Source organism: Methylobacterium sp. J-059 (genome assembly GCF_022829485.1).
In the GTDB taxonomy this organism is placed as follows: Bacteria; Pseudomonadota; Alphaproteobacteria; order Rhizobiales; family Beijerinckiaceae; genus Methylobacterium.
Genome location: NZ_JAKSYA010000167.1, coordinates 1 through 57671, shown reverse-complemented (window position 1 = coordinate 57671; position 57671 = coordinate 1). Strand labels below are relative to the sequence as shown.

The window sequence follows — 57671 nt, the reverse complement described above, 5'->3', positions numbered from 1 at the left end:
GATCGCCACCCGCGGCATCGGCGCGGTCGCCACCGCGCTGATCCTCGCCATCGGCCTGCACCGCTTCGCCGACAAGGAGGAGGAAGAGGAGGCCTGCTTCGGCCCCTACGTGCCGACGAAGACCACCACCGGCATCGGCGGCCCGGCCCGGCTCGTCGGCTGGGCGGCGGTGGCCGTCATCGGCGTCGCCGCCCTCGTCGGCTACGTCGCCTTCGCGGCGTTCGTGATCGACCAGCTGGTCTGGACCGCGAGCCTGCTGGTGCTGCTCTACCTGCTGGTGCAGAGCGCCGACACCTTCGTCGGCGGCTCGCTCTCGGACGACACCCGGCTCGCCACCGCGCTCCAGGCCAATACCGGCCTGCGCAAGCGTTCGCTCAACCAGATCGCGGTGCTCTCCACCGGTGCCGCGCGGGTGCTGCTGTTCCTGATCGTGGCGCTCCTGGTGCTCGCGCCCTGGGGCCTCGATTCGACCGACATCGTCTCCTCGATCCGGCAGGCCTTCTTCGGCTTCAAGGTCGGCGACGTCACGATCTCGCTCTCGACGATCGCGCTCGGCCTCGGGATCCTGGTCCTCGGCATCGCCATCACCCGCGCGGTCCAGCGCTGGCTCGACCAGGTCTACCTGCCCGCCACCGACCTCGACGCGGGCCTGCGCAACTCGATCTCGACGGTGTCGGGCTATTGCGGCTTCCTGCTCGCCCTGGCGCTGGCCTTCTCCTATCTCGGCCTCAGCCTCGAGAAGCTGACGATCGTGGCCGGCGCGCTCTCGGTCGGCATCGGTTTCGGCCTGCAATCGATCGTCAACAACTTCGTCTCGGGCCTGCTCCTGCTCTGGGAGCGGCCGATCCGCGTCGGCGACCAGGTGGTGATCGGCGACTCGGAGGGCATCGTGAAGCGCATCTCGGTGCGCTCCACCGAGATCCAGACCTTCGACCGCTCGGCGGTGATCGTCCCGAACTCGAACCTGATCTCCGGTATCGTCAAGAACCGCGTCCGCGGCGACCGGACGGGCCGGGTCTCGCTGGTGGTCAACGTGCTGCGCAACCAGGACCCGGCGCGCGCCGCCGAGATGCTGCTCGCCTGCGCCGCCCAGCACGCCGACGTGCTGAAGGAGCCGGCGCCGCGCGTGGTATTCCGCAAGATCGGCGACCCGTTCCTCGAGTTCGAGCTCGTGGTGATGATCGTCGACGTCAGCCTCGGCCAGAAGGTGCAGAACGACCTGAACTTCTCGGTGTTCAGGACCCTGTCCGAGGCGGGCTTCATCCCGCCGCTCGGGCCGGGCTCCAGCATCGTCACGGTGCAGGGCCTCGACGGGATGCAGGACGCGTTCTCGGAGATCGCCGGCCGGTTCCGCCCGCCGGCCGCCGAGGAGGGCCGCGACGGACGGCGCGACCTGAGCGCGATCGGCGCGCGGTAGCGCGCCGGCGGCGCCGAAAGCACGCCTCGGTAGATATCTCGCGCGATCATACTCGCTTGGGTTGCAGGGACGGGCGTCCTTGGCCAAACCTTCCGCATCGTTCGCGAGAGGGCGGGATGATTCGCGCAGGCGGCGGACGCGCGACGCCGCGGGCGACGCGACGGCCGCCGGGGGCCCGGACCCGCACGCCGCCCGCGGATCGGGCACGGATGTCGGGCCTTACACGCGTTGAAGGCCCGGGTGCCGGCGGATATGCAGTCGCGGATCGCGGCGGCCTCTCGCTCATCGACCGACGGAATGTCACGTTCAGAGGGAGAGGCTTCGCAGATGAGCACCAAGACGGCACTGATCACCGGCATCACCGGGCAGGACGGGGCGTATCTCGCGCAGCTGCTGCTGTCGAAGGGCTACGCGGTGCACGGGGTGGTGCGGCGCTCGAGCCATGCCGGGGTGTTCGACCACCGGCTGAAGTGGCTCGGGATCGAGAACGAGGTGGAACTCCACGACGGCAACCTGCTCGACCTGTCGAGCTTGGCCCGCATCGTTCAAGCCGTGCAGCCGGACGAGGTCTACAATCTGGCCGCGCAGTCGTTCGTCACCGCCTCGTGGCAGCAGCCGCTGCTGACCGGTCAGATCACGGGCTTGGGCGCGGTCAACCTGCTCGAATGCGTGCGCACCCTCAAGCCCGACGCGCGCTACTACCAGGCCTCGTCGTCGGAGATGTTCGGCCTGATCCAGGAGCAGGTGCAGAGCGAGGCGACGCCGTTCTACCCGCGCTCGCCCTACGGCGTCGCCAAGCTCTACGCGCACTGGATGACGGTCAACTACCGCGAGAGCTTCGCCCTGCACGCCTCGAACGGGATCCTGTTCAACCACGAGAGCCCGCTGCGCGGGGTCGAGTTCGTCACCCGCAAGGTCACCGACGGGGTCGCGCGGATCAAGCTCGGGTTGGCGAAGGAACTGCGGCTGGGCAATATCGACGCCAAGCGCGACTGGGGCCACGCCAAGGACTACACCCGGGCGATGTGGATGATGCTGCAGCAGGACAAGCCCGACGACTTCGTGATCGCCACCGGCCGCACCACCACGGTGCGCGACATGTGCGCGCTCGCCTTCGCGCATGTGAATCTCGCCATCGACGACCACCTCGTCATCGACGAGAAGCTGTACCGGCCGGCCGAGGTCGAGGTGCTGCTGGGCAACCCGGCCAAGGCCGAGGCCGCCTTCGGCTGGAAGGCCGAGATCTCCCTCGAGGCGATGATCCAGGAGATGGTCGAGGCCGACCTGAAGCGCCTGGGCGGGCGCACGTGACCGGCCTGCGCCGCAGCGCGACGGCCCCGGCCCGCGTGCGGAGCCGCGTGCGCCCGTGAAGCGCATCCTGGTCACGGGGGCGGCCGGCTTCGTCGGGCGGCACGCGCTGGCGGCGCTGTCGGCCGGCACCGGGGCCGCGGACCGGATCCTCGGCATCGGCCGCGGCCGCCCGGCCGTCCTGCCGGAGCGGGTCGCCTACGAGACGGTCGACCTGCTGGACGAGGCGGCGCTGCACGCCAGCGTCGCCGCGTTCCGCCCGACCGACGTGCTGCACCTGGCCGCGATGGCCTCGGTGCAGCAATCGGCGGATGCGCCGGGGGAGACCTGGCGGGTCAACCTCGTCGGGCTCCTGAACCTCGCCGAGGCGGTGGCGCGATCCGCCCCCGGCGCAGGCTTCCTGTTCGTCAGCTCGGGCGAGGTCTACGGCCGGGCGTTCCTGGCCGGCCGTCCGCTGACCGAGGCGGCCTTGCCCGATCCGCAGGGGCCGTATGCCCGCTCGAAGTGGTTCGGCGAGGCGATCCTGCGCGACCTGCTGGCCAAGGCGGAGGTGCGGCTGGTGATCCTGCGGCCGTTCAACCAGATCGGGGCCGGCCAGGACGAGCGCTTCGTGGTGCCGTCCTTCGCCGGCCAGATCGCGCGGATCGAGGCCGGGCTTGTGGCGCCGGTGCTGGCGGTGGGCAATCTCGCGGCCGAGCGCGACTTCCTGCCGGTCGGCGACGTGGTGCGGGCCTATGTCGATCTGATCGGGCGCGGCCTGGACATCGCGGACGGGTCGGTGTTCAACGTCGCCTCGGGGCGGCCGCGCAGCATCGCCAGCGTGGTGGACGACCTGCGCCGGCACGCGCGGGTGCCGTTCGAGGTCCGGGTCGCACCGGACCGGATGCGCCCGTCGGAGATCCCGGTGGCGGCCGGCGATGCGACGCGCCTGACGGAGGCCACCGGCTGGACGCCCAAGGCCGACTGGGACGCGGCGCTCGCCGACGTGCTCGAACATGCCAGGGCGACGCTGGGCCGATCCGTGCCGTAGGGGAATTTCGTCGACGATCGGTGAGAGGCGTGGAGAGGCCGTCGTGAGCAGCCTGAAGTTCGGGACGAGCGGCCTGCGCGGCCTGGTGACGGACCTCGTCGGGTGGCCGAGCTACGCCTATGCCGGGGCATTCTTCCGCTCCGTCGGCGCGGCGTGCTGCCCGGGCCGCACCGTGGTGATCGGGCGCGACCTGCGCGACAGCAGCGCCGGCATCGCCGCCACCGTCGCCACCGCCGCCGCCGCGGCGGGCTTTGCGGCGATCGATTGCGGCGCGCTTCCGACGCCGGCCCTGGCGCTCGAGGCGATGCGGCGCGGGGCCTGCGCCGTGATGGTCACCGGCAGCCACATCCCGCAGGACCGCAACGGCCTGAAGTTCTACCGGCCCGACGGCGAGATCACCAAGGCCGACGAGGTCGCGATCCTCGCCGCCCTCGGCGACATCGCCGCGGCCGGGACCATGGCGGCCCCCGTCGCCGCGACGCCGGACCCGGACGTGATCGACCGCTACCGGCGCCGCTACGGCGACGTCTTCCCGCCCGACACCCTGAGCGGGATCCGCGTCGCCGCCTACCAGCAGAGCTCGGTCGCCCGCGACCTGCTCGCCGACCTGCTGGCGGCGTTCGGCGCCGAGGTCACGCCGATCGGCCGCTCGGAGACCTTCGTCCCGATCGACACCGAGGCCCACCGCCCGGAGGACGTCGCCTTCATCGCCGAGGTCATGGCCTCGGGCGACTTCGACGCCCTGGTCACCACCGACGGCGACGCCGACCGGCCGCTGGTCGCGGACGCCGCCGGCGGGATCGTGCGCGGCGACGTGCTCGGCCTGATCACCGCGCGCCATCTCGGCGTCGACGCGGTGGTGGTGCCCGTCACCGCCGGCTCGGCGATCGAGCAGGCCGGCGGGTTCGGGCAGGTGATGCGCACCCGCGTCGGCTCGCCCTTCGTCATCGCCGGCATGGAGCAGGCGCGGCGGGCGGGGGCGAAGGCGGTCGCCGGCTTCGAGGCGAACGGCGGCTTCCTGCTCGGCTCCGACGTCGCGGTCGGCGACAAGGTCCTGCCCGCCCTGCCGACGCGCGACGCGATGCTGCCCATCCTGGCGACGCTGGCCGCATCCCGGCAGGCGGGGCTGGCGCTGGCCGACCTCGTGGCCTCGCTGAACGTCGGCGAGATGGCGAGCGACCGGCTGCCCGACACGCCGGCCGAGCGCAGCGGCGCCCTCCTGCAAAGCCTCGGCGACGCGTCGTTCCGCCGGACCTTCCTGCAGCCGGTCGGCACCCCGGAGGCGGTCGACGCGCAGGATGGGATCCGGATCGCGCTCGACGGCGGCCGCACGATCCACTTCCGCGCCTCGGGCAACGCCCCCGAGCTGCGGTGCTACACCGAGGCGCCGACCGCCGCGGAAGCCAAGGACCTCCTCGCCTGGGGGCTCGACGCGGCGGCGGCGGCGATGGCGGCGGTAGCCGGACGCGCGTAGCCGTCGCCCCCCCCCGGGACTCGAGGGCGCGATGCCGGCCGGTCAGGCGAAGCGGATCGATGCGCCGTGCGTGCGGAAGGTGTTCCGCCCGGCGCGCTTGGCGGCGTAGAGCGCCGCGTCAGCGCGGGCGAAGGCATCCGCCGGCCCGCCGCCCGCGACGGCGGCGATGCCGACCGAGGCGCCGACCCGGATCGTGACGCCGCCGACCTGCATCGGGCGGCCCATCGCATGGACGATCCGACCCGCCAGGGCTTCGGCGCCGCGCGCGCTGCCATGGCCGCCGAGCAGGATGGCGAATTCGTCGCCGCCGATCCGCGCCACGAGGTCGGCCCGGCGGCAGAGCCCGGCGATGCGGTCGGCCGCCTCCCGGAGGCAGGCATCGCCCGCCGCATGCCCGAAGCCGTCGTTGACCGCCTTGAAGCCGTCGAGGTCGACGAGAACGAGCAGGCCCGCGCCTTGCCGGCACAGGAACGCGAGCCGGTCCTCGAAGCACATCCGGTTGGCGAGGCCCGTCATCCCGTCGAGATCGGCCCGTCGGCGCGCCGCCTCGGCGGCCAGCCTCTCGTCGGTGATGTCCTGCTTGATCCCGAACAGCCGCACCGCGACGCCCGCGCGCGCCTCCACCGTGGCGGTCAGGCGGATCCAGCGGATTTGCCCGGCGGCGGTGCGGATCTCGGTGTCGAGGCGGAAGCCGGTCCGCTCGGCGATCGCTCGCGAGCGGGCCGCCTCGAGGGCGCGGCGCGAGGCCTCGGGGTAGTGCTCGAGGGCGCGCCCGCGCGACAGGGCCGTCCCGCGCGGGATGCCGAACAGGTCGTAGACGCCGGAGGACCAGTCGATCGCCTCGTCGCGCAGGCGGCATTCCCACACCCCGATCCCGGCCGCGGCCGCGGCCCGGTCGAAGGTGCGCTGGCGCTCGGCCAGCCGCTCGGCGTCCCGGCGGATCAGGCGCAATTGCGCCTCGGCCGAGCGGATCGTCCCCACGCCGCGGCGACGTCGGGGTGGATGGGCGGTCCGGTCATGCGGCGGGCGACGTCGCACCGACGAAGCCGCCCCGCAGGTTCGCCTCGATGATTCCCACGCGATTCCCGACCCGGACCGGAGCGCGCCGGGACGGCCCGGCATCGACGGCTCCATTCGGTACAGCTTAAGCGCGAGCCGGTGAAGGGTTCGTCAATCCTGATGCACGTCGCCGCTGCACGGCGCCCCCGGGCACCCTATATGTCGCGGCGGTGGCCCGATCGACGCGGGCCGATGGCGAGCGGCGGATCGGACACGTGGGCAGCATCGGACGATACGGCGCGGGCGCCCTGCTGCTCGCCGGCGCGGCGCTGCTGGCCGGGTGCGCCACCGACACGCAGACCACCGCGGCGCTGCCGAGCCTCTACCTGCCCCTGTCGAACAACGCGGCCCACGTCGACACCGAAGCCGCCCGCGACATGATCTCGGCCTATCGTCGCGGCCGCGGCGAGGCGGCGCTCGCCCTCGACCCCGAGCTCCAGAAGCTCGCCGAGGCCGAGGCGGCGTCGATGGCGCTCGCCGACCGGCCGAGCAAGGCGCAGACCGTGAAGGGCGCCGTCGAGCGGCTCGGCTTCGCGTCGGCCAACGCCAACCTGTCGGCCGGCTACCACACCCTCGCCGAGGCCTTCTCCGGCTGGCGCGACAGCCCGCCCCACAACGCCGTGATGCTCGATCCGAAGGCCGCCCGCATGGGCATCGCCACCGCCTACGCACCCGGATCGAAGTACAAGGTCTACTGGGCGCTGCTGACCGCGAAATGACGGCCGAGCGACGGCCCCGGCGCGGAGGCGGACACGTGCGATGCGGGTGAAGCCTGTTCTGGTCGCTCTCTGCCTGATGCTCGCCTCGTCCGCGCGGGCCGAGCCGCTTCGCCTCGTCCTCGGCACCGCCACCCCGGGCGGCGGCTTTCCGGCCTACGGCGCGGCGCTGGCGGCCTCGGTCCGCGCGGTCGACCCCGACCTGACCCTGGAGACCCGCGCCACCGGCGGCTCGGCCGAGAACGTCCGGCTGCTGCGCGAGGGCGCCCTCGACCTCGCGCTGGTGCAGGGCGAGTTCGCCTACGACGCGCTGGCGGCGGGTGACGGCCCGCGGCTCACCGCGGTCGCGCCGATGTACGCCACGCCCGGCCTGCTCGTGGTCGCGGCGGCGAGCCCGGTCCGTACCCTCGCCGACCTCGCCGGCAAGCCCGTCGCGCTCGGCACCCGGAATTCCGGGCTGACGGTGATGGGCCGCGCGGTGCTCGCCGCCTCCGGCCTCGACCCGGAGCGCGACATCGTCCCGATCCTCCTGGAGCATGCCGGCGACGGCCCGGCCATGGTCGCCGACGGGCGCGCGGCCGCGCTCTGGGGCGGCGGCATCGGCTGGCCGGGTTTCGCGGCGGTCGCGGCGATGCCCGGGGGCGCCCGCTTCGTCGGCCCGTCGCCGCAGGCGATCGACCGGGCGCTCGCCGCGCGGCCCTCGCTGCGCCGCATGACCGTGCCGGCCGGCAGCTTCCGCGGGCAGGATTCGGCGATCGAGACCGTGGGCTCGTGGAGCCTCGTCCTCGCCCGGCCGGGCCTCGACCCCGAGGCGGCCCACCGCCTGGTCGCGGCGATCGGCCGGGCCGGCGCCGGGCTGGCCGGGCGCCTGCCGCAGGGACGCGACAGCGATCCCGCGAATCTCGCCGCCACGGTGCCGGCGGGGAGCCTCAACCCCGGGACGGCGCGGTACCTGCGCGAGATCGGCGCGGCGCGCTGAGCCGCCGGCCCGGGGCAGGTCCCCGTCGGCGCATCCTCGATCGGGCTCGAACCCCGTGATCCGCGATGCGGTCGGGCATCCGGCGCAGCGTCGGCGCGCGAGGTTCCGGCCGGCGCCGTCGGCGCCCGATCATGTGGCCCGGGGGCCTGTGGCGCGGCCGGCCCGAACGTCATGGTCGCGAGATCCCCGTGCACGACGCGCGATGCGAGAAATTCGCGCGCCTGCGCGCATCGCGCGCTTGTGGAGCCCTCGGGGACGAGGTTAGGAAATCTTGCTGAACGAACCGTAAAGGCCTCCCCGCAGCGCGGCGGATCCGTCAGGCGCCGTTCAGCCAGCCCCTGGCATAAGTCCCGTCGCGCCAAGCGTTTGGGAGCCCGGAGCTCGGGATTCCCGAATTCACCGTTCCGGCGATCGGACGGAGCGCGACGGAAGAAGGAAGACCCGGACCGCAGCCGCGGACCGGGTTCGAGGGGGAAGAGCGCGCTGGGCCCGGGCAACACGGGGCGCGCCTGAGGTCGGTGTTCGGAGCTGACATGTCGCTGTTTCGTCTGTACGCGCGCGTTCTGAGCCTTCTGGGCAACGACAAGCGGCTCGCCATCGGCCTCGGGTTCGCCAACGTCGCGCTGGCGGTGGCGGCCTTCGCCGAACCCCTGATCATGGGCCGCATCATCGACGGGCTGACCCACCTCAAGCGCGGCGGAAACGGCCTGCAGACCATGCTGCCGCTGATCGCGGCCTGGGTCGCGTTCGGCTTCTTCACCATTGCGGCGGGCGTCGCCATCGCGCTCCACGCCGACCGGCTGGCCCACCGCAACCGCCTCTCCACCATGGCGAACTACTTCGAGCACGTCCTCGACCTGCCGCTCGCCTTCCACTCGGCGAACCATTCCGGCCGCGTGCTGAAGGCGATGCTGGAGGGCACCAACGGCATGTCGGCCCTGTGGCTCGGCTTCTTCCGCGACCACTTCGCGGCCCTGGTCTCGCTCGGCGTGCTGCTGCCGATGACGCTGTTCGTGAACTGGCAGCTCGGCTCGATCCTGCTCGTGCTGGTGCTGGTCTTCACCGCGCTGACCACCTTCGTCATGCGCCGCACCGAGACGCTGCAGGGCGAGGTCGAGTTCTACAATTCGGGCCTGGCCGCGCACGCCTCCGACGCGCTCGGCAACGTCGCCGTGATCCAGTCCTTCACCCGCGCCAAGGCCGAGAAGGACGCGATGCGCGACATCATCGGCAACCTGCTCGCCGCGCAGATCCCGGTGCTGTCGTGGTGGGCGCTGGCCAACGTCGCGACCCGCGCGTCGGCCACCATCACCATGACCGCGGTGTTCGTCACCGGCATCATGCTCTACCAGGCCGGCCAGACCTCGGTCGGCGAGGTCGTCGCCTTCATGAGCCTCGCCACCGCCCTGGTGACGCGCCTCGACCACGTGGTCGGCTTCGTCAACGGCCTGTTCCAGCAGGCGCCGAAGATCGCCGAGTTCTTCACGATCTTCGACACGGTGCCGGCCGTCCGCGACCGCTCGCACGCCGTCCAGGTCGCCCGCTTCGCCGGCGAGGTCGAGTTCGAGGGCGTCGGGTTCTCCTACGACGGCCGCCGCAAGGCGCTCGACGGGGTGTCGTTCGCGGCCCGCGCCGGCGAGACCATCGCGCTCGTCGGCACCACCGGCTCGGGCAAGTCGACGACGCTGGGCCTGCTGCACCGCAGCTTCGACCCGGGCGCCGGCGCGATCCGCATCGACGGGATGGACATCCGCGACGTCGCGGTGTCGTCGCTGCGCCACAACATCGGCGTGGTGTTCCAGGAGCCGATGCTGTTCGCCCGCTCGATCCGCGAGAACCTCCAGGTCGGCCGCCCGGACGCCACCGATGCCGAGATGCTCGACGCCCTGGAGCGCGCCCAGGCCTCCGCCTTCATGGCGCGCCAGCCCGACGGCCTCGACACGGTGATCGGCGAGCGCGGCCGCTCGCTCTCGGGCGGCGAGCGCCAGCGCCTCTCGATCGCCCGGGCGATCCTGAAGAACCCGCCGATCCTGATCCTCGACGAGGCGACGAGCGCGCTCGACGCCGCCACCGAGCGCCGCCTGCAGGGCGCGCTGGAAGCCGTGATGGAAGGCCGCACCACCTTCGTCATCGCCCACCGCCTCGCGACGATCCGCAACGCCGACCGCATCCTGGTCTTCCACGAGGGCCGCATCGTCGAGAGCGGCACCTTCGACGGCCTGGTCGCGCAGAACGGCCGCTTCGCCGAGCTCGCCCGGGCGCAGTTCATGGCCGCCGAGGCGGACGAGGGCGAAGCGGTGCTGGCTCTGGCGGCCTGAGGTCGAGCCGAACCACCGGGACCGCGCTTACGCACGCGCGGTCCCGGACTTCGAGCGCCGATATAGCGATATGCTATAGGTAGATCTTGAAGCGAATTGCCTACGGCAAGGCCGCCCTTAAGACCCTGAGCCGCATGCCGACCAACGTGTCGGCGATGATTCGTTCAAAGATCACGCAGTACGCAGCCGACCCGGCAGCGCAGGCCCACAACGTGACGCGTCTGAAGACCATGGACGGCGCCTGCCGGCTTCGGATGGGCGACTGGCGGGTCCTGTTCACCGAAGACGGCGAGATCGTCGCGATCATCAAGGTGGCGCCCCGGGCAAGCGCCCACGATTGAGCGGTCGATCCCGACGATGCCCGCGCCATCGCGCCCGACCGAGAAGGACGTTGCCATGAACGCGCATCGCTTCACGACACCGGCCGGCGAGCGGCTCGTGATCCTGAGCGAGGCCGACTACACCGCGCTGACCCAGGCCGCGGAGGACGTGGCCGACCAAGCCGCCGTCGCGCAGTTCCGCCTGAAGCTTGCGACCGGCGAGGAGGAGCTGATCCCCGCCGAGGTCGTGGACCGGCTGCTCGGCGGCGACAACCGCATCCGGGTCTGGCGCGAGCATCGCGGGCTCACGATGGCGGCGCTCGCGGCGCAGGCCGACATTGCCCAACCGTTCCTCTCGCAGATCGAGACCGGCAAGCGCGACGGCACCGTGGAGACCCTTCGGAGGATCGCGGACGCCCTCGCGGTCACGCTCGACGACCTCGTCGGCTGACGCCGGCGCGAGCGGCCAAAAGAAAACGGCCCGCCTCCCGTTTCGGGGAGGCTGGCCGGATGAGGTTTCGGATCACACCGAGTCCTGGGGCCAACAGCCCGAGGCGGACTCGGTTCCCGGCAAAGCGTCTCGTCCTAGGCAACCGGCGGACGCGCCTGGCGTGCGTGCATCCGCGCCCGCAGCCGGCTGCGCTTGGCCGCGATCACGGTGCCGTTGATCTCGCCGCCGAACAGGAACATCGCCGCGAGCCAGTACAGGAACACCAGGAACACCATCGCGGTGGCGAGGCCGCCGTAGGTCGAGGCGTAGGCGTTCGAGAAGCGGTCGAGGTAGAACCCGAAGCCGAGCCCGGCGAAGAACCACAGCAGCAGCGTCACGCCGATGCCCGGCAGCACCGCCAGGAACGAGCGCCGGCCGGCGGCGACGAACTTGTGGGCGATGATCAGCACCGCGGCGAGCAGCAGCGCGGTGATGCCGATCCGCGCGATCGCGACGGTGAGGCCCAGGGGCTCGAGCCCCGGCGCGACGAGGACGACGTTGCGCCAGATCAGCGGGCCGAGCACCACCAGCAGCGCGAAGGCCAGCATCGCGCAGGCGCCGCAGACGACGTAGCCGATCGATTCGAGCCGGGTCAGCCACCATGGCCGCATCTCGCGCAGGCCGTAGGCGCGGTTCAGGCCCACCCGCAGGCTCTCGACGCCGGAGGACGAGAAGTACAGCGCCAGCAGCGCGCCGACCGTCAGCACCCCGCCGCGCTGCTCGGTGAGCACCCGGTGGACCTCGCCGACGATCGGCTTGGCGACCTCCCGCGGCCACGCGTCGAAGATTAGCAGGCCGGCCTCGTCGGCCAGGGACTTGGTGCCGAGCAGCCCCGCGAGCGCCGCGAGCAGGATCAGGAACGGGAACAGCGAGGTCAGGATCGACAGCGCGATGTGGCTCGCGATCGCCCAGCCGTCATGGGAGACGAAGCGCTGCGCGGCGATGCCCGCGACCTCGAGGGCGGTGCGGAGGGGTTTCATGCCGCCCTCCCCGCTCCCCGCACGCGGGGAGGGGGCTTTGCCGACCACGTCGTCGGCAAAGCGCGGCGGCAGCCGATGGTGAGGGGGCGTCGACGGAGGAGGCTCTTTCGGGGCCGCCCCCTCACCGCCGCTCCGGCTTCGCCTGCGCTTCCCGCACGGACGACGAGGTCCGTGCGGGCCTCTCCCCGCGTGCGGGGCGAGGGGATGCGCGGTGATCGCCGAGATGCTTCCGTCAAAGCGTTTGTCACGTGCGGCGATGCTACCCGATGGAGGATGCGTTTTGTGGGATACGTGATCGCGTTCCCGTCCCCGTCAACGCGTCGAGGGCCGGGGGGCGGCGTTCGGTGCCGGGGTGAAGCCTTCGGGCAACGGCGGGGCGCCCCCTGCCCCGGGGCGGGGGCGCCCCGGCTTTTTCGGTTGTCAGCGCGGACGGCGCGTGCTGCCTGCGCGGCACCATGCCCGCCCTCCTCGCAAACGTCCTGATCCCGAGCCTGTTCGTCCTGATCTGGGCGACCGGCTTCATCGCGGCCCGGTTCGTGGCCCCCCATGCCCAGCCGCTGCCCTTCGTGGCGTTGCGGGTGATCGGCGTGGCCCTGGTGCTCGGCGCGATCGCCCTCGCGCTTCGCGCCCGCTGGCCGCGGACCCGCGCGGGATGGCGCGACGCGATGGTCGCGGGCGTGCTGATGCAGGGCTGCTACATCGTCGGCGTGTTCTGGGCGATCCATCGCGGCCTGCCCGCGGGGATCGCGGCCCTCGTCGGCAGCCTGCAGCCGCTGGCGACGGCGATGCTGGCCGGGCCGGTGCTCGGCGAGGCGGTGAGCCTGCGCCGCTGGTGCGGAATCGGGCTCGGCTTCCTCGGGGCCGGGCTCGTGCTCGCCCCGAAGATCGGCGCCGCCGACCCGGCCGGCATCCCGCCGGTCGCGCTCGCCGCCTGCGCCGGCGCGGTCGCCGCGATCACGCTCGGCACGCTCTGGCAGAAGCGCACCGGCGCCGACGCCGACCTGCTGGCCACCGCGACCCTGCAGTTCGTCGGCGCCTGCGGCGTCGCGGTGCCGCTGGCGCTGCTGTCGGGCGACGGCCTCGCCGTGCCGCCGCTGCTGCCGGTCTGGCTCGGGATGGCGTGGTCGGTGCTGGTCAGCTCCGTCGCCGGGATCCTGCTGCTGCTCGTGCTGATCCGGCGCGGCGCGGTGGCCGGCGTCTCGGCGCTGCTGTTCCTGGTGCCGCCGGTCTCGGCGACCATGGCCTACCTGATGTTCGGCGAGGCGCTGACCGGGCTCCAGGTCGCCGGCATGGCGGTGGCCGCGATCGGCGTCGCAGTGGCGAACCGGGGCTAGGCGAGAGGGCGCGGCGACGGCACCCGCCACAGCGCACCGGTTTCGCCAACCGGTTGCGGCGTTGAGGAAAATTGCACGCGACTGGATAGAAAATTTAAGACGAATTGCGGCTCCGAGCCTCAAGAATTTGCTACGTCCCGGTGGATCGGGCCTATATTGCTCGCAACCGGAAACGTTCAGACGAAAGTGCCAGCCATGTCCGCTTCGCCCGCCTTCCAGCCCGAGCCGCAGGATCTCGTCGCCCTCACGCAGGCCGCCGGCGAATCCGCGAAACGTCTCGTCGCCGAGGCGACCCGCCGGGTCCGCACCCGCGTGCTGGGCACGGACGGCAAGGTCGACGCCGCCAAGCTGGAGGCCGAGCAGCACGCCGCCCACGGCCTCGCCTGGATCGCCACCTACGGCGAGGCGGTGCGCGAGCTCGGCACCTACGCCGCCAACCTGCGCGCGGCCGGCCGCCTCGGCGAGACCGAGACGCTGCTGGTGAAGATCGGCGCGGGCGAGTACCTCGAGCAGATGGTCTCGGGCATCCCGATGAGCCAGGGCGAGATGGTGCGCCCGGTCGGCTCGCTCGGGCTCACCGCCCGCGAGGTGCAGCAGTTCCGTACCGACGCGGTCGAGGCGCTGATCGCCGACGGCAACACCCCGGAGAACCGCGCCGCCCTGGTCCAGAAGATCCGCGACGGCGTGGCGTCGGCCACCGTCGGCGATTCCGGCCTCGACGAGGACATGGAGGCGATCCGCTCCGAGATGCGCCGCTTCGGCAAGGCCGAGGTGGTGTCCCAGGCGCACGAGTGGCACCTCAAGAACGACTACATCCCGATGGAGATCGTCACCAAGATGGCCGAGCTCGGCGTCTTCGGCCTGACGATCCCGGAGGAGTACGGCGGCATGGGCCTGCCGAAGATCTCGATGTGTGTCGTCTCCGAGGAGCTGTCGCGCGCCTATATCGGCGTCGGCTCCCTCGGCACCCGCTCGGAGATCGCCGCCGAGCTGATCCTGTGCGGCGGCACCGAGGAGCAGAAGCAGCGCTTCCTGCCCAAGATCGCCTCGGGCGACATCCTGCCGACGGCCGTGTTCACCGAGCCGAACACCGGCTCGGACCTCGCCTCGCTGCGCACCAAGGCGGTGAAGGACGGCGAGACCTGGAAGATCTCCGGCAACAAGACCTGGATCACCCATCCCGTCCGCGCCGACATCATGACGGTGCTGGTCCGCACCAAGCCCGAGGAGAAGGGCCACCGCGGCCTGTCGATGCTGATCGCCGAGAAGCCCCGCGGCACCGACGCGGAACCGTTCCCGGTCCAGGGCCTCACCGGCGGCGAGATCCACGTGCTCGGCTACCGCGGCATGAAGGAGTACGAGCTCGCCTTCGAGAACTTCGAGGTGCCGGGCAACAACCTCCTCGGCGAGGTCGAGGGCAAGGGCTTCGCCCAGCTGATGCAGACCTTCGAGTCCGCCCGCATCCAGACCGCGGCCCGCGCCATCGGCGTCGCCCAGTCGGCCCTCGACCTCGGCCTGCGCTACGCCGAGGAGCGGATGCAGTTCGGAAAAGCCCTGATCAGCTTCCCGCGGGTCGCCGACAAGCTCGCGATGATGGCGGTGGAGATCAACATCGCCCGCCAGCTCACCTACTTCTCGGCCCGCGAGAAGGACGAGGGCAAGCGCTGCGACCTCGAGGCCGGCATGGCGAAGCTCCTCGGCGCCCGCGTCGCCTGGGCGGCGGCCGACAACGCCCTGCAGATCCACGGCGGCAACGGCTTCGCGCTCGAGTACGCCGTCAGCCGCGTGCTCTGCGACGCCCGCATCCTCTCGATCTTCGAGGGCGCGGCCGAGATCCAGGCCCAGGTCATCGCCCGCCGCCTGCTCGAGGCGGCGTGAGACGACGCCCGGGCCGGGAGACGGCCCGGGCACCGCTCGGATCTTCCCGCCCCCCCAAAATCGGGCCCGCCCGAACCGGGGGCACGCGGAATCGGGCACGCGAGACATGCGGATTCCGGGTAAGCCCATGATCCGTCGAGGGGAGGGACGCGTGGACGCATCCGCTCCGAAACGGCCCCGGCCGGGCAGCGGCCACGCCCGCAATCCGGATCAGGGGTGCAGCCTCGGCTTACCGCGGCGCCGGCTCCGCTGGGCGCCGCACATCCTCACCGGTGCCGGGGGCGGCCACGGCCCTCGTCTTCCGGTCCCCGCGGTTTCGCGGCGGACGGAACCGGTCGTCGCCCGGCGACGGACGGCGCGCGAGGCTCACGGCGCGGCAATCGCGGCGACCTGCGGCGCCTCCGTCAGGAGCAGCCCCCGCACCTCGGCGGCCGCCTCGCGGGCCGGGCGGTCCAGGGCCTGCCGCAGCGCCGCGATCCGGGCCGCGCAGCGCGCCGGCGGGCGCCGGGCGTGCCGGCGCGGGCGGGCGTCGTCGCCCGCGGCGGCTCCCTCGGTCGGCACCGCATTCTGCCGTCGCGCCTGCACGATCAGCGCCGGCAGGCTCGGCACCGGGTGCGCGGCGTGCCGCAGGGCCTCGTCGATCGCGACCACGTCGCCGCCGGCGATGGCTTCGCACGCATCACCGTCGCCCGCCCCCACCGCCCGCGACGCTGCGAGCGCCGCATGCCCGAGCGCCCGGATGGTCGCGTCGTCGGCCCGGCGGAACAGGACCTTGAGGTGGTCGTTCGCCCGGGCACGCAACCCGTCGAAGGCGTCCGCTTCCGAGCGCCCGTTCCGGTAGCCGTCGCGGTACCAGGCGGCGATGCGGTCGAGGGCGGCGGGGTCGGCCTGCGCGAGGATCGGCAGGTTGCGCAGCACCTGCGCGCGGGCCGCCTCCGGGCCGTCGTCGTCGTCGAGGGTCGAGTCGGGGAAGCGGTCGGGCTCCACCACCTCGGTGACGGCGCCGGCCCGGATCAGGCGCTCGGCATCCGGCATCCAGATGTCGTCGGAGGCGACCGCCAGCGCCTCCGCCGTGAAGTCCGCGGCGATGCCGGCGTCGCGGTAGGCCGCCCGCTCGGGGCTGGCGTCGACGGCGAAGGTCTGCCCGAACAGGCCGGCCTCGTAGGGGGCGTGGAAGCCGAGGCGCCCGGCCGTGCCGAGGTAGCGCGCGCGGCCGCGGACGAAGGCCAGGGTGCAGGCCGAGGCGCATTCGTCGGGGACGTAGGTGTCGAGCCCGTGCTCGGCGATCAGCGCCCCCAGCGCCAGGCCCTCCTCGACCAGGCCGCCGCCGCTGGTGAGGTGGATGCGGCGGGCCTGCGGGTTCGCCGCCAGAAGGGCCTCGACCCGCAGCGCGACGCCGTCCATCAGGTCGCCGGCCACCCGCACGTCCGCCCCGCCCGGCCCGAGGGCGACCCGCGCCGCCGCGTCCGCCGGGGCGAAACGCTGCGCCAGATCGGTCGAGGCGCCGACGAAGGCCATCCGCAGGGAGGTCCGCGTGTCGGCCGAGCCCGCGCCGACGAGGCAACCGAGGCCGAGGGCGGAGGCGGCGCAGGCGATCGCGAACCGGGATGGGATGCGGCGACGGGTGTGGATCGGCATGCCGAAACCTCTCGCCTGCGGCGTCGCGCAGGTCGTCCGATGGCTGGACTTCGGGGTGGGACTGGACTTCGGGGTGGGATCAGGGTCGGGCCGACCGCGTCGGCCGGGTCGCCCGCGAGGGCGCTTCGCCGCTCAGGGCGTCTCGCTCGCGAGGTAGGCGACCATCATCTCGGCCACTGCGCGGCCGGCATAGGCCGGCGGGCTCTCGCCCCGGCGCACCGGGAAGGCGTCGACGATCCTGCGGCCGGCCAGGATGCCGCGCACCTCGTCGGGCATCAGGCCGTCGTCGATGGCGGTGGCGAAGGCGGCCCGGCCGTAATGCCGGCGGTGCGCCCGCGCGGCCAGGGCGAAGGTGCGGGATCCGAATGTCCGTCCCGCGCCGGATGCGTCAAATGCCGTGTCGTGATGGCCCATCGCCTTCGTCCTTCCGTGCCGTGTTGCGATCCTTCCCCGTGCCGTCGGTGCGACGACACGACGGGATCGGACGGGCCTCGGGTCGGGACTTGCGCATGGCGACGATCATGCCGGCCTCCGGGCGGCGTGCTGCCGCCTCTTGGGTTCGATGCTGATGATCCTAGCCAATGCGGCCGGGGATGTGCTTCCAAAGATCGCCGCCCCTGCAGGTCGGTCCTGATGCGGACGGATCGAACCGCAGAAGGATCGCGATCGCCGGCCGGTCGGGCCCGCGGCGTCGGCGCCGTGGATTTGCGCGGCCGCCCCACTGGCGTTCCGGACGCGCGCACGCCAGAATCGCCGCCATGCACGACGGCACCCGCGTGGAGATCACGCCCGAGATCCTTCTCAAGGCCTACGCCGCCGGCATCTTCCCGATGGCCGAGGACGCCGACGACCCGACGCTGTACTGGGTCGAGCCCCGCGCCCGCGGGGTGCTGCCGCTCGACGGGTTCCGCGTGTCGAAGCGGCTCGCGCGCACGGTGCGCTCGGACGTGTTCGAGGTCCGCAGCGACACCGACTTCGACGGCGTGATCGGCGGCTGCGCCGCCCCGCGCCGCGAGAGCGAGCGCACCTGGATCAACGGCCGCATCCGCGAGCTCTACGGTGCGCTGTTCGACCGCGGCCACGCCCACACGATCGAGGTCTACGCCGGCGAGCCGCGCCGGCTCGTCGGCGGCCTCTACGGGGTCTCGATGGGGGCGGCCTTCTTCGGCGAGAGCATGTTCCACGAGGTGCGCGACGCCTCGAAGGTCGCCCTCGTCCACCTGATGGGGCGGCTCCGCGCCGGCGGATACCGCCTCGCCGACACCCAGTTCGTCACCGAGCACCTCGCCCAGTTCGGCGCCGAGGAGCTGCCGCGCCACGTCTACAAGCGCCGGCTCGCCGAGGCGCTGGGCCACGCCGCCGACTGGAACGCCTGGCCGACGGACGGCAGCGTCCGAGGGGCGCAGGCCCTGGCCGCCCTCGGGCCGGGCTCCGCGGAGGCGTGAGGCTCCCCTTCCCTCCCCCGCTTCAGGGAGGAGGGAAGGGGGGACGCGGTCAGCGGAAGATCGCGTCGAAGATCGATTGCGGCTGCGGGGGCTGCGGCGGGGCCGGGGCCGGGCCCTCGTTCGACGGGAAGAACTTGCGCGAGGGCTTCTGGCGCGGCTGGACCGGGACGCCGCGCGGCGCCTCGACGTCGACCTGGCCGGCGGAGTTGACCTGCTGCACGGTCTTGGCGGCGTCCTTCGTGCCGCGCTTGCGCTCGGGCTTGGCGGCCATCGCCGGCACGTCCTCCTGCTCGCGCGCCTCGGCGATGATGTCGCTGCCGCCCTTACAATCCACGAGCCACACGTCGTAGATCGGGTGCTCGATCGCGTGCAGGCCGGGGCTCGAGGCGAACATCCAGCCGGTGAAGATCCGGCGGTACTTGTTCTCCAGCGTCACCTCGTCGACCTCGAGGAAGGCCGTGGTCTTGGCACTCTCGGTCGGCGGCCGCGTGTAGCAGACCCGCGGGGTGAGCTGCAGCGCGCCGAACTGCACGGTCTCGTCCACCGCCACCTCGAACGAGACGATGCGGCCGGTGATCTTGTCGAGGCCGGAGAACACCGCGGTCGGGTTCTTGATCTTGTCGGCGGAGGCCGGGCCTGCGCAGAGCGCGAGGGCGGCGAGGCCGAACGCGGCCCGTGCGGTGATGCGGCTCAAGGCACGCCCCTCTCGGCAAGTGAACGACGCGGCGCGCGGCCGGCGGATCGACGCGTTCAATACGGAAACGGTGGTGGAAAAAGGGCGCGGCCTCCGCGGGCGCGACGCGGGCGGACAGGGCCTGCAGGTCTCGTTTCCGGCCCCTCCCCGTCATCCCGGGGCGCCGGAGGCGAGCCCGGGATCCAGCGCAGCGGGTCTCGCTCCAGTCTGCGCCTCGCGGCGGCCCTGGATTCCGGGCTCTGCTGCGCAGCCCCGGAATGACGGAGACCGGGTCGTCAAAGCGGATCCGGCCTCGGAGGCCTATCCAACCGGAGGGGAGACGTGCCGGCCGGACTGGTGGGGGGCTATTCGCCCGGCGTCCACGGCACGTAGTCGCCGGTGGCGGCGGGGCGGGCGCCCCAGGAGAGCTGCGAGCCCTTCGGGCGGTAGGCGTCGGCCGTGCCGGTCATGTTCTCGACGTGGGGCTTCTGCCACTCGCGCGGGGTGTAGGCCTCCTCGCTCGGCGGCAGCTCGACGTTGTGGCAGAGCCAGCCGCGCCAGCCGGGCGGGACCTTCGAGGCGTCGGCGTAGCCGTTGTAGACCACCCAGCGCCGCTCCGAGCCGACCGAGCGGTCGATCAGCGCCCCTTGCGCGCGGTAGTACTTGTTGCCGTGGTCGTCGCTGCCGACGAAGTTGCCGCTGCGCGCGGTGTAGAGCGCGAGCGACATCGTCTGCCCGTTCCACCACGTGAAGATGCGCAGAAGCGTGTCCTTGAGCGCCATCGCCGTCTCCGAAGCCTGCTCGCACGCGCGGCCGGGGATCGCGATCCGGGCTGCGCATGCAGAGCGCGGTTATGAGCAGCGGGTGCCCGCAAGTCCAGAACCAAGTCCGAAACCCGAGCCCGGGCGCCGGTGACGCCGCCGGGCGGGCGTCGCCGCGGACCGGCCCCGTCGCCCGGCGGCCATGCCGGCGCGGCGGCGCGGCGGGCGCGTTTTCGGGCGGCCCGACGACGCTGTGGACGCAAAAATTTTCCGCGCGAAATCCAGGAGGCGGAAACAGCACTTACGGCCGGCGCCGACTTATCCACAATTTTACCGCCAAGACCACAACATCTAGCGTGGAACCGGGAGGCCGAACACCACTTGTTGACGTGAAGGCCGGCCCGGCGTTAATGTCCGGGTCATGGTTCGGGAGCGCCGATCCGTTCGATCCGTGCGCGTCCAGCCACCTTCTTACCAACGTCGGCCGATCCGGGCAGCATCGCTTCAGGCGCCCGGATTCGGCTCTTCGGATCTCCGGATTCAACCCCGGGGCGCCTCTGCGCCTCGTCGGGAGAGGTGCGTCTCATGCGGTTCGAGCGTCGTTACACCACGTCCGGTTCCTCGCCTTATGCGGCGATCCCGTTCCGCAAGGCACTGTCCGAGATCCGCAACCCGGACGGCTCGACCGTCTTCCGCCTCGACGGGATCTCGGTGCCCGAGAGCTGGAGCCAGGTCGCGAGCGACGTGCTGGCGCAGAAGTACTTCCGCAAGGCCGGCGTGCCGGCGCGCCTGAAAAGGGTCGAGGAGAACGACGTCCCGTCCTTCCTGTGGCGCTCGGTGCCGGACGAGGCGGCGCTCGGCGAGCTGCCCGAGGCCGAGCGCACCGGCTCCGAGACGTCGGCGACGCAGGTGTTCGACCGCCTGGCCGGCTGCTGGACCTACTGGGGCTGGAAGGGCGGCTACTTCACTTCCGAGGAGGACGCCTCCGCGTTCCTCGACGAGCTGCGCTTCATGCTCGCCAAGCAGATGGTCGCGCCGAACTCGCCGCAATGGTTCAACACCGGCCTGCATTGGGCCTACGGCATCGACGGCCCGGCCCAGGGCCATTACTACGTCGACTACCGCAGCGGCGAGCTGACCAAGTCCGCCTCGTCCTACGAGCACCCGCAGCCGCATGCCTGCTTCATCCAGGGCGTGCAGGACGACCTCGTCAACGAGGGCGGCATCATGGACCTGTGGGTCCGCGAGGCGCGCCTGTTCAAGTATGGCTCCGGCACCGGCTCGAATTTTTCGATGCTTCGTGGAGAAAACGAAAAACTCGGCGGCGGCGGCAAGTCGTCCGGCCTGATGTCCTTCCTCAAGATTGGCGACCGGGCGGCCGGCGCGATCAAGTCCGGCGGCACCACCCGGCGCGCGGCCAAGATGGTCATCGTCGACATCGACCACCCGGACATCGAGCAGTACATCGACTGGAAGGTGAAGGAGGAGCAGAAGGTCGCCGCGCTGGTGACCGGCTCCAAGATCGTCTCCAAGCACCTCGCCGCGGTGATGAAGGCCTGCACCCAGTGCGAGGCGGAAGGCGACGCCTGCTTCGACCCCGAGCGCAACCCGGCCCTGAAGAAGGCCGTGAAGGCCGCCCGCAAGGACGCCGTGCCGGATTCCTACACCAAGCGGGTGATCCAGTTCGCCCGCCAAGGCTTCACCAAGATCGACTTCCCGGTCTACGACACCGACTGGGACTCGGAGGCCTACCTCACGGTGGCCGGCCAGAACTCCAACAACTCGGTCTCGCTGACCGACGACTTCCTGCGCGCGGTCGAGACCGACACGCCCTGGGAGCTGAAGGCCCGCACCACCGGCAAGACGACCAAGACCCTGCCGGCGCGCGAGCTGTGGGAGAAGATCGGCGAGGCGGCCTGGGCCTCGGCCGATCCGGGCCTGCACTTCAACACCACGATGAACGACTGGCACACCTGCCCGACCGGCGGGCGGATCCGGGCCTCGAACCCGTGCTCCGAGTACATGTTCCTCGACGACACCGCCTGCAACCTGGCCTCGGCCAACCTGCTGACGATGTACGACCGCCAGACCAAGCAGTTCGACGTCGAGGCCTTCGAGCACCTCAACCGCCTCTGGACGGTGGTGCTCGAGATCTCGGTGACGATGGCGCAGTTCCCGTCGAAGGAGATCGCCGAGCTCTCCTACAGGTACCGCACGCTCGGCCTCGGCTACGCCAACATCGGCGGCCTGCTGATGACGATGGGCCTGCCCTACGACTCGGATAAGGGCCGAGCGCTGGCCGGCGCGCTGACCGCGATCATGACCGGCGTGTCCTACGCCACCTCGGCCGAGATGGCCGCGGAGCTCGGGGCCTTCCCGGCCTACGAGGACAACGCGGACGCCATGCTCAAGGTGATCCGCAATCACCGCCGCGCGGCGCACGGCGAGGCGGAGGGCTACGAGTTCCTCTCGATCGCCCCGGTGCCGCTCGACCACGCCAACATCCCGCAGGGCAATCTCGGCGACCACGCCCGCGCCGCCTGGGACAGGGCCCTGCGGCTCGGCGAGGAGCACGGCTATCGCAACGCGCAGGCGACGGTGCTGGCGCCGACCGGCACGATCGGCCTCGTCATGGATTGCGACACCACCGGCATCGAGCCCGATTTTGCCCTGGTGAAGTTCAAGAAGCTCGCCGGCGGCGGCTACTTCAAGATCATCAACCAGGCCGCGCCGGATGCGCTGCGCGCGCTCGGCTACCGCGAATCCGAGATCGCCGAGATCGAGGCCTACGCGGTCGGCCACGGCTCGATGGGCCAGGCGCCGGCGATCAACCCGGGCTCCCTGCGGGCCAAGGGCTTCACCGACGACAAGATCGCCGCGATCGAGGCGGGCCTGAAGTCGGCCTTCGACATCAAGTTCGTGTTCAACCGCTGGACGTTGGGCGACGCCTTCCTCACCGACACCCTGAAGGTGCCGGCGGACAGGCTCTCCGACCCGACCTTCGAGCTGCTGCCGTTCCTCGGCTTCTCGCGGAAGGACGTCGAGGCCGCCAACACCCACATCTGCGGGGCGATGACGCTCGAGGGCGCGCCGGGGCTGAAGCAGGAGCACTACGCGGTGTTCGACTGCGCCAACCCGTGCGGGCGGATCGGCAAGCGCTACCTCTCGGTCGACAGCCACATCCGCATGATGGCGGCGGCGCAGCCCTTCATCTCGGGGGCGATCTCCAAGACCATCAACATGCCCAACGACGCCACGGTCGAGGATTGCAAGGCGGCCTACACCCTGTCCTGGCGCCTGGCGCTCAAGGCCAACGCGCTCTACCGCGACGGCTCCAAGCTGTCGCAGCCGCTGAACTCGGCCCTGATCCAGGACGAGGACGACGAGGAGGACATGGTCGAGGCGCTGGTGCAGGCGCCGGCCGCCGCCAAGGCGACGCAGCTCGCCGAACGAATCGTCGAGCGGGTGATCGAGCGGGTCGAGCGCATCCGCTCGCGCGAGAAGCTGCCGCACCGGCGCAAGGGCTACACCCAGAAGGCCGTCGTCGGCGGCCACAAGGTCTACCTGCGCACCGGCGAGTACGACGACGGCCGCATCGGCGAGATCTTCATCGACATGCACAAGGAGGGCGCCGCCTTCCGAAGCCTGATGAACAACTTCGCCATCGCGATCTCGCTCGGGCTCCAGTACGGCGTGCCGCTCGAGGAATACGTCGAGGCCTTCACCTTCACCCGCTTCGAGCCGGCGGGCTTCGTGCAGGGCAACGACGCGATCAAGAACGCGACCTCGATCCTCGACTACGTCTTCCGCGAGCTGGCGATCTCGTACCTCGCCCGCATGGACCTCGCCCATGTCGACCCGTCCGAGATCGGCTCGACCGTACTCGGCGGCGGCGAGGGCGACACCACCCGCGAGGCGGGCAAGCCGCAGCAGACGGCCGCCAGCGTCGTCTCCCGCGGTCTGCTGCGCGGCTCGGCCGACCGGCTGACCCTGATCCAGGGCGGCCCGTCCGGCGCGACCGTCGGCGTCGGCGCCGGCAACGCGGGCCAGTCGGCCCCGGCCGGCGGCGTGGTCCACGCCATGCGCGGCGCCACCGCGCTGAAGGCGGAGCCGGACTTCGCCGGCCACGCGGAGACGTCGATCGAGGCCCTGCCCTTCGCCAAGCCGGAGCGCAGCGTCGCCGACCGGCGCGCCGAGGCCAAGATGAAGGGCTACGTCGGCGAGGCCTGCCCGGAATGCGCGAACTTCACGCTGGTCCGCAACGGAACCTGCCTGAAGTGCGACACCTGCGGCAGCACGACCGGCTGCTCGTAGGCGCGGCGGTCGGCGTATAACGGAGAGGGGAGTTTGGGCCCAAAAAGAGGGAGGATTGGACCCTCGCCATAGGCAAGTTTGGACCCAACCCCCTCCAAGGCGGAATTCGAGGGAACGACACAAAGTCGAAAGGCCATTTTAAGCCTTACGGTGAAGAAACCTCGGTGCGATTACAGGGTGTTCCTGATAATTCCGCAGATGCGCCCCTCTGGTAGCCGTTCGAAGCATCACCTCAATTGTGCATCGTCCGGCAACGCGATGTTCCGGAGATCTGAACCAGCAGTAATGGCGGCCCGTGAAGGGCCGCCAATCTCCTTGATCGAACAAAACGTGAATAAGGCCAAGCTTGCTAGGTGGATGCCCGCCCCCCCGACCGGCCCTGTTTCGGCCTTCGTGCAGCGAGGTCAGCCGAAGCGTCGTTCGGTCCAGGCGAAATCCGCCCCTTGGTAGATCCACGAGGACGCCGATGACTGCACCAGTTCGACCTAGTCACGGCCTGCATGGCTTCCTGGCCCGCTATTGCCCGAAACCAGAAATTCTCCTCGAAATCCTCGGCAAGGAGCGTCGCCTCAAACACGTCGCGGATGGTGATCGCTTATGCTTGGCCGGCGACGAGGCCGATTGCGTTTGGGTCGTAGAGGAAGGCCGCTTCCGCATCGAAACGGAGGGCCTGATCGCCGTCCGTGGGCCGGGTGACATCCTCGGGGAAATGGCCTTTCTCCGGGAAGGGGCGCGTCGCGGAAACGATATCGTTTCGGACGGTCGCGGAAAGGTTCTGCGGATCGACCGATCCACGATTGACGGGATGTCGCCCGAGGCGCGGGCGCTCTGGTTTGAGACGCTCAGCAGGACGCTGGTCGTCAAGCTCGACGGAGCGTCAGTTCAGCGGTCCGAGTTCCTTCGAGAGATCTCCAAGGCCGAGCGGATCGTGGAACGCTTGGTCTGTCGCGAAGGGGTTGAGGCGACCATGGCTGCGCTCTCGGCGGTAGCGGACGAGCCGATCCCAATGGTCAAGAAGCAAGCGCTGGTCTGGTTCAGTGACGTTGCAGGGTTTTCCGCTCTCTCAGAGCGACTTGACGCCGATGGGGTCGGCGGTGTGCTGCGGAGGGTCATCGGGCCCCAGGTCGAAGAGATCGAGGCTGCTGGCGGGCAGATCGACAAATACATGGGCGACGGAGTCATGGCCTTCTGGCTCTGCCCCGGCGACGCCCGGCTCGCGCGTGCCGTCGCCGACGCTACTGGCGCGGCGGAGAGGGCAGTTGCTCGGGTCAACGAGATCGCACGGCGTGAGGACCTGCGAATCGGTATCCGCATCGGCCTCCATGCCGGAGAGGTCGCCGTTGGCGACTTCGGAGGCGGCCAACGCATCGCGTTCACGCTCGTCGGCCAAGTAGTGAATGCCGCGGCGCGATACGAGCAGTACAAGCCCAAACCCGGTACCAGGGACGGTGCGATCAGGCTGAGCGACACGGTCTACGGGCACCTGCCCCGGGAGCGACGCGCGGGCTTCAACCCGGACCCGGTGGCGTTCGTCGACAAGCACGACCGCCCCTTCACCGCATACCTGTCTCACGTCTGAAGGGAGCGCCCTATCATGACCTGGAAACTCACTGATAGCCGCGCCCGTATCACGAGGCTGATGCAGACCGTGCCCGCTTCCGCCATCGACGTGCGGCGGTTCGATCAAGGTTACCTGCAGCGGCGTGTCAACGAGTTGAACCAACGGGGCCGACGGCTTGGGCTTGACGAGGCTCCGATTGCCAATATCCCGAATAACCGGGCCGTCCTCGTGGATGGCGTGCATGTCTACGTGCAGCTTATCGACTACCACGCGCTGTTGCTCGACCATGGCTGCGAGACCGAGGCGAGCCATCGCAGACTCCTCCAGGCTCTACACCTCCATTATGCCGCGACCGATAGGGTGGTCGAGCAGTTCGAAGTCCAGCGCGTCGACTACCACGGCCCACGTTTGCACGCGGTCGTCGTAACGCCCGCGGCCAGCGAACGGGACCGCGTGCTCAAGGCGCTTGCCTTCGCCGCCACCTTGAAAGGGACCATCGAGGAAGCCGGACGAACGATGGGTGGCCAGCGGCTGTCGACCCACGTGCGGATCGGTCTCGACACCGGCATGGCGGTCGCCGTGAACAGTGGCAGGGGAGCGGAGCCCGAGCCGCTGTTCCTCGGGAGCCCGGCGAACTACGCAGCCAAACTCGCCGAGGGCAACGAGCCTGGCATCTTCATGAGCGACCGCGTCAGGACGGTCTTAGACGAGGGCGGGGTGGGCCTGGTGCAGGAGCGCCGCGTCGCGCTCACGCAGGACAGTCAGTATCGCTACGCTAACATGAGCCAGGGGCGTCCATCGTGGGACGCCAGTGACGGCTTCACTCGAGCTAAGGTCCAGGAGGCTCTCCGCTCGCTGCAGAACGATGCGGCGCTCTCGGCTGTCACGGCGAGCGAGGCGGTATTTCGCTTCCACCACCACGAGCCGCCCCTCCGAACAATCCGGTTCGAAGACCTGATGCCGAGCCGCACGGTGCGCATGCCAGCCGTATCGGTCTTTGCCGACATCTCCGGCTTTACGGCCTACGTCGATACCTGCATCGCGACCGGTGGCGTCCAGGAGATGACCGCCAATCTCCACGTCATCAGGGGTGAGCTGGCGGAGTGCTCACGCGACGATTTCGGCGCCAGGAAAGTCCGCTTCATCGGCGATTGCCTGCATGGCCTGATCGCTGAGGGGAACCGGGTGGAGACGGACCGCTCCGCCAGCGTAGATTCCGCCGTGCGGCTCGCCGGCGGCCTTAGGTCGTCGTTTGAGCTCTGCAGGACCATGCTTCCCGGCGTTGGCGCCTTGGGTCTGGCCATCGCGCTTGAACTCGGTCAGACCCCTATAACGCGGCTCGGCATCCGTGGGGATCGCAGCGTTCGTTGCGCCGCCAGCAAAGCGGTTTCCACATCTGAGACGCTGCAATCCGGGCTCGAAGGCACGCAGACGGCCTTGGGACCGGACGCGACTGAAGCCGCCACGTTCCGTATCCGCCAGCTGTTCCGCTACGGGCCGGTCGAGAACCTGGACTATGAGGCGGTCGAGACTTTCCTGGGGGGCTTTGTCAAGATCCCTGCAGCTCCGACCGTAACGTCGCGCCGGCCCGAGTTGCGCGCCCATGCGAGCCAGTAGGGCCGAGCGCTTCACCCACGCGGCTGCGGCAGTCCCGTTGTGGTTCAGCGTCACGGACAGAAGCCGAACGCGCTTAAGGGGCGTCGCCAAGCTTGCGTCCAACTCGGCTGCCGGAGACGAGCGGGTCCTTCTTGATATTTCCCTGGAGACTACGGGGGTTCGAGTCCGCGAAACCCTTCCCGGAACACGATTTCCTGCCCGGTGCCCCGAACGCCACGTTGAAGATGACGGCTGGTTCTGCCTTGGTTTGTCCTCGGGCTGGATGGTCGAGGACGCCGCGAGCGCGTCGACGTGGTGGGCCGCTCTGGAGGACTTCCTGAAGCTCCAGCGGGTTGCGGCGCGAAGCGGGCTCTGGCCCGACCAGAATGCCCTGTCGCACGGCGCGGCCGGGAAGCATCACCGCGATGCCCTCGCCCTGGCAGGCGAGGTCGGCCTACTCGACGCCTACGAACGTCACGTCTCCGGCGAAAGATCGGTTGTGGCGGCCCTAGACGCTGCCCTGACAAAGGACAGCAGCAGGCTCATCAACGGACGTGCGGCTTGCCCATGCGGACGGTCCCGACAGGGTCGACCCGTGCTCAGGCGGAAGTGCCCGCATCGGGCGAAGGTGTTGGCCCTGCTCCAGGAAGAGCGATCCCGTGAGCGAAAACTGCAGGAATATTGGACGTGGATGGCCGGAACGGCGTGTTGCTGCACCATGAAAGGCTGTCCGCTAGCCGCGTGACCATGCTGGAATTTGTACCCCGTGGACAAGTGGGTGGGGACGCCCAAACACCGGTACAGTGGCCGCGCGAGGGCTAGGCAGAACGCGAGGCGAGCGACCGTATCCGACGCGTCAGGATCGGCCAGGGCAGACGCCATCGGCTCTCCTCCTCGGAAAGCCGCCCATCGAAGCACAACCCCGACCCAGCGAGAACCTTAAACGATTCAAGCCGGTCGGTGCCTGCTCTAGGTCAAAGGCAGGCCAGTGCTGGAAAATCTTGTACAGCCCCGTGAAGATCCGCCGGATTTGAGTTTTGCGTCCCTCAAGGAGGGCGCGGACCATTGAGGCTGAAAATAAAATAGGTCGCTGTTTGGTCGCCTAAATAGGAAATACGTTGTGCTTTCATTTGTTTTCCTTGTTGTGCTGTCATAAAGGGGGGCGCAGCGCACAACGACCATGCCCATAGGAATATCGCGCACAGATTGCTGTATTCAGCAAATATATTTGCGCGATTTTGTTCAGGAAAATTGCTGCCACTTGCCGACTGGGGAGCTGCCGCTGTAGACAAAGCAATGCTTGAAAACGACCAAGGTCCACTGTGGGAACCTCCGAAGGCTGAGAAGCCGGAACTTTCTCTTCCAGAGCGTATCGCTTTGGTCAGAGAGTTGCTGGCAGCTCTTGACATAGTTATGGGTGATATAAGTCGCACACACTTTACTGGTGGACTCAAAGAGCAGTCCTACGACATTGTGCGACGCGCAGCTATCATTCGCCAGCGAGAAGGCCTTACGGCAATTCTTTCACTTTGCGACACAGGTAGCGCTGCGTTTGGGGTTTGTCTGCTTCGGCCAGCGTATGAGGAGATGCTTTGGCTGGAGTATTTATCAAAACACTCCGATGTGGCAAATGAACTGCTCCACTTGATGGGCCAAGCCAGTATCAAGGAGCATATGCGCGTGCAGATGGATTACTTGAAGCGCGACGGAATGCACGCCGTGGGCTTCACAATGAAGTTTGCAAAGCTCTTTATCGCTTCCGCACCAGCAGCCACCGCCGGTATCAAAGCCATTGGGGCGAAACTCGGATGGCGCCGCGAATCCGATAAACCCAGTGTTGCGCATATCGCCCAACAGGTTGGGCGGAAAGATGAGTACGATTACATCTATGAAGCTACGTCGCGGTTCGTGCATTTTTCGCCGCACGAACTTATGCGTAGAGCGTGGGGCGATCACGAAACAATGCACATATCTTCTGACCATTTCGCAAAATACTGGGCGCTATTTTCGCTGCATTGGGGTCTTCGGATTTTCTTGAACTCCATCAGGGCTGTCCACGATATATTCCCCGATGACAGTGCCAAGCGTGAGTCCTACGATAAGATAACGGAAATTATCCAGTCTGGCATTTTGCCCCCGGTTCCTATCATTACTGAAGCCGAGCTTGATTGGAGCTACATGAAGCGTAAGACCTAATCTTATCCTTTTGTCCCAAGACACTCCGCCGTTTTTCATCATTAGCTATTGGCAGGCCGTTAAATGATTTCTGGGAATATGTTTGGTTCTGCGCCAGTTAATCCGGAGGCTGTTGCCTATCATGAAGCGGCTCACGCTGTTGTGGCGGTTAAACTGGGCATGGTGATTGAATCCTGTACTGTTATCAGAACTGCCAAACACTTTGCTCATGTGACGCTGGAGACTCGATACGAGCCACCCGCTACCCCTCATAAGCCGACGCCGCCGGAGGTCACCCGCGTAACCAACTACGCCCGGATGGCCTACGCAGGGCATTTCGCGGAGAAGAAGAAATTTGGCCCTTCCCATGCGCCTGGCAGTGAGATGGATACTGCGGACGTGGAGGATTATGCCGCTGATCTATACCCGGAAGGTGACCAGAGGCATACATGGAAGACGGGCGCCATAGGCGCATCGCGGCAGGATGTGGAAGCCTGGTGGCCCGCCATTGAAATGCTGGCGCAAGAAATACTCACCTTAGGAGACCGGACGCACGCAGATGTCCTGGCGGTCATAGCCCGCACTGGCGTCTAGAGCAGTGTCCGATCGGATTGAATCGATTGGGGTTTTGAGAGCGGCGCAGATGTGATTCGATGCCCGGCTTTCCAGGAGGAGAGCCGGATGCCCTCAGCCCTGTTAGCCGATCTGCGTGAACGCGTCGTGGTGGTGATCGAGGCAGGCGCCTCACGCCGGGAGGCCGCCCGACGCTTCGAGGTCAGTCCTGCCAGTGCCGTGCGTTGGCACGAGGCCTTCGTGCGGGAAGGCCGCAAACGGGCCAAACCGATTGGCGGCGATCAGCGTTCGCACGCCATCGAGGCCCAGGCCGACCTGATCCGTCAGACCTATGAGGCCAAGCCCGAACTGTTCCTGCGCGAGTTGCGCGCCCGACTGGCCGAACATGGCCTGCTGGTCGGGGCGAGCAGCCTATCCCGCTTCTTCAAGCGCCACGGCATCACGCGTGAAAAAACACCGGCCAGGCCGCCGAGCAGGATCGGGAGGACGTCAAGGCGGCGCGCCTGGCCTGGTTCGAGGGCTAGTCCGACCTCGATCCGGACAGGCTCGTATTCCTCGACGAGACCGCGACCAACACGAAAATGGCGCGTCGCTACGGGCGGGCTCCGCGTGGTGAACGCTGCCGGGTGGCCGTACCGTTCGGGCACTGGAAGACCATCACGGTCACGGCGGGGCTGCGGGCCAGCGGCCTGACGGCGACCGCACTCTTCGACGGCCCCATGACTGGGGTCCGCTTCCGCCGCTATGTCGAAGAGACCCTGGTGCCGGCTTTGAACCCGGGTGACACGGTCGTGCTCGACAACCTGCCCGCCCATAAGGTCAGCGGCATCCGCGAGCGCATTGAGGCGGTCGGGGCCCGGCTGCTTTACCTCCCAGCCTACTCGCCCGACTTCAATCCATCGAACTCGCCTTCGCCAAGCTCAAGGCCTGCTTGCGTGCCCAGGCTGCTCGCACGGCCGCGGACCTCTGTGACACCCTCAAGAAAGCCTTCGAGCGCTTCACACCAGTCGAATGCCGCAACTACCTGATGGCCACAGGCTACGATGCCTTTGATCCAACCTGGTCGGATGCAGCTCTAGTGCTAGTGCATCGATCCAGACGGAGGCTTCAGCCGAGTCTGGAAAAATTGATACTAGAACAACGAGCTAGTGCTCACCCGCATGAACGAAGTGAGTGCGTCTGAGCCCTAGAAGGGTCCATTGTATCATCTAGCCATGATCGAAAACTGAAACGGACATCCCGACCAGAAAAGCGCAATCAGCACAGCAGCTTATTTCCGATCCATATATTATGATATTTGCGCAAAGATATAGTGCATTTCAGTTATAAGTTATGGATGAGAAAGCCGCATTATGACATGAAGCCGAACAACTGCTGTTGCTGTCAAATTCAGCCAGTTGAATAATCAAATAGAGGATGGATTAGTCTTATAGTCGTCTATTACCGCAACTATTCTCTCAAGTAGAGGGTCGAAACCACTAAAATTAATCGATTTTTTGTTCGGCCTTACTACTTTTTCAGCAAAAACTTGCTTTCCATATTTTCCAGGGGCCAGATGCTTTTTGTTTAAATCCAGTGTCTTTGTTTCTAGAACTGTTTTCAAAACTATATCTTCGAAGAAGCTTTCAATGCAAGTCATATTTTTGACCTTGCCAACCTCTGGTGTTTTCACGAGGTACAAATTTGAATAAATGCGGTAAAATTTATCGGTTTTGTCTAAAGATATATCCTTATGAGGGGTATTTCCTCTTACAACACTGAATATATCTTTTGCACCTTCGTCGTTATCGATTAGTATTATGACGGGATGAGATAGAGAACCATGCTTGAATTTTCGTAGAATCTTGGCGTATCTCTCAATGAAAAACTTAATATCACTACTGCCGCCCCCAAGCTGAAGCACGTCTCTAACAGTGCTGGTAAATTTCAAGTACCTTACTGTGTGTACAAATTTACCCCCATTCAAACTTCCTAATTGGGGATGAAATTTAGATAGCATTTCTACAGCAGACTTTAGGTATATTGCGTCCGTCTTTCCTTCGGTGACAATAAGGGGTGATTTAAGATCGACAAAATTTTTGTAGAATAGAAAGAGATGGTATAATTTTCGAATAGCCGCTGATGTTGCTTCTTTCTTCTTCTCTACACTTGCTCGCCGATCAATCGTGTTTTTAACGTGATAGACATAGCTGAGCATTCCACCTAGAGAGCCCAAAGTATCAAATTCGACCTTCACAGGAGGATCATTAGCCGATCCGCCCGCAAATACGGCTGGGGTCACCCTGTAATATTTTCCGCTTTTGAACAGCAACGAACACATTGAACGGACATTCCTGTAGTATTCTTGTTTAATATTTACTTTATCATTCACAATTAATCCGGTAACAAGCTGGCGGGATGCTTTAAATTGCATCCTGGTTTTGTTATTATTTACCTGGAAGCCCCGATTAGTTATTTCAGATGTTAAAGCAAATCCAAGTACCCACCTTGGCGATCCAGCAGGGTCAGGGTGCGCAAGTTCGCTAGGAAACTGAGCGCGATTTGTAGAAAAAGTTATATCGTCAGCATATCTTGAGTAAGTGCATTTATACAGCCTGGCTAGACGTATCAGCCTAACATCGAGAAGCCTACCAACTATATTTGATATTATTGGAGAACATGGACTGCCTTGCGGAAGCGAATTGGCATGACATGCAATTTGAGCAATAATAGTCGCGACGTCTTGGTGAAATTCAAATCTTTTGTCTTTAATAAATATTCCTCTGACTCTGCCAAAATTTATTGTCGAAAAAAATTCATTCAAATCTATGTTTAGTACGTAACGCCTGCGCTTATGCACTTGAGCGTTGGTTATGATTGAGCGGTCTTTTATAAAACCGTGAGATACAGTCTTAAATCCATTTTTTTTCGGTTCGATCTCATCGAGATACGAATATAATAAATCAGAAAGCCGTTTTTGAAGTAGATTAAGCCTGTCGACCGGGGCTTTGATTGTCCTCAGACCACCACTTTGTTTGGGAATAGAAAATTCTGTGTACTTATTGGCATCGGGAATATGATATAATATGGCCGATAGCCCACTTGGCTTATAATTCAATATCTTAGCTAAGTCAGTTAAAGATTTTGCTTCTTTAAGAGATTTAACTACTGACACTGCATAAATCCAGATTTAAATGAAGCTTGCAGGTACTCATATGCGAGATGACGACCCATAATGGACCATCATGAAAGCGCAATAATGGAATACGGGAAGCAATCGCCTCCTAACATCCTTATCTTATATCGCGATACGCGATAACAACTCTACCTGCAAGCCAAACAGGTGTATGAACGAACTCTAAGTGGCTTTCAACGGGCAATTTCGCTTCGCTGTCACACTTTCAACAAATCGTCCCACCGCGTCGTCCGTCGAGGTGACAGGAACTCCGCCCGGAGCTTCCACCCGCGCTCGATGCCGCTGCTGGCGTAGCGCACGCGGTCGCGGCCGTACCGGTGGTTGGCCGCGATCGGCATCACCACGCCGCTCCAACTCCGCGGCGCCGACCCGACGATGATCCGCGAACGCTTCAACGTGGTCCTGAAACGCACCGTCCTGGTGATATAGGGGTCCCCCTGCCTTGACCTTAAGGAGGATAGCCCGGACAGCAAAACCATCTGCACCAGCCGGAGCTTTGGGCAGGCCGTGGAGGGCTTTGACGAGCTGGCCCTGGCGTTGAACGCCTACGTGTCGCGGGCGGCCGAGAATATGCGCCGGCAGTCCTTGATGCTGCGGTGGCCGGAGAAAAGGTCACCGCATCTATTCCCATTCGATCTCCTGCTTCAGGGCTTCGAATGCGATGCGCCGTCTCAGGATCTCGGCCAAGCCTTCGATGACGGCCTCGCGATCGCCGTCGAGGATCGCACAGAGTTCTTCGATGGCCTCAGCCAGCGGCTGCAGGTCGCCGAGGTCGGGTTCATCGGGGGGAAGCGCGAACATCACGTGGTTCCCATCTGGAGAGCCGATACACGAACCTCAGCTTGGCGCGCAGGCGCCGCATGAGCTTGCATGATCCGGTCGATGTCCTTGGCAGAGAGATAACCCGCCTCGGCAAGTTCCGTGGCGATCGCCCGCAACGCCGGCGTTTGTGTCTCCAGGACGGTACGAGCTCGCGCATAAGCTGCACGTAGCCGCGCAGCCACCGTCTCGACGAGACCGTGGGCGAGGTAGAGTGAGCTATCCGCCGGGTCGACGTAGTAGGGTCCCAGCTTGCCGAGCCCGAACTGCAGGTCGATGTTGCGGGCAAGTGCTGTCGCCTGGGCGAGGTCCGAGCTTGCGCCCAACGCGCTACCGATCGAGACCTCGCCGAACTCGATTTCTTCGGCCGCGCGTCCGGCAAGCAGCATGGCGAGCGCCGCCTCGATCTGCGGTAGCGTCGCAGCACCGTCGACTGGAGGTTCGAACTGGGCTTCGCCGCCTCCGTCGTGAAGCGAAAGGTCGACGATCGGGCAGTAGCCGAGCGAGTGGCCAGCGATCGCATGGCCCGCCTCGTGGATAGCCGCGCGCCGCCGCGACTCCTCAGACATCGCGAGCCGCCCCTGGCGAATCTCGGCCAGGATGTCCTCTAGACCGATCTCGCGTGCTGCGCGCCGCGCTGCCCCCCTGGCTCGGCGCACGAAGGCCTCGACATCGGCTCCGGTCTTGCCGCGCGCGGCGAGCGCGAGCGGCAGCAACGAAGCGTCGGCCAGTGCGTTCGGTCCGAGATGATGCCGGAAGATCTTGACGAGGCTCGTCGTGTCCGGCCTCTCGATGGAAATTTCCCGGTCCAGGCGTCCGGCTCGTTTCACGGCGGGATCGATCTTCTCCGGGTGATTCGAAGCTGCGACTACGACGACGCCCGGGCGCTCCTCGACGCCGGCGAGTAACTCGAGGAACAGGTTCACCACCTGGGTCCAGTACTGGACATGCTCACCGCGGATCTGCGCGCGGTCCGAGATCCCGTCGAGTTCGTCGATGAACAGGATGCAGGGGGCCTGGGCCCGAGCCTGGGCGAACGCCCTGCGTATCGCCTGCAGGGTACCGGAAAGGTAGTCCGACGCGTTCCACTCCGCGACCGAGGTCGCCACCAAGGGGACGCGCGCGGATTTCGCCAGGGCGCGGGCGAAGCTGGTCTTGCCGACGCCTGGCGGACCCGACAGCAGCAGGCCCCGATTGTCGATATCGGCCCAGGCGAGACGACCGACACGATAGGCCTGCAGGTCGACGGCAAGGGCCAGGCCCCAATCCTTGGCCGCACCATACCCGTCGAGGTCCTCAAGCGACGGGCCCGTCTGGAGATAATCGGCCTTGGTTACCGTCACCCGAACGAGTGCATCGATGCAGGCATCTGGCGAGGTAGCGCCCCGGAATGCGATCGGCAGGTCGGCGATGTCGAGGGTTCGCACCAGATCGGGATCGATTCGTCGTGTCGGACATCCGCCGGTGACCGCTTCGATGACGAGGTCGAGCCCGCTCCGATCCAAGCCTGGGAGCACGATGCGATGCTCGGCCGAGCGCAGGAGATCGCGCGGCAGCTGGCGCATTGGATCGGGGGCGACCCCGACGATAGGAACCCGCGCGTGGAGCGCCGCGGCGACCATGGTGTTGCCGACATCCGGCCTGTGATCTTTGTGCGAGCCGTCGCGGACGAGGAGGCCAGCCTGCTTCGCTCCCAGAGCAACCGCTCGGTTGCCACTCAGATCTATCGCATGGACACCGGGTCGGAAGGCGCATCTCTCAAGGACGTCCCGCACCGGCTCGACGAGATCGGGCAGATGGGTGGTGATGACGACGACCGGGGCCTCGCGTCGCAGCCGCCGGACGAGACCGTCTTCCACCTCGATGGCGCGCGCGACGAGCACGGCAACCGCGGCGAGATCGGCTGGAATGGGTATATGCTCGGTCTTCCGCTCGCCTTCGGTCTGCGCCAGGATACGCTCGACCGGATCGTCACTCTCTTGGTCAAAATCGCAATCCAACCCGAGATCGCCTTTGAGCTTGGTCTTCCTACGCTCATCCTGTGCGAGGGTTCGCAGGAACGCGCGGGCAAGCGCATCGGGCACGTGGGCGTCTGGATGCTGGTCGTTCGGGGTCGTCGAGGACGGCAACATGGCATGATCTCCCACGGCCGGTCAGCGGCGCCGGCCGTCAGCGTAAGGGCTGGATCAGATGCAGCGACGCGGCTGGCTCTACAGGGTCGGAGCGCTCGGCGGGCGTCGGCTTCAGGAGATCGCCTGCTTCATAGGCGATGAGGCTCTATGGAACATAACAAGAACGAAGACAAGCGGCATAACACGGATGCCGTTCCCAGTCTGGAGGTTAAAAGCAATACGCACGACTCGGTCCGGATCGCCAGGCGTTGCCCTGTTGGATGGTGACAAGCGTTCGCAAAGGAACGATGCTCATTCAAATGGGAGCGCGTTGCGTCGTGCTTTCATATCTATCGCCCAGCGAGGGAAGGAACGTGACCGAGGGTTCGCATAGCCATGTCACGCCCATGTCGGGTAGCGAATTTCGCGCACGCCTTCGCGAACTTGGTCGGACGCAAAGTGGTTTTGCACGTGAGATCGGCGGATCTCATCGCAGCGTGACCCGCTGGATCAGTGAAGGGCCGCCTCCGGAGGTTGCTTATCTGATTGACTTGCTTGCCACTCTAGAGCTGCACATTGGACAATCGACCACGCGCACCGATGATAAATCGAACGAGTATCAGGTCGATAGTGCACTCGACCGACTCCTCGTGCAGGCAACCGCGTCCGGGCGCCGGGCGGAACTTATTGCCGGAGTACACCAATGGCTTCGGACCGTTGCCGACAAATCGGATGAAGTCAGATCGACTCTCGGAAATTCAAATATGTCGTAGGCACGGCCTCTCGCCCGATGTCTGCAACTGATCGCGCATTCGACGAAAACTGCATACTATCACCGCTTTCCACAGGCATCGAGGGCACCATGTGGGTTGTGCATCGCCATTTTGGCTATAAGCTCAGTCAGAGCAGTTCTAGAAATTAAAGCTTGCTCAAATCAGGCCCATGATTACGGCCTAAATAAAAATGGACGCTATGAAATTCTCTTCAACGTGATTTAGCCGAGCGTGCAATTTAGTGCGATGCCGGCTCTCACAAGGCATCGTGGAGCGATTGGAAATGCTTGTCCTAAATCAAGAATATATTGAATATCATCAAACGGTAAGACCACACAGGCCGGGCTTTCAATCCTACAAGACCTCACGGCCGATCGCATACATTCAGCGTTGGCATCGCGATGTTTTGGTCCAGTTGACCCTGGATCCGATCGCTCTCCGCATCGAGCCGGGCCCAGGCACTGAGACGCCGGAGGTTTTCGATCTGCTCGTTACAACGGCGAATGGCGTCGTCCATCTTTTTGCGTTCCGGGACGATCTGCCGACTCCACCGCGACCTCCGGACGGCAACTATGTCTCTCTACGGAGATCCTGGGTGCTGAAGGAACCACGAGCCGCAAACGCTCGCGCTATCTGGTCAATGCGGAAGAAAATCGTCTCCCCCACGGACAGGCTTAGAATCCTGCTTCGTCTGAAAGTCTATCCGAATGGCCTTCCAATCTCGGATTTACTTGACTGCGTCCTTGGATCACCGGGCGAACCTGCGGAAGCTATCTTGGCACTTGCATGCGAAGGGCTTGTCTTACTGAGTCTGGACAGTCCCCTGGTGCCAGATACGATCGTCCGTCTGCATCATCCAGAGCATCGGACGGATTTAAGCGCCTGACCTGCCGCATGGCCAGAAGGGAGCGAAACCCCTACGGTTCCGGATGCATTGTCTCCGCCAGGCTCGGATCCCAGCGGTTCCGGATCTGTCGAGATCCGAATGGCGCGACCTAGGGAGCCCATCCGAACCTCATCGAATTCCACTTGTCAACAGAGCCTGATGCGTCCAGAAAGGTGTGGACGAATCATCCGTGGATGGCGTCCGGATCGATCCAAAGAGAAGGCTTCGAATGGCGCAACGGCAGCGTGAGATCGAGGTAGCGGACGCAGAAATCGCCGAGTTGGATGCCCAATACGTTGCCGCCGAGCTGCAATTGCGTCAGGTAGCTGCGAAGCGGGACAAGGCCAAGTTGCGGAAGCGCCTGCTCGAAACGTTGCTCTCCATTGAAAATGATCAGGAGGTCGAACAAGAACAGGTTACTCAGATGCTGGAAGGTTTGATCAGCCAGCGTGTCAAGAAAATGCCTACCTTCAGCGGCGTGGCTCCGTATGCGCCGCTCCCGGAAGGACGCTCCTTGCACTTGGCCGACCCGATCGTGGATCGACACAAGCTAGACGAGATGATGGGGAGCATTAAGCCAAACCGGCACCAAGTATGTCATATGATCGTTGACCTATTGGAAAACTCATACCCTGAAGGTCAGGGTACAGCAGAAATAGACAAACCCATTCTAAAAACCGGCATTGTTAAAGAATCCGTACTTGCAAAATGTAAATCCATACTGCGCGAAAAGGGCGTTATAAAATTCGATAGAAAATCGGGTTCTTGGTTGCTTGATTTGTGACATAACCATTGCAGCCGCGCATTATCGGATATTTTTAACCTCCATATGTACTTAGAAACAATTATCCATAGCGCAATCAAAAGGCGGCACGCCGCAGCTTTTATTGACCGTGTAAGCGACATGGCAAGATAGACAAAGATAACCGAGCGAAAACGATGTACAATGAACCGTGGCATCAAACGAAACGAGCGCTTCAAGCCTAAGCTCAAAGCGCTCGTAAGCCGTCGACGGCTCTTAGGCTTGGCAGCGAACAGCCGTCGATCAATCCCGCCTCGCGGCGGACCGCACGTACGTCGCCGTAAGCGCAGGCGGCAATCACTGCATGTTTGATCACCGATGGCAAGCGCCACCGGAGTGATGGCCTGTGCCTACGGCACCGAAAGGTGACCGAAATGCTCCCCAGAACCTCGATTCCTCGCGCTGGCGCTGCCGGTGCGCACGTTCCCGGCCCTCTCCCTGAACCGTGGACGCCCCCCAGCCCATCCATCGCCCATCGTCAGGTTAGCTTGACCTCGAAGGGCCATGTGCGCGGTCGGACCCTGACGCATGAGCCGACGCCGCGACGAGTCTTCGTCGAAAGCTATGGCGAACTCTCGGCCGTTCACACTCTCATGGCACGACCGGATGTCGTTCACCTACGTGAACAGGCCGAGCCTGTCGATTATATCGATGATTTTGGGGTACATCGGCGGCACTTTTTCGATTTCATCGTCACGCTTGCCAATGGCGACAAGGTTGCTGTTGCTTACCGACCTCACGAGAGGGCCGTCCGAAAGGATTTTGCCAGCAAGCTTCGGTTGATAGCGGCGCAGATGAACCCTTCAATTGCGGACCGTGTCGTACACATGTCCGAACGGCACCTGCCCAAGGAAATCGTTCGCGACGCGACGCTTCTCAGAGCGGTCAGACGGGACAACCGTCCCGAGGACGACGCTGTTGTCGCGGCCATCGTGGGGACCCTGTTGGGGGTGACCACGGTTGGGGATCTCGTTCGGGCCAGCGGACTCAAGGGGCGAGCCTTCCGGGCAATCGTTCGCCTCATCGGTGATGGCATCCTGAAGATCGTCGGCACTCGCGGCATCACCTACGCCACGCGGATCACCCGGGGCACTGCCGCTAAAGGAGGCCTGTGATGGCCCAGCCTCCAATACCAGCCGCTAGACGGGTCAATCGTTTGCGATTTGGGCCCCATGATCGGGTGACTCTCGGCGGCCGTGCCTATTGTCGGCCGAAGCAGACACCGATTGGCTGGGCTTTTGGCCGGGACGATGCTCCCGAACTCACGCAGGAGCTCACGCACGAGACCATCGAAGCCTACACTGGTCGGCCGGGGTATCGCTACGAACGTGATTATTACGCCTCGACCGTCAGCCGCCAACGCTCAGCCGGTCTTGCTCGGTCCATGGATGACGTCCCTCCGCACAAGAAGCCAGAGGTCTTGTTCCGTTTTCAGGTTTGCGACCGCTTTCACCGGCTTTGTAAAGAAGGAGTTGTCACAATATCTGACAGAGGGATCGTTAAGGCCCTCCCTATAATCGCTGCCGAAGTTGCTCTTCTTGAATGCTCGAAGGTGCGTCCAACTCTTCTGCGGACACCAAAATCTGTATTGGCTAGCTCCAGGGCGTCCTCGAGCGGCGAGACCAAACGTCGGGGCGGTCGGCAACGTGGTATCCCTACGTCGGGAAAGCCAGAAATCTCTCTGCGCAAGATGCCGCCTGTGTCGACCTTCTGGAAATGGTGGAAGAAGTATCGTGCATCGGAACGTGCCCCATGGGGGCTAAAAGACAATTATGGAAATTGCGGCGGTGTCCCGCAGCCTGTATGCACGGAAGCCTTTGCTGTTTTGCAGCAGATGGCCGTTGATTATGGGACCCGCGAGCAGCCTTCAAAGGCTCTGCTCCTTGAGCGGATGCGCAACAGGATTTTCGCACTAAACCAAAATCGGGCAGACGACGTCAAAGTCGTTTGTCCCTCACGCAAGCAACTTTACGACCATCTAGCCAGCCTGCAGAACATCCGTGTCGTTGCAGGGCGGAAAGGTGGTGATGCTGTTCGTCGCAAGTGCAGCCCTATCAGTCAAGGCATGGGAATCGTCCTGCCTCTTGAACGCGTCGAGATGGATCATTGGGAGGTTCACCTTCAGAGCGTCCTCGTGGCTATCGGGTTGTGGGACAGGCTCAGCCGTAACAAGCGTCGAAGCATCGGCCGGATGCACCTTTGCGTCGCCATCGACGTAGCTACGAAGGTGATACTCGGGATGCACCTGTCCGAGACACCGACCTCGGCCGACGCCATCGCGGTCGTTCAGGCCATCGTGAGCGACAAAAGCCCGTTCGCTGATGCCGTCGGGGCGGCTTTGCCGTGGGACATGCATGGCACACCGGAAACGATCGCGACCGATGGAGGGTCGGCGTTTACAGCCGACGATTTCGGCTTGGCTGTCGCAAGTCTTAGGTGCGATCACATCATTCCGCCCGGCGGCGTGCCCAGCCTGCGCGGTACCATGGAGCGGTTCTTCAGGACCGTTCACATGCGGCTGATCTCGCGGTTCCACGGCAGGACTTTCGAGAACATGCTCGTCCGTGGGGATTATCCCGCTGAAAAACTCGCCAACCTCGACACGCGAGACCTTGCCTGGGTGATCGTTCGCTGGGTCGTCGACGTATATCATGCCAGCAAGCATGACGGTCTCGGCGGGGTGACGCCACGCAACGCGTGGCTGGAAGCCGTTGAGCTTTACGGAACCACGCCGCCGCCCGATCCGCATGTCCGGCGTAGCATCTTCGGTATTCCACTCGTCAGGACCCTTAACCAAGAGGGCATTCGCATTCTGGGGGTTCGCTATTGGAGTGATACCCTTGTCGAGGAGTTCTTCGACCGGGGAATCGTAGAAATCGAGATCAAGCTTGATCCGGCCGATATCGGAGAAATCTCAGTCCGCATCGGACGGGATTGGCACGCGGCGCGATGCGTCCGGCGCGATGTAGCCGGCATCAATGTCGAGACCTGGATCGAGGCCGCATCCGAGATGCGCCGTATCAGGGGCGAACAGGCTGACTTTAACGTAAACGTCGTCCGGGATGCCGTCGACGCTATCGAGATGGTCGGAAGAGGCGCTGCGGATCGCGAGGGCATCGCCAACCCGACCCTGACAAGTGATCAGATCGACAATGTCGAGCGAACCGCTCTGCTTGGTTTCTCGATCCCCGATCCGATCGCCGAAGCAGCTGCCGAGGACATCGACGGCCTCCTTGCCGGCGGCATACCCGTCACAGGGACGGCAGGGCCCCTGCAGGCACCTCTTGAGCCCAAGACGCCGCAAGCGCGTCGTCCGCCCGAACTCATCCAGGACAACCCCGACGATACGGACGACAACATCTTCGATTTCGAGGATTAGTCATGACCGAGCAAAATCCCAAACTCCCCGTTTCCGCCCGGGAGTACCTGAGACTGTTCCTTTGTCAAGGTGACAGTACCCCTAGTGTAATGGAGAAGGTGCGCCGTCGCTATATTAAGACCAAACGTGACGACATCCTACTTGCAGCATTCGACAAACTGCTGACCGACCTATGCGAGAGGCCTGATCCCGGACGCCGAGACAATAATTGGGGTGAGGCTGGCGAAGTAAATCTGTTGCTGGTGCTAGGCCCGAGTGGGGCCGGCAAGACACGCAGCCTGAAGCGCCTTTTCTCGACCCATCCCGCGCTACGAAACGCGAAGGGGCAGCAGGGACCGCTGATATCCCTCTCCGCACCAAGTCCATGTGGGGTAAAAGAACTCGGCAAGGCCATCCTTAAAGCAACTGACTATACCATCATGCGAACACACGTCGATGGGCCTGAGATCTGGGGCATGATTCGGAAGCGCCTCCCGCTGCTCGGTGTACTACTCATTCACATCGATGAAGCTCAGCACGGAACCCAGATTCGGGATCACACTGAAAAGCAGAAACTGCTTAATTCTTTGAAGGCACTTATGGTCGATCGCGGTCATCCAGTCGCCTTTATACTTTCCGGCCTCCCAGAAGTTGCCGATTTCATTTCAATGGACGAGCAGGTCGCCCGGCGCGCCGGATGGATCAGCGTTCATTCTGTCTGCTTGCCGTCTGATACGGTCATGCTGACAGAGGCCCTGAAGTCTTTCGCAAACCTAGCCAAGCTCGATGTATCGGCGAATGAGGTCACGCGGCTACTGCCTCGTCTCGTACACGCAAGCGACAACCGCCTGGGCATACTGGTCGAGGAAATCCATGGCGCCATCCGCTATGCCCTCGGTGTTAAGGCCACGGAACTCAAGGTGATCCATTTCGAAAAGTCGTTCGGGGAGAGGACGGGCAATCTGCCTCAATGGAACCCCTACGCCAGGTCTGACTACAAGGCAGTCGACGTTTGGCGGATGCTTGCCACCCGGGACAAGCCAGATCCGGCGGTGACGAAGAATCGCAAGTCCGTCCGCTCCAGCGAAACGAAGGGAGATCGGTCGTGATCGGCCCCCTTCGCCTAACGGTCCCACATATGCCGGACGAGACAGCCACCAGTCTCCTGTCGCGTCTGGCGGCTCGCAATGGGCTCACCACTGCCTTGGGTTTCTGCCAGGATAACCTGCTGAGAGCACAAGCCGTAACCGACGGTGATCCGACCGCGATTAGCCGCCTGGCTGAACTTGCCGGCGTCGATCCGAATCCCCTGTTCATGAACACCTTCCCTCGGACCAGCGATGGGGCTCAGCACCTGGGCAAGGAGCGCATCATGTCGCGCTGGATGGCTCGAACGCGCCTGCGGGTATGTCCAGCCTGCCTGCTGAGGGATGCTTCCACCTCCAGCCTACTTCCTGATGCGGCAATGTATGGGCGAACCTGGTGGGAGATCGTATTTATCCAGACGTGCCCGCTTCACAGTTTGCCCCTCGTGGATCTCGCTGCTGAAAAATCAACGATTCACGATTTCGCCGCCTCCATTCGCCCATATGCCCCTTCACTCAACCGCCTGGTCGCTAACACCGAACCTAGGGACGCGACGGCACTGGAGAGTTATCTAATCCGGCGCGTTCGGGGGCAGACCGGCGAGGTCCCTCTCCTCGATGAAGTCCAGGCCGCTGTGGCCAATCGCTTCTGCGAAGTCCTAGGAACCGTTCGCCTGTATGGTCCCAGCCGGCGTTCGCATAAGCTCAACCAAGCGCAGTTGCGGACAGCCGGCGCAGCGGGCTTCGGCATGGCGACGGAAGGCGAGGACGCCATCCGCATCTTCATGTCCGATCTCGTCCGCGATGGTACCGCTAACGGACCTGTCAATGGCGGTGCGCTATCGGCGCTGGGCGCGCTTTACGCTTGGTTCTCGGATGCTCGGAGATCTAGCGATCAGGAACGCCTCTGCAGCATGGTGCGAGACGTGGTGTCTGCGAACATGCCCATGAAGGCGGATGCCGTTCTCCTAGGCGCCACTATTCGTGAAAGGCACCTGCATTCCATCCGTACCGCGTCCATCGAGACGGGCGTGCATCCAAAGCGCCTGCGCAAGCTCCTGCATGCCGGCGGCTACATCGGCGACGACCATGTAGGCCGTCCCGACAACCTCGTGACGTTTCCCGCAGACCCCTGCGCACCGTTCCTGGCCGAACTATCCGGGACCAAGGGGCTCACGAAGGTGGCGGTTTATATCAACGCGCCGCGCGTCCAGGCCCAACTCCTGTTCCAGGCCGGATATCTTCGCCCGGTCTACCCGCGTGGTGAGTCCTCGAAGCGGCTGTTGGCGTTCAACGTGAAGGAAGTCGATGCGCTGATGTCTTCTTTGATGGAGGGGGCCGAGGGTATCGATCATGAGGTCGAAGGGGCATTCTCCATTCCACGCGCTGCGAAGAGGGTTCCCTGTGGTGCGATGGACATCGTTCGCCTCATCCAGGATCGTCGTGTCCCATGGGTCGGGCGTTGCCTGAACGAAGATGGCTATCTATCGATCCGAATTAAGCCGGACCAAGTGCGGCCTATGGTTTTCCGCGGCATCGGGATCAGTGTCCACCAAGCAGCGCAAGACTGAGGGTGGATTACGTTGTGGCTCGAAATATTATCATTGCCGTAATTAATATTAGTCGGAGAAAATGCATATGAAATTAATATAAATGGCGGAAATATTTTCGATTCTGCGTAAGTTTATGAGTTTATTACCTCATAAATTACCCTCAAGGAAATACATCGAATATTTCATTGGACAATCTGGCGATTAGGTCGTTTTGAGTGCTGATGGACTACATCCAATCGCGTATAGATACTAAATTTGAAATATGTACTGTCTGATAAGCGATGTCGAGTACTTTTTTTAGAAAGACATCAATAAGCAATTCTGGTCCGTAATGCAAAATCCCCGGTTTGACCGGGATTTTTTATACCCTGCGCCTTCAATGTCTATAAGCTTACAATCAAACTTGACCTGTCGCCGCGACCAAATCCAACTGCCGACCAAAATTTTATATAGCAAAATCAGCAACTTAGCATGGATTTTACAACCAAACTCAAATGCTTTTTACAGCGCAGGTGTAGCGTGAGGCAAAAGTTGATCATCCTTCTTTCGTGAAGGACCGCCGCTGAGGGGCATAAGTTGCTTAATCGCTACGGGGCGTAGCTTGAGGTAAAAGATGGTCAAATCTACCCCTAGTTAAAATTTACCTCGGGGAACGATTTGTAGGACCTGCAGCGAGGCCGGGTGTAACGGAGAGGGGAGTTTGGGCCCAAAAAGAGGGAGGATTGGACCCTCGTCATAGGCAAGTTTGGACCCAGCCCCCTCCAAGGCTGAATTCGAGGGAACGACACAAAGTCGAAAGGCCACTTCAAGCCTCATGGTGAAGACACCTGAAAAATCACCCTGAGTTTGGCGTGAAATCACGCTTCGGTGACCGCCGGCAGTAGATCGATACCGCCAGTAGTAGGCGGACCCACCAGGCTCTTCGGCAGGGTCTGCCGTGTCGGGCCCCATCCACTAACTGGTCATCCGAGGACGTCAAAAAGACGTCCTCGGGCGATGCCTGGAACAAACCGGGTACGGTCAAGCCTGGCCGACGGGAATGCTTCGTCTCCAGAAGGGGTGCGAACATGACGTTTACAGACACCCCGCCTCCTCGAAGCGAAGGAAGCGCAGGCTCGCCTCGGCTCGGCTTAGAGCCCGTCCGATAACATCCGGCAGGGGTTGAGTGGCCGGGATGGCGGTGATTCCAGAAGGGTGCTGAAGCCTGATCTGGATGTGCCATGTGGACCCCGACCACTCGCCGGCAGCATAGCCGTTCGCGCCTGCGCTACGAAACCGACCTGACCGATGCGGAATGGGCCGTGATTGCGCAGCTGATGCCGGAGCCGGCCTCGTGCGGTCGGCCCGCCATCTGGACGATGCGCGAGATCTGGAACGCGATCTTCTACGTGCTGCGGGGCGGCATCGCGTGGCGAATGATCCCGAAGGACCTGCCTCCGCGCAGCACGACGTTCGGCTACTTCGCGCGCTGGCGCGACGAGGGCCTGTTCGGTCGGATCAACCATCACCTCGTCATGGCGGATCGCGAGCGGGTCGGTCGAAGCGCCTCGCCCACCGCTGCAGTGCTCGACAGCCAGAGCGTGAAGACCACCGAGAGCGGCGGGCCACGCGGCTACGATGCCGGAAAGAAGATCAAGGGCCGCAAGCGGCAGGCCCTGGTCGACACGGACGGGCGTGCCCTCGTCCTCGACCCGCAGTCCGCCGACGTGCAGGATCGCGATGGGGCCGGACCGGTGCTGCGCCTGTCGCGGCGGACCTTCCCGTTCATCGCCAAAGCCTTCGCTGATGCAGGCTATGCGGGCGACAGGCCCGCGACCGCCACGATCATCACCGTCGACATCGTGCGCAAACCCAAGGATCAGGTCGGCTTTGCCGTGCACCCGCGCCGATGGGTGGTCGAACGCTTCTTTGGCTGGATCAGCCGCAACCGCCGCCTTTGGAAAGACCCGGAGGCGACCCTCGCCTCGGCCCAAGCCTTCCTCTACGCCGCTGCCGTCATGATCCTCGTCCGAAGGCTCGGCCGAGCGTCATGACTTATCGGACGGACTCTCAGAGAGCCAGTGCACGAACGAACTGGATGCACTCGCGGCGCTTTTGTTCGTCAGAGATGCGATCGAACAACCGTAACAATTCGGCAGCTTCGATCGAAGGATCGGTCGCGCGAGCCGCTTGTGGGTTGGTGAACGCACTGACGGGCATTTCTAGGGCGTCAGCGATTCGGTGCAGGGCGTGACAGGTGGCAGGCAAGACCATCGCTTCAAATGAACCTCTGCGCAATCTTGAGCCAGGGGGCGAACTGCGCAATGACAACCCCTCACAAGAAGTTGTCCCATATGCCGCGGAGACAACCTCCCAATAGTGAGTAGGTTTGCAAGGTGACGTACCCGGGGTCTCGCTCTCAGCGGCATGCGTCTTCGGCATAGCGATATGGGGGAACGTCTTGAGTTCAATAGCTACGAGCGATCCCGCTCTCAGGGCAGCCGGTATCATTGGTATTTGGAATACCAATGTTCCAGCAGCGTTATCTGTCCTTGACGAAGGCGCGGCCCGACTGCTCGCTGGCGACGTCGATCTCGCTGGACGACCAATACCCCTCAGCATCGCTCTGGGGCGCACGCACCCGGATGATCGGGATTGGGTGTTCGACCGCATCCGCCGCGTGCGGGAGACGGGCGGTTCAACATCGACCGAGTTTCGCATCCTGACCGAGACCGGCGACGTTCGCTGGATCCTCAACCGTGGCTTCCTGGCGCCTGACGCGAACGGCGTGATGCGCGGCTGCGGCGCCTACATCGATACGACCGACAGCCATCGGGTTCCGTTCATTTCTACGGAGGCGAACCAAATCACCGAGGGCGATCCGCTGATTGAGGCTGTAGACCGCTGCATAGGCGCACGCAACGCAATTACCCGAACTGGAAATCCAGATTTACTACGGCTCTCAAATTTGGTTCTGCTCGAGATCGGTTGTGTTTTAGCTGCGCGCATGAGGTCTTAACGCTTAAGTTTTTCAAATTGCAAACAGAACGTACTGTTTACCCAACGATCCACTTATGTGAACAGTATGTGCCTCGCATGCCTGGTGGCCGGTCCGCTATGGGCCGTGTGCGGTTGCCGCCGCCACGTCCGCTTCGATGCATTCGCCGTCCCGGAGCAGACCGGCGGAAATCCACCCCAAGCGGCCATTCGGCTACTGACCCTGATAAGACGTAGCGGCTCAACATCCGGCGAACCGAAAGGGGACGCGTTCTCACGTCTTCGTTTTGAGGCTGTCATGCTCGTGGTTGGCCGCCTCGATCGCCGCACCGTTGTCGAGTGCCCACGCGCAGAGCGCCTCGAAGGGTTGGCGCAGGGAATGGCCAAGCGGGGTGATCGCATACTCGACGCCGATGGGCGCGGTCGGTAGCACCGTCCGGGTCACCATGCCGTTGCGCTCCAGCCGCTTAAGTGCGTCCGCCAGCGCCTTGTGGGTGATGCCATCGAGCCGCCGCTTGATCACGTTGAATCGTGCCGGCCGCGGACAGAGCACCGTGAGGATCAGGATTGTCCACTTATCGGCGATCTTGTCCAGGACTGGGCGGACCCGTGCCATATCAGCGAGAGCGCACGCGGACAGGACATCGAGATCAGTATCATCGTCCATATCTAGGCTAACCTAAGTGCGTTCTTGATAGCAGATATATGCCGTGTATCTCATGTGCCGTTGCAGATGAAGGGATGCCGCGATGGCTCGCATGGTGGACAAGGTTGCGCTCGTGGTCGGCGGGGCGAAGGGCATCGGCCTCGCGGTCGCCGAGCGGCTGGCGGTCGAGGGCGCGTCGGTCGTCTTCACCGGGCGGCGCGCCGATGAGGTCGAGGCAGCAGCCGCGAGGATCGGGCGGGGTGCGCGTGGTCTTGTTGCAGACGCAGCCCTACAGGAGGATTTGCAGCGCGTCGTGGCGACGGTACGAGAAACGCATGGCCGGATCGACGCGCTGGTCCTCAACGCGGGCATTTCGGAACCTGCGACCCTGCGCGACGCGACGCCCGAGCATTTCGACCGGCACTTTGCGGTCAACGTCCGTGGGGTCGTCCTCGGGTTACAAGCGGCGCTGAGTGCGATGGAGCGGGGTGGGTCAGTCGTGCTAATGGGGTCGATCGCCGACGCCGCAGGCATCACGCCCTACGGGACCTACTGCGCGACGAAGGCGGCGCTGCGCTCCTACGCGCGCACATGGACAGCGGAACTGGCCCCGCAGGGCATCCGCGTGAACGTGGTGGCCCCCGGCCCGACTGACACCGCCATGATGGCGAGCGTACCTGAGGAACAGCGAGCTGCACTGATCGTACCGATCCCGCTGGGACGCATGGCGCGTCCTGAGGAGGTGGCGGCGGCCACGCTGTTCCTTCTGAGCGACGAGGCGAGCTTTGTCGCAGGAGCCGAACTGTGCGTCGACGGTGGGATGCGACAGATCTAGGCCCTCAATCGCAGTTTCAACCTGTCCGCTTCGGCCGGTTTGCATCTCCGAAGCGAACCATCTCGACCTCAAGTCAATCGTAGAGCAGACCGGCGGGTCCCGACCCATACGAGCCGTGCAGAGAATTGTCCGGACATTCCGAAAGCGGTCGTTGTTGCCAGGTCGTTGGTCGATGAGGTGGGGCAATCGACACCGACGACACTCCACCTCAGCGCTACACCGAAATCCCGCGCTTACGTCGTCTGTCCACCGTCCACATTCAGGATGGCCCCGGTGACATGCCGGGCTGAAGGACTCGCCAGGAAGGTGACGGCGGCGGCGACGTCCTCTGGCGTTCCATACCGGCCGAGCGGACTGAGGCTACGCTGAAAGTCGGAGAACTCGCCGTTTGCCGGGTTCATGTCGGTATCGGTGGACCCGGGTTGGACCAGATTGACCGTGATGTCGCGCGATCCAAGTTCGCGCGCCAGGCCGCGCGTGAAGGAGTGCAGGGCGGATTTCGTCATGAAGTAGATCGCACCCGCGTCGCCGACGATGCGTTCGGCACCCGCGGAGCCGATCGTCACGATGCGCCCACCTGCGGGGAGATGAGGAATGGCGGCCTGCGCCGCGAGTAGGGGGCCCCGCACGTTGACGTCGAACAGGGCATCGATCGTCTCGACGCTGACCTCCGCAAACGTCGAGTAGAGCGCGATCCCAGCATTGTTGACGAGAATGTCCAAGCCCCCGAGCGCCTGGACGGCTTCCGCCACCGCCCGTTTGACCGCCGAAGGGTCTGCAAAATCCGCCTGGATGGCAGCCGCCCTGCGGCCCTTGCTTTCGATCGATTTTACCACTTCCGCGGCACGGTCTGCCGAACGCTCGTAGGTGATCGCCACGTCAGCGCCCTTCTCGGCGAGCGCGACCGCGATGGCAGCACCTATTCCGCGCGAGGCACCCGTGACGAGGGCACGCTTCCCAACCAGTTCCTGCATTGCCGGACCTTTCTGTATCGTTCGACACAGAAATGGCTAGGAGAGTTGGCGATTGGGGTCAAGGGATTTATATATCGAGCGATGCAGAAACCGGATCAGAGACCAGAGCCCCCCGGAGCGCATCAGGTTCGAGGTCGTGGGCGCCCTCGTGCGTTCGACCGTGAGGCGGCGCTTGCCCAGGCGACACGTCTGTTCTGGTGCAAAGGCTACGAAGCAACATCCATCACCGAACTTACGGAGGCGATGGGGATCGGATCGCCGAGCCTCTACGCCGCCTTTGGTTCGAAGGAAGCGCTCTATGCCGAGGCGCTAAGCCACTACGTCCACACCTACGAGGCGCTCGTATGGGGGCGGTTCCGGACGGCGAGGACGGCCCGTGAGGCCGTCGAGGCTTTTCTGAAGGACTCTGCAGCGGCCTTGACGGGCTCGGTCACCGACATTCCGCGCGGCTGCATGGTGACACTGTCCTCGGTCGGGAATGAGGGCCACGCCGAACTCGGCGATCTCGTGCGCTCGGCACGCGCCGGTACGCTGGAGAGCCTGCAGGCGTGCCTGGAGAGGGCTATGGGTGAGGGCGAGCTCCCGGTCTCCACCAACGTACGCGCTCTTTCCCGCTTCGTGCAGACCGTTCAGAACGGCATGTCGATCCTGGCCCGTGATGGCGCGAGCTGGGAAGAGTTGGACGCGGTCGCCGATATCGCGATGGCTGGCTGGGACGCTCGAATTGCCAAATCTATGGTCGACGACGTCTGATCTACTGGCCTCTTCCCGAAAGCAGACCGGTGACAATTCACCCATCCTGGCCGTAGAGCGGTCCGGCCGATGTCGACCCAACTCGGTCGTCGAGCGGACGGGCGGGTCCCGACCCAACCCGGCCGCCTGGATCGGCATGGGCGCTTCCCATAAGCGGTCATTGCTCGGCCGCCCGGCAACTTCGGCTAGGGGTGGTAAGCGGACCCTGGCTCTTCGTCCCGAAGCAGACATCTCGCGCGCGAACTGGTCCGTAGGCCCAGCAATGGCAGACAGCCTTGACGGGTCGATCAGGAGGAGCGTTCTACGGGTTTCGTCCGGGGCATGGATAGGCGGCCCGGAAGGCCTGTCGCATCGGCACGACGTAAAAAGCTGTCAGCTCGCTGGGATGCTGGATGACGTACAGCGAGAAGGCCGTCACAGCATCGATCAGTTTGACCTCGTTCGACGGACAGATGAAGTCACCCGCGATCTCCGTCGCAAGCATCGTCCGAACTGCTCCTAGACACTCGCCGAGATGCCGCATCGTATCTGCATCGTTCCGTGAGTAGCCTTTACGGGCAAATTTGATGAACTGGTTGCAACCGTAGATAATATCTTCAGTCTTGTCTCCGGCCGAGCAACCAAATGCTGGCGACGAGAGAGCCATCAAGACGCAGGCCAAAGACATGAAGTGGCCGATTTTCTCGAAGTTTCTCATGCATCAATACGCGCTTTGAGGGCGTGATCTTCATCGGGGTCGCAATTCGCGGGTTTACATTTTTGATCTTATGCGGTTAAGTTTTAATTAAGCAGCAGGGCTGGTCACGATGTATTGAAGAATAAGATGCTGGTTGGGATTTCTGACTATCCCTTAGCAAGGCTTTCATATCCAGCAGTCTAGTTGCTGCGCCGGACCTCCCTGGGCGCGGGATCGGATTGCATGCCACGTCGAGGCCGAATGGATTTTCGTCGTGTCCGAGCTGCTGGCTGGAGCGTCATCGCGCGTGGCCAAGCGTTCAAGGCCGACCATCGCGGCGGCGTCGCCGTCATCTTCAGTCTCACCGCCGTGGTGCTGCTCGGTCTCGCAGGCGGCGGTATCGATTTTGCCCGCCTCGCAAACCGGAAGGTTCAACTTCAGTCGGCGACCGACGCCGGCGTGATCTTGGGCGGTAACACCCTGAAGCTCGCCGCAGCGAACGGCGGCTCCGTCACAGCTGTCACCGAGCAGAAGATCCGCTCCGACGCCCAGCCCGTAAGCGGGACGCCTTTCTCCGTCCAGGTCAGCGTCGGTGCCGATGGCACCAGCGTCTCCGCGCAAACCCAGGAAACGGTGACGCTGATCTTCGGCAAGTTCCTCGGCAAACCGACCGCCACAATCAGCGTTCATGCGCAGGCGTCCGTCGTGGGTAAGACGCGACTTTGCGTCCTGGCACTCGACCCAAGTTCGGCCGGCACGTTAACGGTTCAGGACCACGCATCGATGACTGCATCGACGTGCTCGGTCTACTCGGACTCGACGAGCGCAAGCGGCGTCACGCTCCAGAACCAAGCCACCATCTTGGCGACCAGCATCTGCTCGGCGGGTGGGAGTTCCGTGAGCACCACGATCCCGCCCCTTCCAGGGCCCAAATCCGGTTGCCCCAGCTTGGTGGACCCCTTGGCTGGGCGAGCACCGCCGCCGTCCTCCAGCTGCACGTACACGAACACGGTCGTGACCACCTCGCAGACGCTCTATCCGGGCACGTACTGCAACGGATTGAAGGTCACGAAGGGGGCAGTGGCCACGCTGGCGCAGGGCATCTACGTCATCGACACGGGTCCCCTCACCGTTGATGGCAACGCCACGCTGACCGGATCGTATGTCGGCATCTACCTCAAGAGCCAGCAGACGACGCTCAACTTCACACCCCAGAGCATCATCAACCTGACGGCTCCGAAGGACGGTGCGATGTCAGGCCTCCTCATCTACGAGGATCCCACCGCTCCGTTGTTGCGCGAGCACAAGATCTCCAGCGGCAATGCCCGCCAGCTGCTCGGCACGATCTACATGCCGCGTGGAAAGCTGACCGTGGACTCCGCCGGTATCATAGCCGACCTGTCATCCTATACGGTGATCGTATCGCGCCAGCTCAAGGTCGCCAGCAGTGCCAATCTCACGATGAACGCCATGTACTCGGCCAGCGATGTTCCGGTTCCGAGTGGCGTAGGCAACATCGGCGGACGCCTGCTTTTGACCCAGTGATCGCAGCACCGTCCTCGAAGCAAGGTCTGCGGCGGGTGCCGTTCTTCATCTGCTTCGGCGCCTGAATGCAGATTTGGTCCTAGGTCGACCACAGTCCGCTGCCCGGGCGGGCTAATTGGCACACTCAGCGATGCCGTTCGACGCGAAGCGCTCGAGCCGTGGTCCGGGCTTATCAGTCTCACCCTCCAATCGAGCCAAGCGGGCGTTGATAGCCTCGATCCACTCCGCATTGGTACACGTGATCAGGAGGGGTTCGAGCACGGCTGCGAGATCGCGAGCGAGCGCGTCCCGGCTCATGCCGCTCAATTCGCCACCGCCCTCCTCAAAGGCTGTGGCGACACTCTCCGCTATAGCGAGCGCCTGATCCGCTCCAGCGGCGTGCCCTATCTCGCCACTCTCTTGAGACCGTGTCGTCTCCATCAGTTCACCCTAAAACACTGCTTTCCGTCGATCGCTTCATGAACCACGACGGCCCCAAAACCGTTGCAGGGCGAATTCTGCCTCCGTCGCAGAGGGGGCTACAGAAATACCTGGGACGGTGCGTCCGTGCCATGCAAAACGGCCGCTCACAAAAGAGCGCCAACGGCTCCAGATTACATCCTAAATGACACCGAGCTTTTTATGAAATGCGATGATCGTGAACAATCTTCCCGTGCCAAGGTTATATCTACGCTAAGCCCTAATTTGGGTAAATCTCGTGCATCTTATTCATGTGTTCTTGATGACCCTCGCACTGGCCGCTGCGACCCCTGCCTTGGCCTAGAATACGACGACCAATCCTGGATCGAACAATGCGGGAATGGCTAACCCGCCCACCAGATCCGACCACGACGACCATCATGATTACGGCTGGATCGGTCTCCTTGGGCTTGCCGGCCTCGCTGGCCTCGCCGGCCTGCTGCGCCGCAATCATCGGGTCGTTCCGGGCACAACCAACAACGTTTCGGGCACCGGCACTGGCCGCCTCTACGCCACTAATCTGTCGATGAAATCTTCCCAGTGTTGCGCTCATCCAAGGGTCGTGACACTGGAAGGATGGGTTAGGACAGTTCGTTACTGGAACAGGCGTAGGATCGAGCCAGGTTTTCCCTTGTATGAACCACCTGCACGAAACGGTCCGTCGCCTTGTCAGCCTTGCAGGTTCCTATCGCCCCGGCGCCATCATCGAAGCTGAGCAGGTGGTCGACACCTACCTTGCATCCTTCCATGGCTATCGCGCGCGTAGAGCTGCCATGGACCTCTTAAGGGATCAACTCGCCTGCCCTAACTGCCGATCTCACAACCGCGGTGGTTTGTTCGAGCAAGTCGAGTTTCACCTGCAGCGTACGCTCCAGGAGATGGTGCGTCTATTCCAGTAGGGTTGCTCGAAAAGCGCACCACGAAGCTCGGACTGAATGCCGAGAACACGGCCTTTGCGCGGCTACGCTCTCGCCGTCGGGCGGTGCTGACCCTCGCTCGCGCGGTTCGACGTTGTCGTCACCGGCGGGCGTCTTTTTGCCGGAAAGCCACCGGCCGTCCTGCTGGCGAGTCGATCAGAGTTGAGCGAGCTGCGGAAGTTCCTTGCTCCCGCAGCTTGATAGTAGGGTCTAAAACACACACGAGCGGTCTATCTGCAAACGAACGTGATCCTTGTTCGCGAACGCCTCCAGCTCGCTTTGGCGGCATGCGATACGATCGTCATCAGGATAGGCAACCATCCTCGCAGGGTCCGAGTTTAAGGTAAGTATTGTAGGAGGATTTAATGTCGTCAGATACCCTTGCCGCCAACTTTGGTTCTCTCAAAGGAGCGCAGTCGGCGCGTGAGCGTTTGGCAAGCGCAGGCTTTGGTCGTAACAGTATCGATATTGTTCAGCATGGTGATGAGTTCGAAGTATCAGTCCGCGCACGTCCAAAGAATCGTTCCAGAGCACGTGCAGCATTGAATAACAAGACTATGAGTCATCTGGCGGACCGCAATGGCCTACTTAGTTTTATTGAGGGAAATATGAAAGTTTCTCTTGGGGTAGCCGTACTTGCCGGAATGGCACTTCATCACTTGACGCGTGATTGAAAGCACAACAACTTGGGCAGGCATTGACCTAGTGTGACACAAACTTCATCGGCCCGCATTAAATGAACACAGGCCGGCTGCCCGCCGTTATCAATCCTCGCGCCATCGAGCAGCCTGCGTGTGGACGTGCCCGCCTTCCACAAAGGGTCGATAGCAACCTGAACGATCTGTCGGATATCCGACCTTTTTGTGGGCATCAGGTATGGATCCACCTTGGCTCGCCGTTATTGCAGAGCGGAGAGCAGGGGTCGATCCAGGGCGCTCCCGACAAGGTCTGCTTCTTGGTACTCAGCAGAACAGCCCTCACGACGCGACCGGGTGGAGCGCGACCCACAGGTTTTTGATCGCGCCAAGCTTCACCGGCCCAGAGTTCTGGCTGCTTCGATCCGTTCAAACATACTGGATCCTGCTCGGAACGTTCGTGCATCCATCGCAGGAGGGGGGCCCTATCACCACGTGCGTCCGAGACAGTCTCAGAACTTGCGTATGACGGGGCTCGCCTCGGGGGTCCCATCCTTGTCCTGGTAGATCGGTACCGTGACCCGCAGCCAGCCGCGCGTCTCAAGGCCGGCGTAGTTGCGCTGGACCACGTCCCGCGTGACGTAGGCCTGCAGGTTCACCGGCCCGAAATTGTAACCGACGAGTGCGCCGACGGCGAACTGGCCTTGACGGGCGTAGGCGGGATTGCCGGTCGGTAGGTCGGTCGACCCGAAGGCCACCGGCCCGACCTCCCACTTGCCGAAATGCTTCGTGGCGGTGAGGTCGAGATTGAGGAAGTCCGGGTAGAACGTGCCAGTGGGAGACCGCGTGTCGAAGAAGGTGCCGTAGAGGAAGTTGCCCGTCAGGTTCCACCCGTCGCCATTGTAGGTGATGGCGAACCGTTGGTGCAGGACCGGGTTCTGGATGACGATCTTGGTGTCGCTCGGGAGGTACGCGCCGAGCAGGTAGCTGAAGTTGAGGTTGTTGCCGAGCTTCCAGGCGACCTGGGCGGCAAGCAGCGTTTGCCCGAACCCGCTCTGGTAGGCCGAACCCCGCGTGCTCGATGCCGTGATGGGCTGGAGCACGACGAACTGCAGCCGCCCGCCGACCACCTCGGCCGGTGTCGCCCAGATGAAGGATGGCAGGTTGATGTTCGAGTCGGTACCGCGCGGGGTGATGTCGCGCGAGCCGAAACTCGACGTGTCGATAAAGTAAAGGCCGACGGGCAACGGCGCGCCGGGAGCCTGCCCCACGGTCTGTCCAGGTTGCGCCGAAGAGCCTGCCATCGCGGAGATGCCGGCCAACCCGTAGGTGAGCGAGGCGGCGATGGCAGCGATATGGGTCGCCCAGATAAGCCTAGCTGTCGTCATTCTGCAGTCCAAACCTCGCCGTCTTTGGATCAGCCTTTATTGCATGCCACCGCCGACTAAGCGGCCTTCCCGTGCGTAGAATGCAGAGTTGCGACGCGAGCGTAGCCATCCGGCAACAACCGATGCAGCGAAGGCTCGCTTTCTCGGGTGCTTCAACTGCAGGCGATGGAAAGGCTCGTCGAAGCCGCTCCCGACCGGCAGATTTCGCTGAACGACCCGGACGCGCGGGTGATGGCTACGAGCGGCAAAGGGATCCGCCCGCTCATGTCGTCGTCCTCTCGGTCGACGATCCTTCGACAGGCTCAGGATGAGGAGAGCCAGATCCAGGCGCTCGCCCGCACGCAGGCCCCATTGCCGATGAAGCCGGGCCACCCGACGACGCGCACCCACAAATACAAGCGACACGGGACGACGACCCTGTTTGCCGCTCTGGACGTGCTGGAGGGCAAGGTGATCGGCCGCTGAGCGGACAGCCATGTACAAACAGGGGCCGTAGCGCTTGGAACCTTGGGCTTACGGTCCCGTCGCCAGCGATAAAGGGGCCGGGTCCGAAAGAGTCATGTCCCGCTCAGCCTCACGTTCGCCTTCGTCACCTGCCAGTGTCCTGACACGGTCGACGCCGCGCACCCGATGCATCGGTGCGGAACGGTCGTCTGCCAGCTCCTGCATAGCCGAGCCCGTCTGACCGCATGTCGCTGCGTCCCACTTCTCCCTACCCCGCCTTCCTCTCGGGCGGCGGGCACATGGGTGCGCGGATGCGGGCTCATGATTGGTCCGCCTCGCCGCTGGGCTGGCCCGAGGCATGGCCGCAGTGGCTGCGCTCAGCCGTGAGCCTGATGCTGGGTTCCAAGTTTCCGATGTTCGTGGCCTCGGGCCCTAATTTCGGCTTCCTTTACAACGACGCCTACTCCGCGATCCTGGGCGACAAGCATCCGGCCGCCCTCGGACAACGCTTCCAGGACATCTGGTCCGAGATTTGGTCGGATCTCCTGCCGCTGGTCGACGCCGCCATGGCGGGCGAGGCGACCTGGGCGGAGAACCTGCCACTCACGATGAGGAGGCGCGGCTACGATGCGCCCGGGTGGCATCGGAGGATCCCCACCGTCTCCCCCCAACCGATGACCGCGCCCGTCGTAAGCGTAGCCCCGGACGTCGACCGTTCAGCGACGGCCGTGGACGACCATCGCGAGCAGGTATCCGATGGCCCCGGCCATGGCCGCAAGCATCAACGGGGACTCCTTGGCGTAGTCCGTCACCGTATCGGCG

Annotated in this window: 46 protein-coding genes and 5 pseudogenes (1 of these 51 running past the window's edge); 36 read left to right on the top strand and 15 right to left on the bottom strand. The window is 64.5% G+C overall.

Going from position 1 to position 57671, the window contains the following annotated elements; all coding sequences use genetic code 11:
* The 4 genes from MKK55_RS25415 to MKK55_RS25400 form a co-directional block, all read left to right on the top strand.
* Nucleotides 1–1417: the 3' portion of a DUF3772 domain-containing protein gene (locus MKK55_RS25415; RefSeq protein ID WP_243938299.1), read on the top strand. The gene continues 1265 nt to the left of window position 1, outside the view; 1417 of the gene's 2682 nt are visible here — the last part of the coding sequence; its start codon lies off the left edge, out of view; it ends in the stop codon at nucleotides 1415–1417.
* Between the two features lie 327 nt (nucleotides 1418–1744).
* On the top strand, nucleotides 1745–2728 hold the full coding sequence (gene gmd, locus MKK55_RS25410; RefSeq protein WP_243938297.1) for a GDP-mannose 4,6-dehydratase: 984 nt from the start codon (nucleotides 1745–1747) through the stop codon (nucleotides 2726–2728).
* A gap of 55 nt (nucleotides 2729–2783) precedes the next feature.
* Nucleotides 2784–3755, top strand: coding sequence for a GDP-mannose 4,6-dehydratase (locus tag MKK55_RS25405; RefSeq protein WP_243938295.1), 972 nt, complete (start codon nucleotides 2784–2786; stop codon nucleotides 3753–3755).
* Between the two features lie 43 nt (nucleotides 3756–3798).
* Nucleotides 3799–5229 carry a phosphomannomutase gene (locus tag MKK55_RS25400; RefSeq protein WP_243938293.1) on the top strand — a complete coding sequence of 477 codons (1431 nt, stop codon included), beginning with the start codon at nucleotides 3799–3801 and terminating at the stop codon, nucleotides 5227–5229.
* Between the two features lie 42 nt (nucleotides 5230–5271).
* Here MKK55_RS25400 and MKK55_RS25395 read toward each other — a convergent pair whose 3' ends face one another.
* On the bottom strand, nucleotides 5272–6210 hold the full coding sequence (locus MKK55_RS25395; RefSeq protein WP_243938291.1) for a sensor domain-containing diguanylate cyclase: 939 nt from the start codon (nucleotides 6208–6210) through the stop codon (nucleotides 5272–5274).
* Between the two features lie 293 nt (nucleotides 6211–6503).
* Here MKK55_RS25395 and MKK55_RS25390 point away from each other — a divergent pair, with 293 nt between their 5' ends.
* The 5 genes from MKK55_RS25390 to MKK55_RS25370 all read left to right on the top strand — a co-directional run bounded on the left by MKK55_RS25390 (nucleotide 6504) and on the right by MKK55_RS25370 (nucleotide 11072).
* Entirely contained in the window at nucleotides 6504–7007 is a 504-nt protein-coding gene (locus MKK55_RS25390; protein WP_147729617.1) for a CAP domain-containing protein, read from the top strand.
* A 40-nt stretch (nucleotides 7008–7047) separates the two neighbouring features.
* Nucleotides 7048–7983 carry a TAXI family TRAP transporter solute-binding subunit gene (locus tag MKK55_RS25385; protein ID WP_147862928.1) on the top strand — a complete coding sequence of 312 codons (936 nt, stop codon included), beginning with the start codon at nucleotides 7048–7050 and terminating at the stop codon, nucleotides 7981–7983.
* Nucleotides 7984–8516: 533 nt separating this feature from the next.
* A complete protein-coding gene (locus MKK55_RS25380; RefSeq protein WP_147728370.1) occupies nucleotides 8517–10301 on the top strand; it encodes a glucan ABC transporter ATP-binding protein/ permease in 1785 nt (594 codons plus the stop codon).
* Between the two features lie 134 nt (nucleotides 10302–10435).
* On the top strand, nucleotides 10436–10642 hold the full coding sequence (locus MKK55_RS25375) for a type II toxin-antitoxin system RelE family toxin (RefSeq protein WP_243938289.1): 207 nt from the start codon (nucleotides 10436–10438) through the stop codon (nucleotides 10640–10642).
* 55 nt (nucleotides 10643–10697) lie between these two features.
* Entirely contained in the window at nucleotides 10698–11072 is a 375-nt protein-coding gene (locus MKK55_RS25370) for a helix-turn-helix domain-containing protein (RefSeq protein ID WP_243938287.1), read from the top strand.
* A 134-nt stretch (nucleotides 11073–11206) separates the two neighbouring features.
* On the opposite strand, the gene MKK55_RS25365 is transcribed toward MKK55_RS25370, so the two are convergent.
* A complete protein-coding gene (locus MKK55_RS25365) occupies nucleotides 11207–12091 on the bottom strand; it encodes a YihY/virulence factor BrkB family protein (protein ID WP_147844290.1) in 885 nt (294 codons plus the stop codon).
* Nucleotides 12092–12546: 455 nt separating this feature from the next.
* Between MKK55_RS25365 and MKK55_RS25360 the strand changes: the two genes are divergently transcribed.
* Both MKK55_RS25360 and MKK55_RS25355 read left to right on the top strand, forming a co-directional pair.
* Complete coding sequence (locus MKK55_RS25360; RefSeq protein WP_147860325.1) at nucleotides 12547–13425, top strand: DMT family transporter; 879 nt, start codon at nucleotides 12547–12549, stop codon at nucleotides 13423–13425.
* A gap of 195 nt (nucleotides 13426–13620) precedes the next feature.
* Complete coding sequence (locus tag MKK55_RS25355) at nucleotides 13621–15303, top strand: acyl-CoA dehydrogenase family protein (protein WP_147729428.1); 1683 nt, start codon at nucleotides 13621–13623, stop codon at nucleotides 15301–15303.
* 366 nt (nucleotides 15304–15669) lie between these two features.
* Here the strand turns inward: MKK55_RS25355 and MKK55_RS25350 are convergent, their stop codons facing one another.
* Nucleotides 15670–16941: a hypothetical protein gene (locus tag MKK55_RS25350; protein ID WP_243938285.1), complete on the bottom strand. Its 1272-nt coding sequence runs from the start codon at nucleotides 16939–16941 to the stop codon at nucleotides 15670–15672.
* A gap of 132 nt (nucleotides 16942–17073) precedes the next feature.
* A complete protein-coding gene (locus tag MKK55_RS25345; RefSeq protein ID WP_147729864.1) occupies nucleotides 17074–17355 on the bottom strand; it encodes a hypothetical protein in 282 nt (93 codons plus the stop codon).
* 344 nt (nucleotides 17356–17699) lie between these two features.
* Here MKK55_RS25345 and aat point away from each other — a divergent pair, with 344 nt between their 5' ends.
* Nucleotides 17700–18386 (top strand): leucyl/phenylalanyl-tRNA--protein transferase, encoded by a 687-nt coding sequence (gene aat, locus MKK55_RS25340; RefSeq protein ID WP_147729863.1) that lies wholly within the window; start codon nucleotides 17700–17702, stop codon nucleotides 18384–18386.
* A gap of 49 nt (nucleotides 18387–18435) precedes the next feature.
* On the opposite strand, the gene MKK55_RS25335 is transcribed toward aat, so the two are convergent.
* On the bottom strand, nucleotides 18436–19080 hold the full coding sequence (locus MKK55_RS25335) for a DUF2155 domain-containing protein (protein WP_147729817.1): 645 nt from the start codon (nucleotides 19078–19080) through the stop codon (nucleotides 18436–18438).
* 344 nt (nucleotides 19081–19424) lie between these two features.
* A complete protein-coding gene (locus MKK55_RS25330) occupies nucleotides 19425–19841 on the bottom strand; it encodes an NADH:ubiquinone oxidoreductase subunit NDUFA12 (RefSeq protein WP_147844523.1) in 417 nt (138 codons plus the stop codon).
* Between the two features lie 564 nt (nucleotides 19842–20405).
* Here MKK55_RS25330 and MKK55_RS25325 point away from each other — a divergent pair.
* From MKK55_RS25325 to MKK55_RS25300, 7 genes and pseudogenes are all read left to right on the top strand, one after another.
* Nucleotides 20406–24134, top strand: coding sequence for a vitamin B12-dependent ribonucleotide reductase (locus tag MKK55_RS25325; RefSeq protein ID WP_243938283.1), 3729 nt, complete (start codon nucleotides 20406–20408; stop codon nucleotides 24132–24134).
* Nucleotides 24135–24600: 466 nt separating this feature from the next.
* Nucleotides 24601–25713 carry an adenylate/guanylate cyclase domain-containing protein gene (locus tag MKK55_RS25320; RefSeq protein WP_243938281.1) on the top strand — a complete coding sequence of 371 codons (1113 nt, stop codon included), beginning with the start codon at nucleotides 24601–24603 and terminating at the stop codon, nucleotides 25711–25713.
* 15 nt (nucleotides 25714–25728) lie between these two features.
* Nucleotides 25729–27312 (top strand): adenylate/guanylate cyclase domain-containing protein, encoded by a 1584-nt coding sequence (locus MKK55_RS25315; protein ID WP_243938279.1) that lies wholly within the window; start codon nucleotides 25729–25731, stop codon nucleotides 27310–27312.
* Nucleotides 27299–28036 carry an E2 domain-associated cysteine-rich protein gene (locus tag MKK55_RS29250; protein ID WP_313898985.1) on the top strand — a complete coding sequence of 246 codons (738 nt, stop codon included), beginning with the start codon at nucleotides 27299–27301 and terminating at the stop codon, nucleotides 28034–28036. Before MKK55_RS25315 ends, MKK55_RS29250 begins: the two co-directional genes overlap by 14 nt.
* Before the next feature lie 461 nt (nucleotides 28037–28497).
* On the top strand, nucleotides 28498–29487 hold the full coding sequence (locus MKK55_RS25310; protein WP_243938277.1) for a DUF5677 domain-containing protein: 990 nt from the start codon (nucleotides 28498–28500) through the stop codon (nucleotides 29485–29487).
* Between the two features lie 78 nt (nucleotides 29488–29565).
* On the top strand, nucleotides 29566–30060 hold the full coding sequence (locus MKK55_RS25305) for a hypothetical protein (RefSeq protein ID WP_243938275.1): 495 nt from the start codon (nucleotides 29566–29568) through the stop codon (nucleotides 30058–30060).
* Between the two features lie 87 nt (nucleotides 30061–30147).
* A pseudogene (locus MKK55_RS25300) lies at nucleotides 30148–31084 on the top strand (IS630 family transposase); the annotation flags it as partial.
* A 360-nt stretch (nucleotides 31085–31444) separates the two neighbouring features.
* Here the strand turns inward: MKK55_RS25300 and MKK55_RS25295 are convergent.
* A complete protein-coding gene (locus MKK55_RS25295) occupies nucleotides 31445–33193 on the bottom strand; it encodes a retron Ec67 family RNA-directed DNA polymerase/endonuclease (protein WP_243938273.1) in 1749 nt (582 codons plus the stop codon).
* A 218-nt stretch (nucleotides 33194–33411) separates the two neighbouring features.
* Nucleotides 33412–33609, bottom strand: coding sequence for a DUF4113 domain-containing protein (locus tag MKK55_RS25290; protein ID WP_243938271.1), 198 nt, complete (start codon nucleotides 33607–33609; stop codon nucleotides 33412–33414).
* A gap of 82 nt (nucleotides 33610–33691) precedes the next feature.
* Here MKK55_RS25290 and MKK55_RS29400 point away from each other — a divergent pair.
* Nucleotides 33692–33793, top strand: a pseudogene (locus MKK55_RS29400) (hypothetical protein); the annotation flags it as partial.
* Between the two features lie 42 nt (nucleotides 33794–33835).
* Here MKK55_RS29400 and MKK55_RS25285 read toward each other — a convergent pair.
* Together MKK55_RS25285 and MKK55_RS25280 are read right to left on the bottom strand one after the other, a co-directional pair.
* The gene (locus MKK55_RS25285) at nucleotides 33836–34015 is read right to left on the bottom strand and encodes a hypothetical protein (RefSeq protein ID WP_243938269.1); all 180 of its coding nucleotides are present in this window, start codon (nucleotides 34013–34015) and stop codon (nucleotides 33836–33838) included.
* Nucleotides 34015–36165 carry an AAA family ATPase gene (locus MKK55_RS25280; protein ID WP_243938267.1) on the bottom strand — a complete coding sequence of 717 codons (2151 nt, stop codon included), beginning with the start codon at nucleotides 36163–36165 and terminating at the stop codon, nucleotides 34015–34017. Before MKK55_RS25280 ends, MKK55_RS25285 begins: the two co-directional genes overlap by 1 nt.
* Nucleotides 36166–36518: 353 nt before the next feature.
* Here MKK55_RS25280 and MKK55_RS25275 point away from each other — a divergent pair, with 353 nt between their 5' ends.
* On the top strand, nucleotides 36519–36917 hold the full coding sequence (locus tag MKK55_RS25275) for a helix-turn-helix transcriptional regulator (protein WP_243938265.1): 399 nt from the start codon (nucleotides 36519–36521) through the stop codon (nucleotides 36915–36917).
* A 364-nt stretch (nucleotides 36918–37281) separates the two neighbouring features.
* Here MKK55_RS25275 and MKK55_RS25270 read toward each other — a convergent pair whose 3' ends face one another.
* Nucleotides 37282–37434, bottom strand: coding sequence for a hypothetical protein (locus tag MKK55_RS25270; protein WP_243938263.1), 153 nt, complete (start codon nucleotides 37432–37434; stop codon nucleotides 37282–37284).
* Nucleotides 37435–38032: 598 nt separating this feature from the next.
* On the opposite strand from MKK55_RS25270, the gene MKK55_RS25265 reads away from it, so the two are divergent.
* The 7 genes from MKK55_RS25265 (at nucleotide 38033) to MKK55_RS29125 (ending at nucleotide 47599) form a co-directional block, all read left to right on the top strand.
* A complete protein-coding gene (locus MKK55_RS25265) occupies nucleotides 38033–38587 on the top strand; it encodes a hypothetical protein (protein WP_243938261.1) in 555 nt (184 codons plus the stop codon).
* Between the two features lie 506 nt (nucleotides 38588–39093).
* Nucleotides 39094–39720 (top strand): Tn7 transposase TnsA N-terminal domain-containing protein, encoded by a 627-nt coding sequence (locus MKK55_RS25260; RefSeq protein ID WP_243938259.1) that lies wholly within the window; start codon nucleotides 39094–39096, stop codon nucleotides 39718–39720.
* 584 nt (nucleotides 39721–40304) lie between these two features.
* Nucleotides 40305–41984: a Mu transposase C-terminal domain-containing protein gene (locus MKK55_RS29245; RefSeq protein ID WP_243938257.1), complete on the top strand. Its 1680-nt coding sequence runs from the start codon at nucleotides 40305–40307 to the stop codon at nucleotides 41982–41984.
* Between the two features lie 2 nt (nucleotides 41985–41986).
* Nucleotides 41987–43072: a TniB family NTP-binding protein gene (locus MKK55_RS25250; protein ID WP_243938256.1), complete on the top strand. Its 1086-nt coding sequence runs from the start codon at nucleotides 41987–41989 to the stop codon at nucleotides 43070–43072.
* A gap of 29 nt (nucleotides 43073–43101) precedes the next feature.
* Complete coding sequence (locus MKK55_RS25245) at nucleotides 43102–44619, top strand: TniQ family protein (protein WP_243938254.1); 1518 nt, start codon at nucleotides 43102–43104, stop codon at nucleotides 44617–44619.
* 1202 nt (nucleotides 44620–45821) lie between these two features.
* Nucleotides 45822–46634, top strand: a complete 813-nt coding sequence (locus MKK55_RS25240) for an IS5 family transposase (protein ID WP_243938252.1) — start codon at nucleotides 45822–45824, stop codon at nucleotides 46632–46634.
* Between the two features lie 335 nt (nucleotides 46635–46969).
* Nucleotides 46970–47599, top strand: coding sequence for a PAS domain-containing protein (locus MKK55_RS29125; RefSeq protein WP_313898984.1), 630 nt, complete (start codon nucleotides 46970–46972; stop codon nucleotides 47597–47599).
* 252 nt (nucleotides 47600–47851) lie between these two features.
* Here the strand turns inward: MKK55_RS29125 and MKK55_RS25230 are convergent, their stop codons facing one another.
* Nucleotides 47852–48244 carry a winged helix-turn-helix transcriptional regulator gene (locus MKK55_RS25230; RefSeq protein WP_147727950.1) on the bottom strand — a complete coding sequence of 131 codons (393 nt, stop codon included), beginning with the start codon at nucleotides 48242–48244 and terminating at the stop codon, nucleotides 47852–47854.
* 82 nt (nucleotides 48245–48326) lie between these two features.
* On the opposite strand from MKK55_RS25230, the gene MKK55_RS25225 reads away from it, so the two are divergent.
* Entirely contained in the window at nucleotides 48327–49058 is a 732-nt protein-coding gene (locus MKK55_RS25225; protein ID WP_243938248.1) for an SDR family NAD(P)-dependent oxidoreductase, read from the top strand.
* Between the two features lie 233 nt (nucleotides 49059–49291).
* Here the strand turns inward: MKK55_RS25225 and MKK55_RS25220 are convergent, their stop codons facing one another.
* Nucleotides 49292–50032, bottom strand: coding sequence for an SDR family NAD(P)-dependent oxidoreductase (locus MKK55_RS25220; RefSeq protein WP_147727949.1), 741 nt, complete (start codon nucleotides 50030–50032; stop codon nucleotides 49292–49294).
* 81 nt (nucleotides 50033–50113) lie between these two features.
* Here MKK55_RS25220 and MKK55_RS25215 point away from each other — a divergent pair, with 81 nt between their 5' ends.
* Nucleotides 50114–50785, top strand: a complete 672-nt coding sequence (locus MKK55_RS25215) for a TetR/AcrR family transcriptional regulator (RefSeq protein ID WP_243938246.1) — start codon at nucleotides 50114–50116, stop codon at nucleotides 50783–50785.
* Nucleotides 50786–51086: 301 nt separating this feature from the next.
* On the opposite strand, the gene MKK55_RS25210 is transcribed toward MKK55_RS25215, so the two are convergent.
* Nucleotides 51087–51482, bottom strand: a complete 396-nt coding sequence (locus tag MKK55_RS25210; protein WP_243938244.1) for a hypothetical protein — start codon at nucleotides 51480–51482, stop codon at nucleotides 51087–51089.
* A 240-nt stretch (nucleotides 51483–51722) separates the two neighbouring features.
* On the opposite strand from MKK55_RS25210, the gene MKK55_RS25205 reads away from it, so the two are divergent.
* From MKK55_RS25205 to MKK55_RS25195, 4 genes and pseudogenes are all read left to right on the top strand, one after another.
* The gene (locus MKK55_RS25205) at nucleotides 51723–53006 is read left to right on the top strand and encodes a TadE/TadG family type IV pilus assembly protein (protein ID WP_243938242.1); all 1284 of its coding nucleotides are present in this window, start codon (nucleotides 51723–51725) and stop codon (nucleotides 53004–53006) included.
* A gap of 781 nt (nucleotides 53007–53787) precedes the next feature.
* A pseudogene (locus MKK55_RS29240) lies at nucleotides 53788–54180 on the top strand (WGxxGxxG family protein); the annotation flags it as partial.
* Nucleotides 54101–54364, top strand: a complete 264-nt coding sequence (locus tag MKK55_RS25200; protein WP_243938240.1) for a hypothetical protein — start codon at nucleotides 54101–54103, stop codon at nucleotides 54362–54364. The pseudogene MKK55_RS29240 and the gene MKK55_RS25200, both read left to right, overlap by 80 nt.
* Before the next feature lie 383 nt (nucleotides 54365–54747).
* On the top strand, nucleotides 54748–55056 hold the full coding sequence (locus tag MKK55_RS25195; RefSeq protein WP_243938238.1) for a hypothetical protein: 309 nt from the start codon (nucleotides 54748–54750) through the stop codon (nucleotides 55054–55056).
* Nucleotides 55057–55529: 473 nt separating this feature from the next.
* Here the strand turns inward: MKK55_RS25195 and MKK55_RS25190 are convergent, their stop codons facing one another.
* Nucleotides 55530–56405 (bottom strand): transporter, encoded by an 876-nt coding sequence (locus MKK55_RS25190; protein WP_147841138.1) that lies wholly within the window; start codon nucleotides 56403–56405, stop codon nucleotides 55530–55532.
* A gap of 306 nt (nucleotides 56406–56711) precedes the next feature.
* Here MKK55_RS25190 and MKK55_RS25185 point away from each other — a divergent pair.
* Both MKK55_RS25185 and MKK55_RS25180 read left to right on the top strand, forming a co-directional pair.
* Nucleotides 56712–56867: pseudogene (locus MKK55_RS25185) on the top strand (IS630 family transposase); the annotation flags it as partial.
* Nucleotides 56868–57094: 227 nt separating this feature from the next.
* Nucleotides 57095–57671 (top strand): annotated as a pseudogene (locus tag MKK55_RS25180) (hypothetical protein); the annotation flags it as partial.

Bases quoted from the DNA above. Each gene is read 5' to 3' on its own strand.
- gmd (WP_243938297.1), top strand. From the start codon at position 1,745: ATGAGCACCAAGACGGCACTGATCACCGGCATCACCGGGCAGGACGGG.
- MKK55_RS25385 (WP_147862928.1), top strand. From the start codon at position 7,048: ATGCGGGTGAAGCCTGTTCTGGTCGCTCTCTGCCTGATGCTCGCCTCG.
- MKK55_RS25380 (WP_147728370.1), top strand. From the start codon at position 8,517: ATGTCGCTGTTTCGTCTGTACGCGCGCGTTCTGAGCCTTCTGGGCAAC.
- MKK55_RS25375 (WP_243938289.1), top strand. From the start codon at position 10,436: ATGCCGACCAACGTGTCGGCGATGATTCGTTCAAAGATCACGCAGTAC.
- MKK55_RS25370 (WP_243938287.1), top strand. From the start codon at position 10,698: ATGAACGCGCATCGCTTCACGACACCGGCCGGCGAGCGGCTCGTGATC.
- MKK55_RS25365 (WP_147844290.1), bottom strand. From the start codon at position 12,091: ATGAAACCCCTCCGCACCGCCCTCGAGGTCGCGGGCATCGCCGCGCAG.
- MKK55_RS25360 (WP_147860325.1), top strand. From the start codon at position 12,547: ATGCCCGCCCTCCTCGCAAACGTCCTGATCCCGAGCCTGTTCGTCCTG.
- MKK55_RS25355 (WP_147729428.1), top strand. From the start codon at position 13,621: ATGTCCGCTTCGCCCGCCTTCCAGCCCGAGCCGCAGGATCTCGTCGCC.
- MKK55_RS25350 (WP_243938285.1), bottom strand. From the start codon at position 16,941: ATGCCGATCCACACCCGTCGCCGCATCCCATCCCGGTTCGCGATCGCC.
- MKK55_RS25345 (WP_147729864.1), bottom strand. From the start codon at position 17,355: ATGGGCCATCACGACACGGCATTTGACGCATCCGGCGCGGGACGGACA.
- aat (WP_147729863.1), top strand. From the start codon at position 17,700: ATGCACGACGGCACCCGCGTGGAGATCACGCCCGAGATCCTTCTCAAG.
- MKK55_RS25330 (WP_147844523.1), bottom strand. From the start codon at position 19,841: ATGGCGCTCAAGGACACGCTTCTGCGCATCTTCACGTGGTGGAACGGG.
- MKK55_RS25325 (WP_243938283.1), top strand. From the start codon at position 20,406: ATGCGGTTCGAGCGTCGTTACACCACGTCCGGTTCCTCGCCTTATGCG.
- MKK55_RS25320 (WP_243938281.1), top strand. From the start codon at position 24,601: ATGACTGCACCAGTTCGACCTAGTCACGGCCTGCATGGCTTCCTGGCC.
- MKK55_RS25315 (WP_243938279.1), top strand. From the start codon at position 25,729: ATGACCTGGAAACTCACTGATAGCCGCGCCCGTATCACGAGGCTGATG.
- MKK55_RS29250 (WP_313898985.1), top strand. From the start codon at position 27,299: ATGCGAGCCAGTAGGGCCGAGCGCTTCACCCACGCGGCTGCGGCAGTC.
- MKK55_RS25305 (WP_243938275.1), top strand. From the start codon at position 29,566: ATGTTTGGTTCTGCGCCAGTTAATCCGGAGGCTGTTGCCTATCATGAA.
- MKK55_RS25285 (WP_243938269.1), bottom strand. From the start codon at position 34,015: ATGTTCGCGCTTCCCCCCGATGAACCCGACCTCGGCGACCTGCAGCCG.
- MKK55_RS25280 (WP_243938267.1), bottom strand. From the start codon at position 36,165: ATGTTGCCGTCCTCGACGACCCCGAACGACCAGCATCCAGACGCCCAC.
- MKK55_RS25270 (WP_243938263.1), bottom strand. From the start codon at position 37,434: ATGGACGACGCCATTCGCCGTTGTAACGAGCAGATCGAAAACCTCCGG.
- MKK55_RS25265 (WP_243938261.1), top strand. From the start codon at position 38,033: ATGGCGCAACGGCAGCGTGAGATCGAGGTAGCGGACGCAGAAATCGCC.
- MKK55_RS25250 (WP_243938256.1), top strand. From the start codon at position 41,987: ATGACCGAGCAAAATCCCAAACTCCCCGTTTCCGCCCGGGAGTACCTG.
- MKK55_RS25245 (WP_243938254.1), top strand. From the start codon at position 43,102: ATGCCGGACGAGACAGCCACCAGTCTCCTGTCGCGTCTGGCGGCTCGC.
- MKK55_RS25240 (WP_243938252.1), top strand. From the start codon at position 45,822: ATGTGGACCCCGACCACTCGCCGGCAGCATAGCCGTTCGCGCCTGCGC.
- MKK55_RS25230 (WP_147727950.1), bottom strand. From the start codon at position 48,244: ATGGACGATGATACTGATCTCGATGTCCTGTCCGCGTGCGCTCTCGCT.
- MKK55_RS25225 (WP_243938248.1), top strand. From the start codon at position 48,327: ATGGCTCGCATGGTGGACAAGGTTGCGCTCGTGGTCGGCGGGGCGAAG.
- MKK55_RS25220 (WP_147727949.1), bottom strand. From the start codon at position 50,032: ATGCAGGAACTGGTTGGGAAGCGTGCCCTCGTCACGGGTGCCTCGCGC.
- MKK55_RS25215 (WP_243938246.1), top strand. From the start codon at position 50,114: ATGCAGAAACCGGATCAGAGACCAGAGCCCCCCGGAGCGCATCAGGTT.
- MKK55_RS25210 (WP_243938244.1), bottom strand. From the start codon at position 51,482: ATGAGAAACTTCGAGAAAATCGGCCACTTCATGTCTTTGGCCTGCGTC.
- MKK55_RS25205 (WP_243938242.1), top strand. From the start codon at position 51,723: ATGGATTTTCGTCGTGTCCGAGCTGCTGGCTGGAGCGTCATCGCGCGT.
- MKK55_RS25200 (WP_243938240.1), top strand. From the start codon at position 54,101: ATGAACCACCTGCACGAAACGGTCCGTCGCCTTGTCAGCCTTGCAGGT.
- MKK55_RS25195 (WP_243938238.1), top strand. From the start codon at position 54,748: ATGTCGTCAGATACCCTTGCCGCCAACTTTGGTTCTCTCAAAGGAGCG.
- MKK55_RS25190 (WP_147841138.1), bottom strand. From the start codon at position 56,405: ATGACGACAGCTAGGCTTATCTGGGCGACCCATATCGCTGCCATCGCC.